The organism is Mesorhizobium sp. PUT5 (genome assembly GCF_052216645.1).
Classification (GTDB): domain Bacteria; phylum Pseudomonadota; class Alphaproteobacteria; order Rhizobiales; family Rhizobiaceae; genus Mesorhizobium.
Genome location: NZ_JBQOSO010000003.1, coordinates 1,294,885 through 1,349,423, shown reverse-complemented (window position 1 = coordinate 1,349,423; position 54,539 = coordinate 1,294,885). Strand labels below are relative to the sequence as shown.

At 67.0% G+C, this 54,539-nt stretch carries 59 protein-coding genes and 1 pseudogene (2 of these 60 only partly in view); 21 read left to right on the top strand and 39 right to left on the bottom strand.

Annotated elements, in window-relative coordinates; genetic code table 11:
- The 9 genes from pnp to rimP all read right to left on the bottom strand — a co-directional run.
- A protein-coding gene (pnp, locus tag ACTDI4_RS08020; RefSeq protein WP_442840648.1) for a polyribonucleotide nucleotidyltransferase crosses the window boundary here: on the bottom strand, positions 1–529 show its 5' portion. The gene continues 1,619 nt to the left of window position 1, outside the view; only the first 529 of its 2,148 coding nucleotides appear in the window; it begins with the start codon at positions 527–529; the stop codon falls past the left edge of the window.
- Positions 530–807: 278 nt separating this feature from the next.
- Positions 808–1,182: a 30S ribosomal protein S15 gene (gene rpsO / locus ACTDI4_RS08015; protein ID WP_442840647.1), complete on the bottom strand. Its 375-nt coding sequence runs from the start codon at positions 1,180–1,182 to the stop codon at positions 808–810.
- A gap of 88 nt (positions 1,183–1,270) precedes the next feature.
- Positions 1,271–2,365 (bottom strand): magnesium/cobalt transporter CorA, encoded by a 1,095-nt coding sequence (gene corA, locus ACTDI4_RS08010; protein WP_442840646.1) that lies wholly within the window; start codon positions 2,363–2,365, stop codon positions 1,271–1,273.
- Positions 2,366–2,380: 15 nt separating this feature from the next.
- Complete coding sequence (truB, locus tag ACTDI4_RS08005; RefSeq protein ID WP_442840645.1) at positions 2,381–3,340, bottom strand: tRNA pseudouridine(55) synthase TruB; 960 nt, start codon at positions 3,338–3,340, stop codon at positions 2,381–2,383.
- Positions 3,340–3,759, bottom strand: coding sequence for a 30S ribosome-binding factor RbfA (gene rbfA, locus ACTDI4_RS08000; RefSeq protein WP_442840644.1), 420 nt, complete (start codon positions 3,757–3,759; stop codon positions 3,340–3,342). Before rbfA ends, truB begins: the two co-directional genes overlap by 1 nt.
- Positions 3,760–3,870: 111 nt before the next feature.
- The gene (gene infB, locus ACTDI4_RS07995) at positions 3,871–6,462 is read right to left on the bottom strand and encodes a translation initiation factor IF-2 (protein WP_442840643.1); all 2,592 of its coding nucleotides are present in this window, start codon (positions 6,460–6,462) and stop codon (positions 3,871–3,873) included.
- A complete protein-coding gene (locus ACTDI4_RS07990) occupies positions 6,459–7,109 on the bottom strand; it encodes an RNA-binding protein (RefSeq protein ID WP_442840642.1) in 651 nt (216 codons plus the stop codon). Before ACTDI4_RS07990 ends, infB begins: the two co-directional genes overlap by 4 nt.
- A gap of 29 nt (positions 7,110–7,138) precedes the next feature.
- Positions 7,139–8,764: a transcription termination factor NusA gene (gene nusA, locus ACTDI4_RS07985; protein ID WP_442840641.1), complete on the bottom strand. Its 1,626-nt coding sequence runs from the start codon at positions 8,762–8,764 to the stop codon at positions 7,139–7,141.
- 45 nt (positions 8,765–8,809) lie between these two features.
- Complete coding sequence (gene rimP / locus ACTDI4_RS07980; protein WP_442840640.1) at positions 8,810–9,451, bottom strand: ribosome maturation factor RimP; 642 nt, start codon at positions 9,449–9,451, stop codon at positions 8,810–8,812.
- A gap of 266 nt (positions 9,452–9,717) precedes the next feature.
- Between rimP and ACTDI4_RS07975 the strand changes: the two genes are divergently transcribed.
- Entirely contained in the window at positions 9,718–9,882 is a 165-nt protein-coding gene (locus ACTDI4_RS07975) for a hypothetical protein (protein ID WP_442840639.1), read from the top strand.
- 14 nt (positions 9,883–9,896) lie between these two features.
- On the opposite strand, the gene ACTDI4_RS07970 is transcribed toward ACTDI4_RS07975, so the two are convergent.
- From ACTDI4_RS07970 to ACTDI4_RS07935, 8 genes are all read right to left on the bottom strand, one after another.
- Positions 9,897–11,414, bottom strand: a complete 1,518-nt coding sequence (locus ACTDI4_RS07970; RefSeq protein ID WP_442840638.1) for a tripartite tricarboxylate transporter permease — start codon at positions 11,412–11,414, stop codon at positions 9,897–9,899.
- An 18-nt stretch (positions 11,415–11,432) separates the two neighbouring features.
- Entirely contained in the window at positions 11,433–11,918 is a 486-nt protein-coding gene (locus ACTDI4_RS07965; protein WP_442840637.1) for a tripartite tricarboxylate transporter TctB family protein, read from the bottom strand.
- Entirely contained in the window at positions 11,915–12,862 is a 948-nt protein-coding gene (locus tag ACTDI4_RS07960; RefSeq protein ID WP_442840636.1) for a Bug family tripartite tricarboxylate transporter substrate binding protein, read from the bottom strand. Before ACTDI4_RS07960 ends, ACTDI4_RS07965 begins: the two co-directional genes overlap by 4 nt.
- 196 nt (positions 12,863–13,058) lie before the next feature.
- A complete protein-coding gene (trmB, locus tag ACTDI4_RS07955) occupies positions 13,059–13,760 on the bottom strand; it encodes a tRNA (guanine(46)-N(7))-methyltransferase TrmB (RefSeq protein WP_442840635.1) in 702 nt (233 codons plus the stop codon).
- Positions 13,761–13,772: 12 nt separating this feature from the next.
- Positions 13,773–15,056 carry a methionine adenosyltransferase gene (gene metK, locus ACTDI4_RS07950; RefSeq protein ID WP_442840634.1) on the bottom strand — a complete coding sequence of 428 codons (1,284 nt, stop codon included), beginning with the start codon at positions 15,054–15,056 and terminating at the stop codon, positions 13,773–13,775.
- Between the two features lie 230 nt (positions 15,057–15,286).
- The gene (locus tag ACTDI4_RS07945) at positions 15,287–15,706 is read right to left on the bottom strand and encodes a helix-turn-helix domain-containing protein (protein WP_442840633.1); all 420 of its coding nucleotides are present in this window, start codon (positions 15,704–15,706) and stop codon (positions 15,287–15,289) included.
- A 138-nt stretch (positions 15,707–15,844) separates the two neighbouring features.
- The gene (gene lnt, locus ACTDI4_RS07940) at positions 15,845–17,437 is read right to left on the bottom strand and encodes an apolipoprotein N-acyltransferase (RefSeq protein WP_442840632.1); all 1,593 of its coding nucleotides are present in this window, start codon (positions 17,435–17,437) and stop codon (positions 15,845–15,847) included.
- A 73-nt stretch (positions 17,438–17,510) separates the two neighbouring features.
- The gene (locus ACTDI4_RS07935; RefSeq protein ID WP_442840631.1) at positions 17,511–18,311 is read right to left on the bottom strand and encodes a helix-turn-helix domain-containing protein; all 801 of its coding nucleotides are present in this window, start codon (positions 18,309–18,311) and stop codon (positions 17,511–17,513) included.
- A gap of 108 nt (positions 18,312–18,419) precedes the next feature.
- On the opposite strand from ACTDI4_RS07935, the gene ACTDI4_RS07930 reads away from it, so the two are divergent.
- Positions 18,420–18,791: a nuclear transport factor 2 family protein gene (locus ACTDI4_RS07930; RefSeq protein ID WP_442840630.1), complete on the top strand. Its 372-nt coding sequence runs from the start codon at positions 18,420–18,422 to the stop codon at positions 18,789–18,791.
- Positions 18,792–18,832: 41 nt separating this feature from the next.
- Here ACTDI4_RS07930 and ACTDI4_RS07925 read toward each other — a convergent pair whose 3' ends face one another.
- The 12 genes from ACTDI4_RS07925 to lepA all read right to left on the bottom strand — a co-directional run bounded on the left by ACTDI4_RS07925 (position 18,833) and on the right by lepA (position 32,489).
- On the bottom strand, positions 18,833–19,906 hold the full coding sequence (locus ACTDI4_RS07925; RefSeq protein WP_442840629.1) for a hemolysin family protein: 1,074 nt from the start codon (positions 19,904–19,906) through the stop codon (positions 18,833–18,835).
- Positions 19,907–19,934: 28 nt separating this feature from the next.
- The gene (gene ybeY, locus ACTDI4_RS07920) at positions 19,935–20,435 is read right to left on the bottom strand and encodes an rRNA maturation RNase YbeY (RefSeq protein ID WP_442840628.1); all 501 of its coding nucleotides are present in this window, start codon (positions 20,433–20,435) and stop codon (positions 19,935–19,937) included.
- Positions 20,436–20,459: 24 nt separating this feature from the next.
- Complete coding sequence (locus ACTDI4_RS07915) at positions 20,460–21,452, bottom strand: PhoH family protein (protein ID WP_442843296.1); 993 nt, start codon at positions 21,450–21,452, stop codon at positions 20,460–20,462.
- Positions 21,453–21,525: 73 nt separating this feature from the next.
- On the bottom strand, positions 21,526–22,911 hold the full coding sequence (gene miaB, locus ACTDI4_RS07910) for a tRNA (N6-isopentenyl adenosine(37)-C2)-methylthiotransferase MiaB (protein WP_442840627.1): 1,386 nt from the start codon (positions 22,909–22,911) through the stop codon (positions 21,526–21,528).
- A gap of 59 nt (positions 22,912–22,970) precedes the next feature.
- Complete coding sequence (locus ACTDI4_RS07905) at positions 22,971–23,771, bottom strand: lysophospholipid acyltransferase family protein (protein ID WP_442840626.1); 801 nt, start codon at positions 23,769–23,771, stop codon at positions 22,971–22,973.
- Positions 23,772–23,800: 29 nt separating this feature from the next.
- Positions 23,801–24,295 carry a ribosomal protein S18-alanine N-acetyltransferase gene (gene rimI, locus ACTDI4_RS07900; protein ID WP_442840625.1) on the bottom strand — a complete coding sequence of 165 codons (495 nt, stop codon included), beginning with the start codon at positions 24,293–24,295 and terminating at the stop codon, positions 23,801–23,803.
- A gap of 40 nt (positions 24,296–24,335) precedes the next feature.
- Positions 24,336–25,013 (bottom strand): tRNA (adenosine(37)-N6)-threonylcarbamoyltransferase complex dimerization subunit type 1 TsaB, encoded by a 678-nt coding sequence (gene tsaB / locus ACTDI4_RS07895; protein WP_442840624.1) that lies wholly within the window; start codon positions 25,011–25,013, stop codon positions 24,336–24,338.
- Between the two features lie 9 nt (positions 25,014–25,022).
- On the bottom strand, positions 25,023–27,203 hold the full coding sequence (locus ACTDI4_RS07890; RefSeq protein WP_442840623.1) for a malate synthase G: 2,181 nt from the start codon (positions 27,201–27,203) through the stop codon (positions 25,023–25,025).
- A 120-nt stretch (positions 27,204–27,323) separates the two neighbouring features.
- On the bottom strand, positions 27,324–29,366 hold the full coding sequence (locus ACTDI4_RS07885) for a hydantoinase/oxoprolinase N-terminal domain-containing protein (RefSeq protein ID WP_442840622.1): 2,043 nt from the start codon (positions 29,364–29,366) through the stop codon (positions 27,324–27,326).
- Between the two features lie 98 nt (positions 29,367–29,464).
- Positions 29,465–29,857, bottom strand: a complete 393-nt coding sequence (locus ACTDI4_RS07880) for a GFA family protein (protein WP_442840621.1) — start codon at positions 29,855–29,857, stop codon at positions 29,465–29,467.
- A 319-nt stretch (positions 29,858–30,176) separates the two neighbouring features.
- Positions 30,177–30,413 carry a DUF2283 domain-containing protein gene (locus ACTDI4_RS07875; protein ID WP_442840620.1) on the bottom strand — a complete coding sequence of 79 codons (237 nt, stop codon included), beginning with the start codon at positions 30,411–30,413 and terminating at the stop codon, positions 30,177–30,179.
- 264 nt (positions 30,414–30,677) lie between these two features.
- A complete protein-coding gene (gene lepA, locus ACTDI4_RS07870; RefSeq protein ID WP_442840619.1) occupies positions 30,678–32,489 on the bottom strand; it encodes a translation elongation factor 4 in 1,812 nt (603 codons plus the stop codon).
- Between the two features lie 149 nt (positions 32,490–32,638).
- On the opposite strand from lepA, the gene msrA reads away from it, so the two are divergent.
- Complete coding sequence (gene msrA, locus ACTDI4_RS07865; RefSeq protein ID WP_442840618.1) at positions 32,639–33,379, top strand: peptide-methionine (S)-S-oxide reductase MsrA; 741 nt, start codon at positions 32,639–32,641, stop codon at positions 33,377–33,379.
- 44 nt (positions 33,380–33,423) lie between these two features.
- Here msrA and ACTDI4_RS07860 read toward each other — a convergent pair.
- Together ACTDI4_RS07860 and ACTDI4_RS07855 are read right to left on the bottom strand one after the other, a co-directional pair.
- Positions 33,424–34,127: pseudogene (locus tag ACTDI4_RS07860) on the bottom strand (IS5 family transposase).
- Positions 34,128–34,269: 142 nt separating this feature from the next.
- Entirely contained in the window at positions 34,270–34,545 is a 276-nt protein-coding gene (locus ACTDI4_RS07855) for a PepSY domain-containing protein (RefSeq protein ID WP_442840617.1), read from the bottom strand.
- Positions 34,546–34,737: 192 nt separating this feature from the next.
- On the opposite strand from ACTDI4_RS07855, the gene ACTDI4_RS07850 reads away from it, so the two are divergent.
- The 4 genes from ACTDI4_RS07850 to ACTDI4_RS07835 all read left to right on the top strand — a co-directional run bounded on the left by ACTDI4_RS07850 (position 34,738) and on the right by ACTDI4_RS07835 (position 37,586).
- Positions 34,738–35,664 (top strand): ABC transporter ATP-binding protein, encoded by a 927-nt coding sequence (locus ACTDI4_RS07850; protein WP_442840616.1) that lies wholly within the window; start codon positions 34,738–34,740, stop codon positions 35,662–35,664.
- Positions 35,661–36,437 carry an ABC transporter permease gene (locus tag ACTDI4_RS07845; RefSeq protein WP_442840615.1) on the top strand — a complete coding sequence of 259 codons (777 nt, stop codon included), beginning with the start codon at positions 35,661–35,663 and terminating at the stop codon, positions 36,435–36,437. Before ACTDI4_RS07850 ends, ACTDI4_RS07845 begins: the two co-directional genes overlap by 4 nt.
- Positions 36,438–36,532: 95 nt before the next feature.
- A complete protein-coding gene (locus ACTDI4_RS07840; RefSeq protein ID WP_442843295.1) occupies positions 36,533–36,856 on the top strand; it encodes a hypothetical protein in 324 nt (107 codons plus the stop codon).
- Positions 36,857–36,884: 28 nt separating this feature from the next.
- Entirely contained in the window at positions 36,885–37,586 is a 702-nt protein-coding gene (locus ACTDI4_RS07835) for a phosphatase PAP2 family protein (protein WP_442840614.1), read from the top strand.
- Between the two features lie 4 nt (positions 37,587–37,590).
- On the opposite strand, the gene ACTDI4_RS07830 is transcribed toward ACTDI4_RS07835, so the two are convergent.
- From ACTDI4_RS07830 to ACTDI4_RS07820, 3 genes are all read right to left on the bottom strand, one after another.
- On the bottom strand, positions 37,591–38,430 hold the full coding sequence (locus ACTDI4_RS07830; protein ID WP_442840613.1) for a lipo-like protein: 840 nt from the start codon (positions 38,428–38,430) through the stop codon (positions 37,591–37,593).
- Between the two features lie 52 nt (positions 38,431–38,482).
- Complete coding sequence (locus tag ACTDI4_RS07825; protein WP_442840612.1) at positions 38,483–38,956, bottom strand: CYTH domain-containing protein; 474 nt, start codon at positions 38,954–38,956, stop codon at positions 38,483–38,485.
- A gap of 78 nt (positions 38,957–39,034) precedes the next feature.
- Complete coding sequence (locus ACTDI4_RS07820; RefSeq protein ID WP_442840611.1) at positions 39,035–39,178, bottom strand: hypothetical protein; 144 nt, start codon at positions 39,176–39,178, stop codon at positions 39,035–39,037.
- 21 nt (positions 39,179–39,199) lie between these two features.
- Here ACTDI4_RS07820 and ACTDI4_RS07815 point away from each other — a divergent pair, with 21 nt between their 5' ends.
- The 5 genes from ACTDI4_RS07815 (at position 39,200) to ACTDI4_RS07795 (ending at position 43,560) form a co-directional block, all read left to right on the top strand.
- The gene (locus ACTDI4_RS07815; RefSeq protein ID WP_442840610.1) at positions 39,200–39,934 is read left to right on the top strand and encodes a CerR family C-terminal domain-containing protein; all 735 of its coding nucleotides are present in this window, start codon (positions 39,200–39,202) and stop codon (positions 39,932–39,934) included.
- Complete coding sequence (locus tag ACTDI4_RS07810; RefSeq protein WP_442840609.1) at positions 39,931–40,878, top strand: HlyD family secretion protein; 948 nt, start codon at positions 39,931–39,933, stop codon at positions 40,876–40,878. The genes ACTDI4_RS07815 and ACTDI4_RS07810 overlap by 4 nt, the downstream gene beginning before the upstream one ends.
- A gap of 131 nt (positions 40,879–41,009) precedes the next feature.
- Positions 41,010–41,933 carry an ATP-binding cassette domain-containing protein gene (locus ACTDI4_RS07805; RefSeq protein WP_442840608.1) on the top strand — a complete coding sequence of 308 codons (924 nt, stop codon included), beginning with the start codon at positions 41,010–41,012 and terminating at the stop codon, positions 41,931–41,933.
- Positions 41,930–43,066: an ABC transporter permease gene (locus tag ACTDI4_RS07800; RefSeq protein ID WP_442840607.1), complete on the top strand. Its 1,137-nt coding sequence runs from the start codon at positions 41,930–41,932 to the stop codon at positions 43,064–43,066. The genes ACTDI4_RS07805 and ACTDI4_RS07800 overlap by 4 nt, the downstream gene beginning before the upstream one ends.
- A 113-nt stretch (positions 43,067–43,179) precedes the next feature.
- Positions 43,180–43,560 (top strand): hypothetical protein, encoded by a 381-nt coding sequence (locus ACTDI4_RS07795; protein WP_442840606.1) that lies wholly within the window; start codon positions 43,180–43,182, stop codon positions 43,558–43,560.
- 59 nt (positions 43,561–43,619) lie between these two features.
- On the opposite strand, the gene ACTDI4_RS07790 is transcribed toward ACTDI4_RS07795, so the two are convergent.
- Positions 43,620–43,943 (bottom strand): hypothetical protein, encoded by a 324-nt coding sequence (locus ACTDI4_RS07790; RefSeq protein ID WP_442840605.1) that lies wholly within the window; start codon positions 43,941–43,943, stop codon positions 43,620–43,622.
- A gap of 174 nt (positions 43,944–44,117) precedes the next feature.
- Here ACTDI4_RS07790 and mbfA point away from each other — a divergent pair, with 174 nt between their 5' ends.
- From mbfA to ACTDI4_RS07775, 3 genes are all read left to right on the top strand, one after another.
- Entirely contained in the window at positions 44,118–45,101 is a 984-nt protein-coding gene (gene mbfA / locus ACTDI4_RS07785) for an iron exporter MbfA (protein WP_442840604.1), read from the top strand.
- A gap of 275 nt (positions 45,102–45,376) precedes the next feature.
- Positions 45,377–45,520: a hypothetical protein gene (locus ACTDI4_RS07780; protein WP_442840603.1), complete on the top strand. Its 144-nt coding sequence runs from the start codon at positions 45,377–45,379 to the stop codon at positions 45,518–45,520.
- Positions 45,520–45,648 (top strand): hypothetical protein, encoded by a 129-nt coding sequence (locus ACTDI4_RS07775; RefSeq protein ID WP_442840602.1) that lies wholly within the window; start codon positions 45,520–45,522, stop codon positions 45,646–45,648. Before ACTDI4_RS07780 ends, ACTDI4_RS07775 begins: the two co-directional genes overlap by 1 nt.
- Before the next feature lie 61 nt (positions 45,649–45,709).
- Here the strand turns inward: ACTDI4_RS07775 and cysK are convergent, their stop codons facing one another.
- Together cysK and ACTDI4_RS07765 are read right to left on the bottom strand one after the other, a co-directional pair.
- Positions 45,710–46,690, bottom strand: coding sequence for a cysteine synthase A (gene cysK, locus ACTDI4_RS07770; RefSeq protein WP_442840601.1), 981 nt, complete (start codon positions 46,688–46,690; stop codon positions 45,710–45,712).
- Between the two features lie 226 nt (positions 46,691–46,916).
- Complete coding sequence (locus tag ACTDI4_RS07765; RefSeq protein ID WP_442840600.1) at positions 46,917–48,257, bottom strand: PQQ-dependent sugar dehydrogenase; 1,341 nt, start codon at positions 48,255–48,257, stop codon at positions 46,917–46,919.
- Positions 48,258–48,419: 162 nt separating this feature from the next.
- Between ACTDI4_RS07765 and ACTDI4_RS07760 the strand changes: the two genes are divergently transcribed.
- Positions 48,420–49,562, top strand: coding sequence for a helix-turn-helix transcriptional regulator (locus tag ACTDI4_RS07760; protein WP_442840599.1), 1,143 nt, complete (start codon positions 48,420–48,422; stop codon positions 49,560–49,562).
- A gap of 11 nt (positions 49,563–49,573) precedes the next feature.
- Here ACTDI4_RS07760 and ACTDI4_RS07755 read toward each other — a convergent pair whose 3' ends face one another.
- Together ACTDI4_RS07755 and hrcA are read right to left on the bottom strand one after the other, a co-directional pair.
- On the bottom strand, positions 49,574–49,759 hold the full coding sequence (locus tag ACTDI4_RS07755) for a hypothetical protein (RefSeq protein WP_442840598.1): 186 nt from the start codon (positions 49,757–49,759) through the stop codon (positions 49,574–49,576).
- Between the two features lie 55 nt (positions 49,760–49,814).
- Complete coding sequence (gene hrcA / locus ACTDI4_RS07750) at positions 49,815–50,900, bottom strand: heat-inducible transcriptional repressor HrcA (RefSeq protein WP_442840597.1); 1,086 nt, start codon at positions 50,898–50,900, stop codon at positions 49,815–49,817.
- 132 nt (positions 50,901–51,032) lie between these two features.
- Between hrcA and rph the strand changes: the two genes are divergently transcribed.
- The 5 genes from rph to ACTDI4_RS07725 all read left to right on the top strand — a co-directional run.
- On the top strand, positions 51,033–51,749 hold the full coding sequence (gene rph, locus ACTDI4_RS07745; RefSeq protein ID WP_442840596.1) for a ribonuclease PH: 717 nt from the start codon (positions 51,033–51,035) through the stop codon (positions 51,747–51,749).
- 226 nt (positions 51,750–51,975) lie between these two features.
- Positions 51,976–52,404 (top strand): VOC family protein, encoded by a 429-nt coding sequence (locus ACTDI4_RS07740; protein ID WP_442840595.1) that lies wholly within the window; start codon positions 51,976–51,978, stop codon positions 52,402–52,404.
- Between the two features lies 1 nt (position 52,405).
- Complete coding sequence (gene rdgB / locus ACTDI4_RS07735; RefSeq protein WP_442840594.1) at positions 52,406–53,053, top strand: RdgB/HAM1 family non-canonical purine NTP pyrophosphatase; 648 nt, start codon at positions 52,406–52,408, stop codon at positions 53,051–53,053.
- Positions 53,054–53,273: 220 nt separating this feature from the next.
- Positions 53,274–54,431 carry a radical SAM family heme chaperone HemW gene (gene hemW, locus ACTDI4_RS07730; RefSeq protein WP_442840593.1) on the top strand — a complete coding sequence of 386 codons (1,158 nt, stop codon included), beginning with the start codon at positions 53,274–53,276 and terminating at the stop codon, positions 54,429–54,431.
- Positions 54,432–54,494: 63 nt separating this feature from the next.
- Positions 54,495–54,539 carry the 5' end (the start) of an EamA family transporter gene (locus ACTDI4_RS07725; protein WP_442840592.1) on the top strand. 393 nt of this gene lie beyond the right edge of the window, so 45 of the gene's 438 nt are visible here — the first part of the coding sequence; it begins with the start codon at positions 54,495–54,497; the stop codon falls past the right edge of the window.

Below are 54,539 nucleotides of genomic sequence, written 5' to 3'. Positions count from 1 at the left end.
GGTCGAGCTTGGATTCCGGCATTTCGTCGAGATGCGGGTTCAGCACATATTCGCCGTTGATGTAGCCGACGCGGGCGCCGCCGATCGGGCCCATGAAGGGCACGCCGGAAAGCGTCAGCGCCGCCGATGTGGCGACGATCGCCAGAATATCGGGATCGTTTTCGAGGTCGTGCTGGACGACGGTGACGACGACCTGGGTGTCGTTCTTGTAGCCGTCGGCGAAGAGCGGGCGGATCGGCCGGTCGATCAGGCGCGAAACCAAGGTTTCCTTTTCGCTCGGACGGCCCTCACGCTTGAAGAAACCACCGGGGATCTTGCCGGCGGCATAGGTCTTTTCCTGGTAGTTGACGGTCAACGGGAAGAAATCGAAGCCCGGCTTCGGTTCCTTGGCCGAGACGACTGTGGCCAGCACCACGGTCTCGCCGTAGGTGGCGAGCACGGCGCCGTCGGCCTGGCGCGCGATCTTGCCGGTTTCCAGAATGAGCGGACGTCCGCCCCACTCGATTTCGACTTTGTGATAGTTGAACATGTCCTGTCCTTCATATGCGGAAAGGGCCGCGCCACGACCATGCGGACGCTTCCCCTTTCCCGGCTTCCTTTTTTCGGGCAGCCACGGGCAAGACAGCGGGAGACTCGGCTCCAATCAATTCGGCTTCGGCCGATGTCGAGCGTCCTGCAATCCTGCCCCATGACCGTCCATGGGCGGTTTCGAGCAGCCCCCTTGCTGCCGGAAACCGATCGGCCGATCTTCTGGCCGACCAATGCGCGACCGGCGGACCCTCATCGAGAGCCCGCCGGTCGATTTCGTCAGCGGCGCAGACCGAGCTTTTCGATCAGCGTCTGATAGCGCGCGTCGTCCTTGCGCTTGAGATAGTCAAGCAGGCTGCGGCGCTGGGAGACGAGAGCGAGCAGGCCACGACGGGAATGGTTGTCCTTCTTGTGGTCCTTGAAGTGCTCGGTCAGGTTCTTGATGCGCTCCGAAAGGATGGCGACCTGCACCTCCGGCGACCCAGTGTCGCCCGCGACGGTGGCAAACTCGACCATCAATTCCTTCTTGCGTTCGGCAGTGATCGACATCGTGTTTTTCCTTTTTCGTTTGAGGAAACGGGACGCCCACGGCCGGGATGTCGTCCAGCGGAGGCCGATGACCACCGCGCGTCTCGGCGCGATGTTGCGGCGCATATACGGGAATTTCCCGCAAAAAGCCAGCCCGATTCCGCAAGCCGGCTTTTGCCGGCCCTTTGGTGCAGGCAAAGGGAGCGCAAAGGCGCTACAGCCACTTCTTCCATTTGAAATAGCCGAACAGGCCGAGCGCCACCACGAGCATGAAGGCCAGAGCCGACGGGTAGCCGTAATAGCTGCGCAGTTCGGGCATGTTCCAGGGCGAGACGTCGGGGTCGAAATTCATGCCCCAGACACCCACCAGGAAGGTCAGCGGAATGAAGATGGTGGAAACGATGGTCAGCAGGGAGATGATGTCGTTGGTGCGCGCCTGGCTGAGCGAAAGATGCATCTCCATCAGCCCGGTCAGCGTGTCGCGCTGGGTCTCCACCAGTTCGATCAGGCGATAGGCATGATCGAGGGTGTCGTTGAGGAACACCTTCGTCTCCGCCTTCACGAAGGGCTCGTCGTTGCGCACCAGCGCCGCCAGCGCGTCGCGCAGCGGCCACAGCACTCCCTTCAGCACGAGGATCTCGCGGCGCAGCCGGTGAAGCTTCTGCATCTGCTCCTGCAGCGGCACCCGCAGCATCTCCTCCTCGATCGCCTCCACCATGTCGCTCAGGCCTTCGATCGGCGCGAAGTAGCTGTCCACCACGGCATCGATGAGCGCATAGGCCAGATAGTCGCCGGCACGCGCCCGCAGCCGGCTCTGGTCCGTCGTCTGCACGCGGCGGCGCACCGGATCGAACGGATCGCCTTCGCGCTCCTGGAAGGTGATGACGAATTTCTCGCCGAAGAAGATGGATATCTGTTCGTAGCGGCGCGAGGCGGCATCGTCGATCATGCGCAGCACGACGAAGGCATGGTCGTCGAAGAAATCGACCTTCGGCCGCTGGCCGGCATTGACGACGTCCTCGATCGCCAGCGGATGCAGACCGAAGATCTTCCCGATTTCCTCGATCAGCGTGATATCCGCCAACCCCACGCAGTCCAGCCACATGACCGACCAGCGGTCGCTGTTGGCCACGATGTCGGCAAGCGTGGCGTTGCGGATGACCTTGCATTTGTCCGGCGCGATCAGCGTGAGGGACAGCTTCGTCGCCTGGGCTCCAGGGTCGGCGACCAGCGTGCCGGGCGAGGCGCCCACCGGGGGGCGGCGCTCCCTGCCGTGCCTGCGCTTGCCCGTTCCCTCGCCTTTAGCCATGCGCCCCGGCCCGCCTCAGCCGCCGAAGACGCGCTTGGGCTTGAACATGCCCTGCTCGATCGCGCCAATGGCCACCAGCCGGCCGCGCGCGGTGACGCAGGCTTCCTCCGCCTCTATCGGAGCGTCGCGGCCACGCACGACCACCGGATTGCCGAGACGGATGCGCGTGGCGGCATCGTCGTTGACGGCGACCTGCGGCAGGCATTCGAGGGCGGCGCCGGTATCGACCAGGAACGCATCGATCGCCTTGAAGCGTTCGGCGAACGGCATCGTCGGCGCCTCGTCGTCGGCCGGCCTGGGCGGCAGCGCCGCCTCCAGGTCCTCCAGCCTGACGAAATCCTCGGCCGTGAACGGATCGACCTCCGTGCGCCGAAGGCTGGCGACATGGCCGAAGCATTCGAGGTCGCGGCCCATGTCGCGGGCTATGCTGCGCACATAGGTGCCCTTGCCGCACTCGATCTCGAATTCCGTCTTGCCGGCATCGTGCGAGACGATGTCGAGACGGCCGATCTCGACCTCGCGGGCAGGGATGTCCACCGTCTCGCCTTCGCGAGCAAGGTCGTAGGCCCTCTCGCCGGCAATCTTGATGGCCGAGAACTGCGGCGGCGTCTGCATGATGACGCCGGTATATTTCGGCAGCAGCGCGCGCACCTCCTCCTCGGAGGGGCGCTTGTCGGAACTCTTCGTCACCGGGCCTTCCAGGTCGTCGGTCGAGCGCTCCTCGCCCCAGGCCACCGTGAAGCGGTAGACCTTGGCACCGTCCTGCACGTAGGGCACCGTCTTGGTGGCCTCGCCCAGGGCGATGGGCAGCATGCCCGACGCGAGCGGGTCCAGAGTGCCGGCATGGCCGGCCTTCTCGGCCTGGAACAGCCATTTGATCTTGGAGACTGCGTCGGTCGATCCCATGCCGACCGGCTTGTCCAGGATGAGCCAGCCGGAAATCGGCCGGCCTTTCTTCTTGCCGCGGCGCGCCACTATCTGCTGTCCTCGTCCTCTGTGCCGTCATCATGGCCAAGGTCGCGCGCGACTTCGGGCGAATGCAGCAATTCGTTGATCTTCTGGAAATTGTCGTAGCTGGTGTCCAGCCGGAAGCGGAATTCCGGCATGTATTTCATCTGGCTCAGCGCCGGCGACATGCGTCCGCGGATGAAGCGGGCATGACGGTTGAGCGCTGCCACCACCGCCGCATCGTCCTTCGCGCCAAGCGGGGCGACGAAGGCCGTGGCGATCTTGAGGTCCGGCGACATGCGCACCTCCGACACGGAGATCACCGTGGTCTCGATGAGGTCGTCGCGCACCTCGCCGCGCTGGAGCACGCTCGAGAGCGCATGGCGAACCTGCTCGCCGACGCGCAGCATGCGCTGGGAAGGTCCGGAATTCGGGGAACGGGACATGTTTCTCGATCCTGAAATCGTGCGGCGCGGGTTCGAACCGCACCGCATGTTCCACGGCTTACCGGGACGACCGGCCGGTCGCCCCGCAGTTATGGGTCAGGCGGGCGGGCCCTACAGCGTGCGCGTCACCATCTCGACGCGGAAGCACTCGATGACATCGCCCACCTGGATGTTCTCGTAGTTCTGGAAGGCCATGCCGCATTCCTGCCCGACGGGAACTTCCGGAACCTCGTCCTTGAAGCGCTTCAGGGTCTTGAGCGTGCCTTCGTGGATGACGACGTTGTCGCGGATCAGGCGCACGCCCGCACCGCGCTCCACCCTGCCCTCGGTGACGCGGCAGCCCGCGACCTTGCCGACCTTGGTGATGTGGAACACCTCCAGGATCTCGGCATTGCCCAGGAAGGTCTCGCGGCGTTCCGGCGACAGCATGCCCGACATAGCGTCCTTGATGTCGTCGATCAGGCTGTAGATCACGTTGTAGTAACGGATCTCGATGCCCGCCTGCTCCGCCGCATGGCGCGCCTGGGCGTTGGCACGCACGTTGAAGCCGATGATGACGGCGCCCGAGGTCTCGGCCAGCGATACGTCGGTTTCGGTGATGCCGCCGGCGCCCGAATGGACGATGCGCGCGCGCACCTCGTCGTTGCCGAGTTCCCCGAGCGCGACGTTGATCGCCTCGATCGAGCCCGACACGTCGCCCTTGATGACCAGCGGGAACTCCTTGAGCCCGGTGTTCTGCAACTGCGACATCATCTGTTCCAGCGAGCCGCGCTGGCCGGCATGCTTGGCGGCAGCCTTGTCGCGCGCCTTGCGCTGGCGGTACTCGGTGATCTCGCGGGCCCGGGCCTCGTTGTTGACGACGGCGAAGCGATCGCCTGCCCGCGGCGTGCCCTGCATGCCCAGGATCTCGACCGGCATCGCCGGGCCGGCTTCCGGCACCTGCTCGCCGCGGTCGTTGACCAGCGCGCGCACACGGCCCCATTCGCTGCCGGCCACCAGGATTTCCCCGGGCAGCAGCGTGCCGGTCTGCACCAGGACGGTGGCGACCGGGCCGCGGCCCTTGTCCAGTTGCGCCTCGATGACGACGCCTTCGGCCGTGCGGTCCGGATTGGCCTTGAGGTCGAGGATTTCGGCCTGCAGCAGGATCGCCTCCAGCAGCTTGTCGATGCCCTGGCCGGTCTTGGCCGACACCTCGACGTCGAGCACCTCGCCGCCCATCGATTCCACGAACACCTCGTGCTGCAGAAGCTGCGTGCGCACCTTCTGCGGATCGGCGCTCGGCTTGTCGACCTTGTTGATGGCAACGATGATCGGCACGCCGGCCGCCTTGGCGTGGCTGATGGACTCGATGGTCTGCGGCATCACGCTGTCGTCGGCAGCCACCACGAGCACGGCGATGTCGGTGGCCTGGGCGCCGCGGGCACGCATGGCGGTGAAGGCGGCGTGACCGGGCGTGTCGATGAAGGTGATCTTCTGGCCGTTCTGCTCCACCTGATAGGCGCCGATATGCTGGGTGATGCCGCCGGCCTCGCCGGACTGCACATTGGCGTGACGGATGGCGTCGAGCAGCGAGGTCTTGCCGTGGTCGACATGGCCCATGATGGTGACCACCGGCGGGCGCGTCACCAGGTCTTCAGCATTATCGGCGATGTCGAACAGCCCTTCCTCGATGTCGGATTCGGCGACCCGCTTGACGGTGTGGCCGAACTCGGTGGCCACCAATTCGGCCGTGTCGGCGTCGATGACGTCGCCCGGCTTCATGATCTGGCCCTGCTTCATGAAGAACTTCACCACGTCGACGGCGCGCTCGGACATGCGTTGCGCCAGTTCCTGGATGGTGATCGTCTCGGGAATCGTGACCTCGCGCACCACCTTCTCGCGCGGCTCCTGATGCATGGCGCGCTTGAACTTCTCCTGGCGGCGGCGCATGGCCGACAGCGAGCGCGCCCGGGCGTCGCCGTCCTCGGAGGACAGAGCGCTGTTCAGCGTCAGCTTGCCGCGACGGCGGTCGTCGTCGCCCTTGCCCTTGGCGGGACGGGCAACTTCCGGCGTCACGATGCGGCGCGGCGGCACCGGCGTGGCGGCGGCACGACCCGGACGCGGCTTGGACTGCGCGTCATCCTCGTCGGCGACCTGCTCGGCTGCCTGCGGCGCGCGGCGGCGGGCTTCCTCCTCGGCGCGGCGACGCGACTCGGCCTCGGCCTGGATGCGGGCTTCCTCCTCGGCCTGACGGCGCGCGGATTCCTCGCGCTCGCGCTTGCGGCGCTCCTCTTCCTCGGCGCGGCGCCTGGTTTCTTCCGCGGCGCGCTGCCGGTCCTCGGCCTCGCGGGCCTGCGACCCTTCGAGGGCGCGGCGCCGGGCTTCCATCTCTCCGCGCGACAATTCGTTCAGCACCATGCCGCCGCGTTCGGGCGCGGGAGGCGGGGCAGGACGGCGCGGCTCCGGGCGCGCGGCCGGGGCCGGCGCCGGCGCGGCAGCGGCGGGCGCAGCCGGACGGGGCGTGAAGACGGTTTGAGCCGTGGGCTCCGGCCGCTCGCCGGGCTTGACGAACTTGCGCTTTGTCTCGACCACGACCGACTTCGTGCGGCCATGCGAGAAGTTCTGGCGCACGGTGCTCTGCTCCACACCGGGGCGCTTCAGCGTCAGTGTCTTCTTCGGCGTCACGCTCAAAGTCTTGTCGTCACCCGATTTCGTATCGCTCATTCCACATCCTCTGCGGCGTCGTCTGCGCCGGCAACGGCCGCAAGCATTGCCAGATCGTCCGGGGAACCGCCCCGGTATCGGTCGAGCGCAACCATGCGCCTCAGGACCGCCTTGCCCGCGTCACCCGCGAGAACGGCAGCATGTATCACATTTGTGCCCCCCAATGCCAAACCCAATTCAGCTTCGGCAAAAAGTTTGTAGGCGGGAATGGCGGGCCCTCCCAGATGCACCGTGGCCCGGCGCGCCTGGGTTATCTTGCGCACCCCGTCCTCGGCACCCTCGAAGGCATGCAGCACCAGGATGGCCTTGCCCGAGCGCACGGCGGCCTCGACCTTGGCCGCGCCCATGGCCACCATGCCGGCCTTGCGCCCCAGGCCGAGCGACCCGAGGGCCGCTCTGGCCAGCAGGGCATCGACCATGGCACCGAGATCGGGAGGCACGGCCACCTGCCGCTTGAAGGCACGCGCAAAGTGCCCCTTGGCGGCGGCCTTGTCCACATATAGGCGCTGGGAGGTCACCCAGCAACCGCGGCCCGGCAGGTTTCGCTTGAGGTCCGGAACGACGGCCGAATCGGGGCCGACGACGAAACGGATCAGATCATCCGGTTCGGCAGTCTCTCTCGTGACGATGCAGGTCCGATCGTTCATGACGGGCGATGGCTCCGGCGGGGCTCACGTCACTCACCGACGGCGGCTTCAGCATGCCCGGCTTCGGCATGCGCGGCTTCGTCGGCTTCCGCTTCGGCGTCGGCTTCCTCCTCGGAGATCCAGCCGGCCCTGACGCGGGCGGCCAGCACCATCTGTTCGGCTTCGGCGCGCGAGACGCCATGCTCGGCCAACACGCCGGGAAACACCTTGGTCTCGCCGTCCTTGCGCTCCTTCCAGCCGACCAGGTCGTCCACCGCGTAGCCGGCGAAGTCCTCGACCGTCTTCACGCCATCCTGGCCCAGCGCCACCATCATGGCGGTGGTGACGCCGGGAATCTCGCGCAGCTCGTCCTGAACGCCGAGTTCCCTGCGCTTGGCGTCGTGCTCGGCCTCGATCTTCTCCAGATATTCGCGGGCGCGGGTCTGGATCTCCTCGGCGGTGTCCTCGTCGAAGCCGTCGATCGACGAAATCTCGCCGGGCTCGACATAGGCCACTTCCTCGACGCTGGTGAAACCTTCGGAGGCCAGCACCTGGCCGACCATCTCGTCCACGTCCAGCGCTTCCATGAACAGGTTGGAGCGCTCAACGAACTCCTTGTGGCGGCGCTCGCTCTCCTCCTGCTCGGTCAGGATGTCGATATCCCAGCCGGTGAGCTGCGAGGCCAGGCGCACGTTCTGGCCGCGGCGACCGATGGCCAGCGAAAGCTGGTCGTCAGGCACCACCACCTCGATGCGCTCGGCATCTTCGTCCAGGACCACCTTGGCGACTTCGGCCGGCTGCAAGGCATTGACGATGAAGGAGGCGGCCGAGGGCGACCACGGGATGATGTCGATCTTCTCGCCCTGCAACTCGCCCACCACGGCCTGCACGCGCGAACCGCGCATGCCCACGCAGGCGCCCACGGGGTCGATGGAGGAGTCGCGCGAGATCACGGCGATCTTGGCGCGCGAGCCCGGGTCGCGGGCCACCGACTTGATCTCGATGATGCCGTCGTAGATTTCCGGCACCTCCATCGTGAACAGCTTGGCCATGAACTGCGGATGGGTGCGCGACAGGAAGATCTGCGGGCCGCGCTGCTCGCGGCGCACGTCGTAGACATAGGCGCGCACGCGGTCGCCATACTTGTAGTTCTCGCGCGGGATCAGCTCGTCGCGGCGGATGATGGCCTCGCCGCGGCCGAGGTTGACGATGACGTTGCCGTATTCGACACGCTTGACCGTGCCGTTGACGATCTCGCCGATGCGGTCCTTGTATTCGTCAAACTGGCGGTCGCGCTCGGCCTCGCGCACTTTCTGAACGATGACCTGCTTGGCGGACTGGGCTGCGATCCGGCCGAAATCCATCGGCGGAAGCTGCTCGGCGATGAAGTCGCCGACCTGCGCGTCGGGATTGCGCTCGCGGGCGGAGGACAGCGCGATCTGCGTGGCATAGTCCTCGACGGTCTCGACCACCTCCATCAGCCGCTGCAGCTTCATCTCGCCGGTGTTCGGGTTGATGTCGGCGCGGATGTTGGTCTCCTGGCCGTAGCGCGAGCGCGCCGCCTTCTGGATGGCGTCGGCCATGGCGGCGATGACGATCGACTTGTCGATCGACTTCTCGCGCGCGACCGCATCGGCGATCTGCAAGAGTTCGAGCCTGTTGGCGCTTACAACCATTTTAGTCTCCCTGAACGGAACCGCCGCCTCGCGGCAATCGTCCGATCAATCTTCAGCTTCGTTTTCGTCTGCTTCGTCTTCGGCTTCCACGCCGTCATCTTCGGCGCGACGCTTCTTCGCTTCCTTGCGAGCCCTGTTGTCCTTCGACAGCGCGTCGCGGATGAGATCGTCGGTGAGGATCAGCCGCGCCTCGGCGATGGCGTCGTAAGGCACCCGCACCGTCGGCTCCTCGCCATAGGCGGCCTGGTCGCGCTGGATCAGCACGCCATCGGCGTCGGCCTCGGCGATCCGGCCCTTGAAGCGCTTGCGCTCGGCCACCAGCGTGCTGGTCTCCATCTTCACCAGATGCCCGACCCAGTCGGAGAAGTCCGACCTGCGCACCAGCGGCCGGTCGATGCCGGGAGACGACACTTCCAGATGATAGGCCTTCTCGATCGGATCGTCGACATCCAGCGCCGGCGAGATCGCGCGGCTGACCTCCTCGCAATCCTCGACGGTCATGGTGCCGTCCTCGCGCTCGGCCATGATCTGCAGCGTCAGCCCGTTCTGCCCGGACAGCCGCACGCGCACCAGCCGGAAACCCATGCCCTTGAGCACGGGCTGCACGATCATGGCGATGCGCGCATCGATGCCGCTCTCGCGGATGATGCGATCGTCGCCGTCCGTCCCGCCCAAGCTCGTCGTCATGCGCTTACCGTCGCTCGCCGTCTGCGGCCGGCTGGAAACAAAAAAGAGCGGGACCGGATGGACCCACTCTTCGTCATGCCGACCAAGAATTTGCAAGCTACATAAACCAGTGGCCCATGGTTTTCAAGTGCCGCGCCGCGATCCGGCTTCACGATTGGCAATCGGCGACCTGCGCCCGCCGCATGGCTGCCCTGCCCCCACCCCGCTGGCAGCGGGACGGCGGGATCCTTATCTATGGTGCAGCGCAACATACGGAGAGGTATACCATGTCCAGCCGCGACCAGTCTTCCCGGCTTTACAGGGCGTTTCAACTTTTTGCCGATGCGGCCGCAGTCTCCGCCGCAGTGGATGCGCGCCGCCAGCCGCCTGCCGGCGCGCTGACCAGGCTCGGCATCGACCCTGAAGCCTTCGGCCGCATCCGCCGGTTCTGAGCCGGCGGCGCCCGTCAGTCCTCGTCGGCGGCGAGTTGCGCCAACACCTTGCCGCGGCCGCGTGCCCGCAGCACCAGGGGCACGATCACGGCGGCTGCCGCAAGCAGCAGCAGCACGATGCAAATCGGCGAATTCACCAGCACCGTCGGGTCGCCCTGGCTGATGGCGAGCGCGCGGCGCAATTGCTGCTCTGCGAGCGGCCCGAGAATCAGGCCCACCACCACCGGCGCGATCGGGTAGCCGAACAGCCGCAACAGGTAGCCCAGCACGCCGAAGGCCAGCAGCATGCCCAGTTCGAACACCGATGGGTTGGCGCCGATGGTGCCGAGCGTGGCGAAGACCAGGATGCCGGCATAGAGCCATGGCTGCGGAATGGAAAGCAGCCGTACCCAAAGGCCGATCAGCGGCAGGTTGAGCACCAGCAGCATGAAATTGGCCACCAGCAGGCTAGCGATCAGGCCCCAGACGAGCGAGGAATTGTTGGTGAACAACAGCGGCCCCGGCTGCAGGCCGAACTGCTGGAAGCCGGCCAGCATGATGGCCGCGGTCGCCGTGGTCGGCAGGCCGAGGGTCAGCAGAGGCACCAGCGTGCCGGCGGCCGAGGCGTTGTTGGCGGCCTCCGGCCCCGCCACGCCCTCGATGGCGCCGTGGCCAAACTCCTCCGGCTTGGAGGCAAGCTGCCTTTCCACCGAATAGGACAGGAAGGTGCCGATCTCGGCCCCGCCGGCAGGCATGGCGCCGATGGGGAAGCCGATCGCCGTGCCGCGCAGCCACGGCTTCCACGAACGGGCCCAGTCTTCCCTGTTCATCCACACCGAGCCCCTGACCGGCTCGATGCGTTCCCCGCCGCCGCTTCGGGAAGCGGCCACGTTCAGCGTCTCGCCGATGGCGAACAGGGCCACCGCCAGCGTGGTCACCTCGATGCCGTCGAGCAGGTCGGGAATGCCGAACACGAGCCGTGCCTGGCCGGTCTGCAGGTCGATGCCGATCAGGCCCAGCGCCAGCCCGATGAACAGCGCGGTCAGGCCGCGCAGCGTCGAATCGCCGAAGGCCGCCGAAACGGTCATGAAGGCCAGCACCATCAGCGCGAAATATTCGGCCGGCCCGAAGGAGAGCGCGAATTTCACGATCCAGGGGGCGATCAGCGCCAGTCCCATCGTGGCGATCAGGCCGGCGACGAAGGAGCCGATCGCCGAGGTCGCCAGCGCCGGGCCGCCCCTGCCCTTGCGCGCCATCTTGTTGCCTTCCAGCGCGGTGACGATGGAAGCGCTTTCCCCCGGCGTGTTGAGCAGGATGGAGGTGGTGGACCCGCCATACATGCCGCCATAGTAGATGCCGGCGAACATGATGAGGGAGCCGGCGGGATCGAGCTTGTAGGTGACCGGCAGCAGCAGCGCCACGGTCAGCGCCGGGCCGATGCCGGGCAGCACGCCGACCGCGGTGCCGAGCGTGACGCCGATCAGCGCATAGATCAGATTGGCCGGCTCCAGCGCGACAAGGAAACCGTGTGCCAGAAGGGCGAATGTTTCCATGCCCTTACCCTTTCGCGATTACACCAGTCGCTCCAGCGGCCCCGCCGGCAGCGACAATTGCAGGCCCTTGGCGAAGATCACCCACAGGACGAAGGACAGCACGATGCCGACTGGCACGGTCAGCCACAGCGGCCCGCGCCCGAAGCCGCGCGCGGTGGCCGCGAACAGCAGCCCCGTGGCGATGGAGAAGCCGGCCGCATGCAGCAGCAGCATCTGCGCGGCGAGCCCGCCGACGATCCATACGACGGGTCCGACCTTCTGCGGCTCGCGCTCGGGAAAGTCGCCGCGCAGCGCCGCAAAGGCGGTCCAGACGGCCAGGGCGAACAGCACCGCCGCGATCGCATAGGGGAACGCGGTGGGGCCGACGCGCGAATAGGCGCCGGCGCCGCCCATGCTGGCGGTGCTCCAGGCGATGACGACCGCCACCGCGGCCAGCGCGGCCGCGATGACCAGCGCCGGCCGGTCGGGGCCGCGCCGGGCCGGCGACGGGCCGTCCGCGCTCACTTGATCAGCCCGACATCTTTCAGGATGCTGGTGGTGGAAGAGACGTCCTCGGCGAGTTGCGCCTTGAAATCGTCGCCGGCCAGATAGGTGTCGGCCCAGCCCTTTGCGGAGAGCGCATCCTGCCACGACTTCGACTTCACCATCTTTTCGATGTCGGCGCCGATGGCCGCCTTCTGCTCGTCGCTGATGCCGGGCGCGGCCGCGATCATGCGCCAGTTCTGGATCGCCACGTCGACACCGCCTTCCTTGAAGGTCGGCGCGTCGATGTCGGCGACACGCTCCTCGCTGGAGATGCCGATCATGCGCAACTGACCCGCCTTGATCTGCGATTCGAACTCGCCATAGCCGGAAATGCCCACGGTGACCTGGCCGCCGAGGATGGCCGCCAGCGCCTCGCCGCCGCCGGCAAAGGCGATGTAGTTGACCTTGGTCGGATCGACGCCGACCGCCTTGGCGATCAGCCCGGCGGTGATGTGATCGGTGCCGCCGGCCGAGCCGCCGCCCCAGGAGACCGAGCCGGGATCGGCCTTGAGCTTCTCCACCAGCCCGGCCATGTCCTTGATGTCGGAGGCGGCGGGCACGACCAGCGCCTCGTATTCGCCGGTGAGACGGGCGATCGGCGTCACCTGGTCGAGGGTCACCGGCGAAGCGTTGGTGAGGATGGCCCCCACCATGACGTAACCGCCGACGATGAGCTGGGACGCATCGCCCTTGGCCTGGTTGACGAACTGCGCAAGGCCGATCGTGCCGCCGGCGCCCGGCACGTTGTTGACCTGCACATTGTCGGCGATCTTCTCGTCCTGCAGCACGGTCTGCATGGTGCGCGCCGTCTGATCCCAGCCGCCGCCGGGTGCGGCAGGCGCCATGATCTTGTATTCGGCGGCAAAGGCGTTGCCAGCCGCCAGCATGGCGACAGCGGCGACGGTGAACAGCAGCTTGCGCATCGAGTTTTTCCTCCTCCGGTACAATCTTTCCTCGCCTGCGGATGCAGGCGGTGCGCGGCGTTCTGACACGCCGTCATTCTTCCGCGGCGCCTCGGGAAAACCGGGCGCGCGGTCAAACCACAGATAAGCGTTGGCTGCGACAGCTTGTCAACCGCGCCCGCTGGCATTGCACAAAAGGCGTCCGCCGGCCGGCCGGTCAGGATCTCGCGAAGGAAAGATAGGCCGGGCGGCGGCCTTCGCGCACGGCCTTGGCCTCATAGCGGGTGCCGGGCCAGCCTTCATAGGGCCGATGCCAGTCGTCCGCCTGTCCGGCCTGCCATTCGAAGGCGCCGTGGGCACGGCAATGCAGCAGGGTCCAGTTGATGTAGCTGTCGATGTCGGACGCGAACCGGAAGCGGCCGCCGCGCTTCAGCGCACGCGCGAAGCGGTCGAGATTGGCCTGACCGACGAAGCGCCGCTTCCAGTGCCGCTTCTTGGGCCACGGATCGGGATAGAGCAGGTCGATGCCGGCAAGCGAGGCCGGCGGCAGCCAGTCCAGCAGGCGCACGGCATCGTCGTCATAGACGCGCAGGTTGGGGAGCGGCCTGTCGGCCAGCGCTTTCATCAGCTTGGCCATGCCGTTGACGAAGGGCTCAACGCCGATGAAGCCGACATCGGGATGCGCGGCCGCTTCATGCAGGAGATGCTCGCCGCCGCCGAAGCCGATTTCGAGCCGTACCTGCGAGACCTGCGCCGGGAACAGTCCGGCCAGATCGGCTGGCGGCGCGACAGAGAGGTCGACGCCATAACGGGCAAGGCCCGCCTCCAGCGCCGCCGCCTGCTGCGGGCGTATCGTCTTGCCGTGCCGCCGGCCGAAGAAAGCCTCGCTCGACCGGCTGCGCCTCGTCTCGGATGTCATGACCCTTTGCCGTCAGGCGGCCAGCGCCTCTCTGCGCGAGACCGCATCCCTGATCGCCTTGACCAGGTCGGTCCTCTCCCAGGAGAAGGAACCGTCGCGGCCCGGCTTGCGGCCGAAATGGCCGTAGGCGGTGGTCTTGGCATAGATCGGGCGGTTGAGGTCGAGATGCCGGCGGATGCCGCTGGGCGAAAGGTCCATCACCTCGCGCAGGGCTTCCTCCAGCGTGGCCGCGTTGACCTTGCCGGTGCCGTGCAGGTCGACATAGACCGACAGCGGCTGGGCCACGCCGATGGCATAGGAAAGCTGGATGGTGCAACGGTCAGCGAGCTTGGCCGCCACCACGTTCTTGGCCAGATAGCGCGCCGCATAGGCGGCCGAGCGGTCGACCTTCGTGGTGTCCTTGCCGGAGAAGGCGCCGCCGCCGTGCGGGGCCGCGCCGCCATAGGTGTCGACGATGATCTTGCGGCCGGTCAGGCCGGCGTCGCCGTCCGGGCCGCCGATGACGAACTTGCCGGTGGGGTTGACGTACCAGTTGCAGTCAGGCGCGATTTCGAGATCGCCCAGCGCCTCGCGGATATAGGGCTCGACCACCTGGCGCACCTTCTTCGAATCCCAGCTTTCGTCGAGATGCTGGGTGGAAAGCACGATCTGGGTGACTTCCGCGGCCTTGCCGTCGACATAGCGCACGGTGACCTGGCTCTTGGCGTCGGGACCGAGCTTGGCGACCTCGCCCTCGCCCTTGTGGCGGGCGGCGGCCAGAAGCTCGAGGATCTTGTGACTGTAGTAGATCGGCGCCGGCATCAGGTCCGGCGTCTCGCGGCAGGCATAGCCGAACATGATGCCCTGGTCGCCCGCGCCTTCCTCGCCCTGGCGGTCGGCGGCGTTGTCGACCCCCTGGCCGATGTCGGGCGACTGGCCGTGCAGCAGCACGTCGATCCTGACCGTCTTCCAGTGGAAGCCTTGCTGTTCGTAGCCGATCTCGCGAATCGCCTTGCGCGCCACGGAGCGGAACTTGGACGGGTTGACGACGGGATGGCCGCTCGCGTCCTTGACGACGTTGCCGTCCTTGTCCTTCTTCAGCAGCGTTTCCGGAACGCGGACCTCGCCGGCGATGATGACGCGGTTGGTGGTGGCCAGCGTCTCGCAGGCGACACGCACCTTCCAGGGGTCCATGCCGGTCTTGCGCGCCTCGCGGTAGACGAGGTCGACGATCTCGTCGGAAATGCGGTCGCAGACCTTGTCGGGATGGCCCTCGGAAACGGACTCCGAAGTGAAGAGATAGTTATGCCGCGTCACGGGTGTCCCCTCTTGAAAGCGATCGGCCACCGGCCGATCCTGGCGCGAAACGTGTAGCCATGCGGCGCCACTCTCGTCAAGCCGGGCGCCCGGACGCCGGGTTCAAATCCCGGCCGGCCCGGAAAGATTCTTCTTCCGCACCGCCCGCACACGGCAAGTGCTGCCCGGGGACATCGGCCTCGGCGCAACGGGCCGCCCGGGCCCCAAGGCCGCGCAGGAAGGAAATTCTTTCAACCTGCTCCCTCGTCGGAAAGGGATTTCACCAGGTCGATGATGCGGCGGCGCACCTTGGGGTCCGCGATCCTGACGAAGGCGCGGTTGAGCTGCACCCCCTCGGTCGTGGAGCAGAATTCGGCGGCATAGGCCATGGAACTGTCCTCGGCGAAGCCGCGGTTCGCGGACGCTTCCTGGCCCGGCGCGTCCTCGAAGAAGAAGGCCACCGGAACGCCCAAGATGGAGGCGATGGCCTGCAGGCGGCTGGCGCCTACCCTGTTGGTTCCCTTCTCGTATTTCTGGATCTGCTGGAACGTTATGCCAAGGCTCTCGCCCAATTTTTCCTGGCTCATGCCGAGCATGTTGCGTCGAAGGCGGATGCGGCTCCCAACGTGCGTGTCGATCGGATTCGGTTTCTTCTTGTTGTCTTCAGCCATGTTTTCCTCGCCGAATTGTTCCGGCTTTTCTGCTTTTTTTGGGCTCGAACGAAAGGCGACGGCCACTAATCGTGCGAATGGCCGCCGTCCCACCCCCGTATCAAGCGGCTAGAATATGAATTTCTAATATATGGGCTGTCAATTCGCCCGCAGCCTCGTTGTGGCGATCGCGATCAGCGACGTTGCGACGAGAAGGATAATGACGACAAAGCCGTTGGTGGTTCGTTGACCGGCCGAAACGGTGTCCTGCCTCCAGATCGGCAAACGCACATCGATCACCCCCCTCGCGTTGATCGCCAAGGCATCGACAACCCGCCCGCGTGGGTCGACCACCGCGGATATGCCGTTGTTGGCCACCCGCAGCAGCGGCAGTCCATTTTCCGCAGCGCGGACCTGCGCCTGCCGAAAATGCTGATACGGGCCCGGCGTGTCGCCGAACCATGCGTCGTTCGTGACGTTCACAATAAGCTCACTTGACGCTACGTCAACTCCCACCAATTGGGGAAAGATGACTTCATAACAGATGAACAGCGCAGCCTGGATACTACCCGGAATTGTTATCGGATGGCGACTGCTACCCGCTGAAAGCGACATAGGGCCGGCGACGAACTGGTCGATGCCGAGGCGCGAAAACAGGTCATCGAAAGGCAGATACTCGCCGAAGGGAACCAGATGCACCTTGTCGACGGCATCGACGATCTCGCCCTGATCGTTGATGGCAACGACGGAATTGTAGTAGCGGGCGTCTCCGCCGGCGGTCGCCGGCCCCTCCTCGCGGATGGCGCCGGCAAGCAGCATCTGGCCGTCGGTGAGCATGTCGCCGATGGCCGTCAGCGCGTCCGGCCGCTCCGTGAACAGGAACGGCACCGCCGTTTCCGGCCACAGGATGAGTTGCGGCTTCTCATGCCCCTTTTGCGGCGGCTCGGAGGACATCGCCAGCATGGTGGCGAAGATGCGGTCGCGCACCGAGGCGTCCCATTTCTCAGACAGGTCCACCGAGGGCTGGACGATGCGCAGGTCGAGGTGGCGCGATGCCGGCGGCTCCGGCGCGGCGAGCCGGACATAGCCGAAGCCGAGGTCGGCCGCCACAAGCAACGCGGCAAGAGCCGCGCCGGCCCATATGTGCCGGCGTCCGGCCAGCAGGGCGGGCATGGCGAAAACGAAGACGGCCAGCGCGTTCATGCCGTTCATGCCGATCACGGAAACGGCCTGCATCATCAGCGGCACCGGCATGGCGGCGTAGCCGATCGCGTTCCAGGGGAAGCCTGTGAACAGGAAGCCGCGCAGCCACTCGGCAAGCGCGAAACCGAAGGCGGTGGCGGCGATGCGGCCGATGCCGTCGCTCCACATCAGCCGCGCGACCGCGGTGGCGAAGCCATAGAAGAAGGCCAGCACCAGGGGAATGCCCACGATCGCCAGCGGCATCGCCCAGGCGAAGCTGTCGGCCTCGACCAGCAGCGCGCCGCCGATCCACCACAGGCCGGCCAGGAAATAGCCGAAGCCGAACCACCAGCCCACCGCAAAGGCCGGTTTCAGCCGTCCGAGCGGCCCGGCACCGGCCTCGCCGGCGGCGCCGTCGAGCAGCAGGACCAGCACGGGAAAGGAAAGGAAGCAGGCGGCGAAGAAGTCGTAGGGAGCCTGCCCCAAAACGGCCAGCGCGCCGGCCAGGAAGGCAACCAGCGCGCGGCGCCAACCCCACAGTAGAATTATCCGGCCGGCAAGGCGCTGCATGAAACCGTCCGATCAACGCGAATCGACGGCAAACGTATCAGCCCCGAGTCCACGCGCCAAATGCACTCGCACATCAAGCGTCACCGTTATGCGCATCGAGAAAGAAGGCGCGCGTTCCCTCATCGGCCGGGTAGAAGCATTCCAGCGCGATTTCCGCCAAGGTGACGTCCGTGGCGGTGCCGAAAACGGTGGTGGTCGACAAGAGCGACAGCGGGACGCCGGAAGAAGGATCGCGTAGCCGCAGCGGCACTGCCACCGGGCTCGGCGCTCTTGGCGGCGTCCTGCCTGCGCGAAATGGCAGCGCGGCCAGTTCCGAATGAAGCGCGGCCAGCCGCGCATCGCCGGAGGCTTCCACCTGCAGCCGCAGGCGCTCCAGCAGATGATGACGCCATTCGCCGAGATTGTCGATGCGCGGCGCGAGTCCGTCGGGATGCAGACTCAGCCGCAGCACGTTCACCGGCGGCACCAGCAGCGCCGCCGAAACCCCTTCCAGCAGGGCCGCGACCGCCTCGTTGGCGGCGATCAACTCCCAATGCGCATTCACCGCCAGGGCGGGGAACGGCGCATGGCCGGCGAGGACGGCGTCCAGCACCGCGCGCACACCGCTCATGTCGGGAGCATCGAGCGAAAGTTCCCCATGGGCGGGCGCGAACCCGCCGGCCAGAAGCAGCCGGTTGCGCGCGCGAAGCGGCATGCCGAGTTGTTCGGCCAGCCGCACCAGCATCTCGCGGCTTGCGCTGGCTCGTCCCGTTTCGACAAAGGAAAGGTGGCGCGTCGAGACACCCGCTTCCCCGGCGAGATCGAGTTGACTGTAGCGACGTCTCTGGCGCCACGCGCGCAGAAGGTCGCCAACGGATTCGGCAGTCGTCGTCATGGCCGGAACTGTACCGCGCAAAAATCCCGATGGCATTACCTCACAGGTAATCGAACCGGCGCAGCAGAGCCGGCATGGTCAAGCGGTACCTCAACAAGGAGAACCTTCATGACGCATCCGTCACCTCTGGCAATCGCCGAAACCTATCTCGCCGCCTGGAACGAGGCGGACGACACCAGACGCAAGGCCGCCATCGCCGGCAACTGGTCCGCCTCGGCGCGCTATGCCGACCCGCTCATGTCGGGCGAAGGGCGCGACGGCATCGCCGCCATGATCTCCGGGGCGCGTGCCCAATTTCCAGGCCACAGCTTCGCCCTGCGCGGTACGCCGGACGGCCACGGTGCGTGGGTCCGCTTTTCCTGGGATCTCGCGCCGGAAAACGGCAAGGCGGTCGCCGGCGGCACCGACATGGTCAGGCTGGATGGGGCCGGCCGCATCGAAAGCGTGATCGGTTTCCTGGACTTCGCTCCGTCAGCCTGACGAATTGGCGATGGGACCGCGGCAGGCGCGGTCCCCATTGCCTAGGCCTGCTCCGCGCGGGTGGCCGCGCGGCGGCGGCCGGCCTTCTGGCTTTCCACGATGCGCACGCGTTTGACGCGGCGCGGGTCGGCGTCGAGCACATGGAACTCGAAACCGGGAATGGCCTGCACCACCTCGCCGCGCGCGGGAACGCGGCCCAGCGTGTTGAAGATCATGCCGCCGATGGTGTCGACGGATTCGCCGTGCTCGCCGGCGGCGAAGTCCTCGCCGATCATCTTGGCCACGTCGTCGATCTCGGCCTTGCCGTCGACCACGAACACGCCGTCGCCGGTGCGGGTGATCATGGGCTCGTCGTCGTCGTGCTCGTCCTCGATGTCGCCGACCACCATCTCCACGATGTCCTCCAGCGACACCAGCCCGTCGGTGCCGCCATATTCGTCGATGACCAGCGCCATCTGTGTGCGGGTGGCCTGCATGCGGCCCATCAGGTCGGAAGCCAGCATGGAAGGCGGCACGAACAGCACCGGGCGGATGAGGTCGAGTTCGCCGATGGTGCGCGAAAGATCGACGCGGGTCAGGTCGAGCACGGCCGCGGCCGGCGCCTTGCGCGTGGCGCGGCCCTTCTTGACGCGGGCGACGCGATTGATGTGGGCCAGCACGTCGCGGATGTGGACCATGCCGCGCGGGTCGTCCAGCGTCTCGGCATAGACCGGCATGCGCGAATGGCCGGAGGATTCGAACACGCCCAGCAGATCGGCCAGCTTGGTGCCGATCTCCACCGCCTGGATGTCGGCGCGCGGCACCATCACGTCCTCGACGCGCACCTCACGCAGCCTCAGGATGTTGTTGAGCATGGCGCGCTCGCCCGGCGAGAAGGAACCGGCGCCGCCTTCCGTCTCGGCCAGCGCGTCGACGATCTCCTCGCGCAGGCTGGTGCCGTTGCGGTGCCGGAACAGGCCGAGCACGCGTCCGAACAGGGAGGGTCCGGCGGAAGACGGCTCGGGCGCCGCCGCGCCGGACTGGGTACTCGAACTCGGGTCTTCTTCAGGCTTCGCGGAAGCCTTTGGCATGCTGCCGGCGTCCGTATGGGCGGCAGACTCTGGTTTCTCGGTCATCTCGGTCCGGTTGGTTTCTGACGGTTAGTTACGCATAGGGATCGGGAATGGCAAGCCTGGCCAGCGCGGCGCGCTCGAGCGCCTCCATTTCCTCCGCCTGCGGATCGGTCTCGTGGTCGTGGCCGAGCAGGTGCAACAGGCCATGCACCACCAGATGGATGATATGGTTCTCGACGGGCTTGCCTTCCAGTGCCGCCTCGCGCGTCACGGTCTCGGCGGCCAGCACGATGTCGCCCAGCATGGGCGGAAGCGCCTCGCTCCGCGCGACCGCAAATGCCGGAAAGGACAGGACATTCGTCGGCTTGTCCTTGTCGCGCCAGTCCGCGTTCAGCTTTCGGATCGCGGCGTCGTCGCAAAAGACCACGCTCAGTTCCGAGCGGCCGCCATGGAAGGCCCCGACCTCGGCGAAGACGGCGGCGGCGGCACGGTCGACCAGCTCGGCCAGCCTTTCCTGCGGCGGCCATTCGCCCGCCTCGACAGAAAGGTCGATGTCGAGCGGGGCGGCAAGAAGTATTTGCCCGTTTGTCATCGGCGACGTTTCAGACAGCGGTCGTCATCCTTCCACGCCCAGCCCGCGGGCCACCTTGCCGTCGCGGTCGTAGGCCTTGACAATCTCGGCCACCAGCGGATGGCGCACCACGTCGCCGTCGTTGAAGCGCACGGTGACGACGCCGGGCACCCCGTCCAGTATGCGCAGCGCCTCCACCAGGCCGGAGCGCGTGTTGGGCGGCAGGTCGATCTGGGTCGGGTCGCCGGTGACGATCATGCGCGAATTCTCGCCGAGCCGGGTCAGGAACATTTTCATCTGCATGGGCGTGGTATTCTGCGCCTCGTCCAGGATGACGGCGGCGTGCGCCAGCGTGCGCCCGCGCATGAAGGCCAGCGGCGCGATCTCGATGACGCCGGCGCCGATGGCACGCTCGACCTTGTCGCCCGGCATCATGTCGTAGAGCGCGTCATAGAGCGGGCGCAGATAGGGATCGACCTTCTCCTTCATGTCGCCGGGCAGGAAGCCCAGCCGTTCGCCCGCTTCGACCGCCGGACGCGACAGGATGATGCGTTCCACCATGCCGCGCTCCAGAAGCATGGCGGCATGCGCCACCGCCAGATAGGTCTTGCCGGTGCCGGCCGGGCCGATGCCGAAGACAAGCTCGGAGCGCTCCAAGGCGCGCATATAAGCGTCCTGATTGAGGGAGCGCGCGTAGATGGTCTTCTTGCGGGTGGAGATCTGTGCGGCCGCCACGCGGCCCTTGCGCTCCAGCGTCGGCAAGGTGAGCTGGTCGTCGGCGGCCACCGCCATGCGGATGGCGCCGTCCACGTCGGACTGGCCGATGTCCGCCCCTTTCTGGAGAATGTCGTAGAGGCTGTCCAGCGCCCGGCGCGCCTGCTCGGCCGCGCCCGGATCGCCCTTGATGGTCAACTGGTTGCCGCGCGAGCGAATATCGACGCCGAGCTTCTGCTCCAGCCGCGCCAAGTTCTCGTCGAACTGGCCGTAAAGGGCGCTGGCCAGCTTGTTGTTGTCGAAGGTCAGTACGATATGCGCCATGTCCGAGGCCCCGGAGGGGGCGGTGATCTTCAGATCGGCAGCGCTCAAGCGTCTCTCCTTTCGGGTGCCGGCCTCATGCCGGCTCCGCAAACAGGCTGTTCTGGCCGGTACCTGTGATTCGCACCTCGATAATCTCACCGATTCCGCCGGCCTTTTCATCAACAATCACAGGCTGCAGCCAGGGCGATCGCCCGACCCGCTGGCCGGCCCGGCGGCCTGGCTTCTCGATCAGCGTCGACATCGTCCTGCCGGCCATTGAAACCGTGAAAGCGTGCTGTTGTTCCACGATCAGCGCCTGCAGCCGCTGAAGGCGCTCGTCCTTGACCGCTTCTTCGACATGGCCGTCCATCTCGGCTCCCGGCGTGCCCGGGCGCGGCGAATATTTGAAGGAGAAGGCCGAGGCGTAGCCCACCTGGCGCACCATCTCCATCGTCGCCTCGAAATCGGCGTCGGTCTCGCCCGGGAAGCCGACGATGAAGTCGCCCGACATGGCGATGTCGGCGCGCGCGGCGCGGATGCGTTCGATGAGCCGCAGATAGTCGGCCGCCTTGTGGCGGCGGTTCATGGCCTTGAGGATGCGGTCGGAGCCGGACTGCACCGGCAGGTGCAGATAGGGCATCAGCGACGGCAGGTCGCGATGGGCCTCGATCAGCTCGTCGTCCATGTCGCGCGGATGGCTGGTGGTGTAGCGCAGCCGCGCCAGGCCGGGAATTTCCGCCAGCCGGAACAGCAGCCGGCCAAGCCCCCATTCGCTGCCGTCGGGGCCCTCGCCGTGCCAGGCGTTGACGTTCTGGCCGAGCAGGGTGACCTCGCGCACACCGGCCTCGGCCAGCCGCTCGGCCTCCGCCACGATCTGCGCGACGGAACGCGACACTTCCGAGCCGCGCGTATAGGGCACCACGCAGAAGGTGCAGAACTTGTCGCAGCCTTCCTGCACGGTGAGGAAGGCGGTGAAGCCGCGCCTTGCCACCTGCGCCGCCTTCTGGGCGGGCAGATGCGCGAACTTGTCCTCGATGGCGTAGTCGGTCTCGACCACCTTGCCGCCGCCGCGCACCCGGGCCAGCACGTCCGGCAGGCGGTGGTAGGTCTGCGGACCGACCACAAGGTCGACCGCCGGCGCGCGGCGGATGATCTCGCGCCCCTCGGCCTGCGCCACGCAGCCGGTGACGCCGATGACCGTTTCGCGTCCGGCCTCGGCGCGCGCGGCCTTGAGATCGCGGATGCGGCCAAGCTCGGAATAGACCTTCTCGGCCGCCTTCTCGCGGATGTGGCAGGTGTTGAGCAGGACGAGGTCGGCTTCCTCGATCACCTGCGTGGGCGCATAGCCTTCCTGCGCCAGCGCATCGGTCATGCGCTGGGAATCATAGACGTTCATCTGGCAGCCATAGGTCTTGACGAAGACCTTCTTGTCCCCGCCAGCCCTCGCGCCGCCGTCCTGCACTGTCGTTTCAGCTTCCATGGAGCGGCTTCTAGACCCTTTCGGCGACAAAAAACAGACGGTTTTGCCTCCACCGCCGGTCAGGCGCTGGGCCGCGGGTCGGCGAGCGCGGCCCGCATCATGCCGGCGACCTGCCGTTCCACCAGCCGCGCGGTCTCCTTGCGGTTGGACGACGCCGAAAAGGCGACCGGCTCGCCGAAATGCACCTCCACGTCCATGGCGCCCTCCGCCAGCAGCTCCATAAGGTGCGGCCCCAGGTCCTGGTCGCCGATCCAGGCCGCGTGCGGGCGATGCCGGCGCCCCATCGGTACGCCGTGCAGCCGGGTATAGGCGATCGCGACGGGCTGGATGAACACCTCTTCGCCCGCGCCTTCGGAAATGGCCATGGAGGCCGCGCCGAACAGCGTGCTCTTGAACGGCAGCACCACGTTCCCGTCGCCGGTCGTACCCTCGGCGAAAAGCACCATGGCGTCGCCCCTGCCCAGCCGGCTGGCGATCTCTCCGGCCTGGCTGCCGGCGGTGCGCCTGCGATTGCGCTGGATGAAGACGGTGCGTTGGAGCTTGGAAAGCCAGCCTATCAGCGGCCAGCCCTCCATGTCGGCCCGGGCGATGAAGTTCACGTCCGCCAGCGATCCCAGCACGACGATGTCGGTCCACGATATGTGGTTGGAGGCGATCAGGAGCGGACGCCGTGCCGCCAGCGCGCCATGCACATGGACCCGGAGGCCCAGCGCCCGCACGATGCTGCGGTGCCACAGGCGCGGCATCACCGTCTCGCGCAGCAGGCCGGTCTTCAGCGACAGAAGCTGGAGCGGCACGACGAGCGCGGTGCTTGCGACGACGAGGGCTAATGCCAGCGCAATCCTGATTTTGCCGATCATCCGCGCCCCGATGCTGTCCCGCGTTCCGGCTAGCGAAGATCGCGGCGCATGACAAGCGCGCCGGTTGAGCCGTGCTCGGGCGAGCGGTAGTAGTTCGGCCGCTTGCCGACCTCGCGGAAGCCGAGCCGGCGATAGAGCGCGATGGCGGGGGCGTTGGTCTCGTCCACCTCCAGGAACAGCGCCTCGGCGCGCTGGCCGTACAGCTCGCGCAGCACCGCATCCATCAGCCTCCAGCCGAGGCCGCGGCGGCGATGCGCGCGCGCCACGGCAATGGTCAGGATCTCGCCTTCGCCGGCGGCAAGGCGGGCCAGCACGAAGCCGACCGGAGGCGCCACGCCCCTGCCGACCTCGCGCGCGGCAAAGCCGAACACCGTGTCCTGGTCGAGCAGGGCGGTGAACTCGCCCTCCGCCCACGGCCGCACGAAATCTTCCTGGTGAAGCGCGGAAAGGGCCGCGCCGTCCTCCGCGGCGAGCGGGGAAAGCGCATAATCCTTGCGGCGGGGTTTCAGGAAAGGAACGCGCATATCCGCCACCCCATCTTTCCGACGCGCCGGCAGGCCGCCGTCAAGGCACGGCCCTCGGCAGCACGAATCCCGCCTGCGGCTTGGCGTCCGCCTCGCGCAGATAGACCGGCTTCGGCCTGCCCCCGCCGCCCTTTGCCGCCGCCAGCCGCGCATAGGTTGCGATGTCGGCGGTGGCGGCGGAGGCGCCGATGTCGAAGTTCGCGCCCGCCGCCTCGGATATCAAGGCCGCGGCGGTGCCGGCCAGAACGGCCAATGTCTCGTTCGCCATGGCGATCGCCTGTTCCAGGGTCATCACGGCGGGACCATAGCGCACTTGCCGGCCCTGGTCGTAGAGAGCGGCGTGGATCTCTGCGCGGCCGGCATCGAGCGCGGCAAGCACGGCGCGGCCTGGAAACGTCCCTGCCGCCTCGGCCGCCAGCGCTTCGAGCGTGGTCACGCCGATGGCGGGGATTTTCAGCGCCAGCGAAAGCCCGCGCGCCGTCGAGACGGCGACGCGGACGCCCGTGAACGAGCCCGGCCCGGTGGAGACGGCGATTGCGCCGAGGTCGGCATAGGTCTTGCCCGCCCGTTGCAGGGCCTGGGCGATCACGTCCATCAGATGCTCGGCATGGCCCTTGCCGAGGTCGAGCACCGAGCGGCCGAGGTCCCTGCCGGCCAGCGCGTCATAGACGCAGGCCGCGCACAGATTGGCCGAGCAGTCGATGGCGAGGAGGATCACCGCGAAGAGCTAAGAGGCCAGGCCTCTCTCCTTGTGCTTCAGTTCGAGCCTTCTGGCGTGCAGCACCGGTTCGGTGTAGCCGTTGGGCTGGCTGGCGCCCTTGAAGACGAGGTCGCAGGCGGCCTGGAAGGCGATGGAGGCGTCGAAACCGGGGGCCATCGGCCGGTAGAGCGGGTCGCCGGCGTTCTGGCGGTTGACGATCGCCGCCATGCGCTTCATGGTTTCCATCACCTGCGCCTCGGTGCAGACGCCGTGGCGCAGCCAGTTGGCGATGTGCTGCGAGGAGATGCGCAGCGTGGCGCGGTCCTCCATCAGCCCGACATCGTTGATGTCCGGCACCTTGGAGCAGCCGACGCCCTGGTCGATCCAGCGCACCACATAGCCGAGTATCCCTTGCGCGTTGTTGTCCAGTTCGTGCTGGATCTCCTGCGCCGTCCAGTTCGGCCGCACCGCCACCGGCACCGACAATATGTCGTCCAGCTTCGCCCTGGGCCGGCTCTTCAGCTTCTCCTGCACCGCATGCACGTCGACCTTGTGATAGTGCGTGGCGTGCAGCGTCGCCGCCGTCGGCGACGGCACCCAGGCGGTGCTGGCGCCGGCCCTGGGGTGGGCGATCTTCTGGTCCAGCATCGCCGCCATCAGGTCGGGCATGGCCCACATGCCCTTGCCGATCTGGGCATGGCCGGCCAGCCCGCATTCCAGCCCGACGTCGACGTTGCGCGCCTCGTAGGCGGAAATCCAGGCCGCCTGCTTCATGTCGCCCTTGCGGATCATCGGCCCGGCCTCCATCGAGGTGTGGATCTCGTCGCCGGTGCGGTCGAGGAAGCCGGTGTTGATGAACACCACCCGGTCCCTGGCTGCGCGGATGCATTCCTTGAGGTTGACGGTGGTGCGCCGCTCCTCGTCCATGATGCCGACCTTGATGGTGTTCGGCGCCATGCCGACCAGCTTCTCCACCCGCGCGAAGACCTCCACCGCGAAGGCCACTTCCTCCGGCCCGTGCATCTTGGGCTTGACCACATACATGGAGCCGGCGCGCGAATTGCCCCGGCGCCCGGCCGCGCCCCCTTGCGAGCCGACGTCGTGCAGCGCGATCAGCGCCGTCACCGCCGCGTCCATGATGCCTTCCGGCACCTCCGAGCCGTCCTCCAGCAGGATCGCCGGGTTGGTCATCAGGTGGCCGACATTGCGCACCAGCATCAGCGAGCGGCCGGGCAGCGAAAGCGTGCCGCCGCCGGGCGCGGTGTATTCGCGGTCGGCATTGAGCGTGCGGGTGATCGTGGTGCCGCCCTTGTCGAAGCTCTCGGCCAGGTCGCCCTTCATCAGCCCCAGCCAGTTGCGGTAGGCCAGCACCTTGTCCCCGGCATCGACGGTGGCCACCGAATCCTCGCAGTCCTGGATGGTGGTCAGCGCCGCCTCCAGCACCATGTCGGCGATGCCGGCCGGATCGGCCTTGCCGATGGCGCTCTGCCGGTCGACGACGATCTCGACATGCAGGCCGTTCTTGACCAGCAGCACCGCCGACGGCGCCGCCGCCTCGCCGCGCCAGCCCACGAACTGCGCCGGATCGGCCAGCCCGGTCGCGCCGGCGACGAGCCTGCCGTCCGTCACCGCCAGCGCGCCGGCCTCGGCCCAGGAGCCGGACGCCAGCGGCGCGGAAACGTCGAGAAAGTCCTTCGCCCAGGCGATGACCCTCGCCCCGCGCACCGGGTTGTAGCCCCGGCCCTTCTCGGCCCCGTCCGTCTCGGGGATCGCGTCGGTGCCGTAGAGCGCGTCGTAGAGCGAGCCCCAGCGGGCGTTGGCGGCGTTGAGCGCATAGCGCGCATTGGTGATCGGCACCACCAGCTGCGGCCCGGCCACCTGCGCGATCTCGGCATCGACATTGTCCGTCGTCACCGCGAAGGCCGGGCCTTCCGGCACCAGATAGCCGATCTCGCTCAGGAAGCCCTTGTAGGCCTCCATGTCGGCCGGCGCGCCATTGGCGCGATACCAGTCGTCCAGCCTTTGCTGCAGCTCGTCGCGCCGCGCCAGCAGCGCCCGGTTCTGCGGCGCCAGCTCATGCACGAGCGCCGAAAAACCCCGCCAGAACGCATCCGCAGCTACCCCGGTGCCCGCAATGGCCTCAACCCCGATGAAGTCATGAAGCACACGGGCAACCTGCAGCCCCGCGACCTGGACGCGATCAGTCATCAACATTCTCCAGCAATGCAGCCCTGCAAGGGCAATTCCAGTCGCGGCGGCTTTGGCACGGCAGGCCGCCGGGGTCAATTCTTCAAGGGTTTCATCCGGCTTTCACGGGCATTGGCCGCCTCAGACCGCGATGCGCGGCCGGCCCGAGGCCGTGGCCACGATATGCGCCTCGACGAACATGCGCTGGCCCTCCACCACGGAAGCGCGGATGTCCCGGGCGACGCCGATCTCGGCTTCGTCCGTGCCGGCCTGCCGCGCGCGCTCCATGGCAATGGCGCGCGCATCCGCCTCGGCGGCGGCCAGCGCCGGCGCCTCCTCGGTGAAATCGCGGATGTCCGCGCCGGCCGAGACGCGGAACAGCCCTTCCTTGGGCTGGCTGACGCGCGCTTCCGCAGAAACCCGCACCTGCCCCACCACGGCGCCCAGCGCATTGGCCACGTCGGTATCGGGCGGCACCACGCAGGCATTGCCGACAAGCGGGGGAAGCCCCGCATAATGCAGCGGCGCCGAGGCGCCGAGCCCGATGACCGGGCGGTCGAGCGCCACCGAAAAGCGCGCGATGCCGGGATGCGCGTCCACCGCGCGCTGCACCAGCGCATGCGCCACCGTGGCCGCGCCGTCGAGCCCGTCCTCGGCGAAGGCCGTCTCCAGGATCACCTCGGCCGACAGGCGGGTGAGCGCGGCCAGCACGCGCTCGGCGAAGTCTTCCGGCGTGGCGGCAATCGCCTGGCCGCGGCCGTCGCGCCGGCGGGCGAACAGCTCCGCGCCGAGCCGGGCGGCGGCCGCGTCCCAATTGGCCTGGCGGGCCAGCACATGGGCGGCGTCCGACGGCGTGAAGCCCGCCACATGCACCAGCCCGCGCGCCACCAGCCGGTTCAGCGTGGCGTTCTGGGCGTTGGAGGTGAGCAGCCGGTCGAGCGGCAGCGGCACCGCCCCGATCGCCTCGTAGAGCCGGGCTTCGGCGCTGGCGAGGCCGGCGGCCAGTTGCTCCGGCACGCCGGTGCGCAGGGCGAAGCGGCCGTCCATGCGGCCGGGATTGGGCGCCCGCAACTGCCGTTCCAGCTCGGCTGCGACCGCCGCACCATGGCTTGCGGCGGCAAGCGCCAGCGGCACCAGCCGGCGCGGCCCGAGCAGGATCTTCGGTTCCAGCGACCCGTCGGCAATCGCCACCTCGGAATCGCCGCCGAGGCCGAAGGTGCGCATGGCCACCGCCTCCACCATGGTGCGGAAGCCGCCGACCGTGGCGCCTTCGGGATCGAGGCGCGGGCGGCCATGGTCCAGCACCGCGACGTCGGTGGTGGTGCCGCCGATGTCGGAGACCACGCCGTCGTCCAGCCCGGTCAGGTGGCGGGCGCCGACAAGCGAGGCCGCCGGCCCGGACAGGATGGTCTCGATCGGCCGCTGGCGGGCGAAGGCGGCCGAGACCAGCGCGCCGTCGCCACGCACCACCATCAGCGGCGCCTCTATATGCCGCGCCGCCAGAAAGCCTTCCGTCGCCGCCACCAGCCGGTCGATCATGGAGATGAGGCGGGCGTTGAGCAGCGTGGTCAGCGCCCGGCGCGGGCCGCCGAGCTTGGACGACAATTCGTGGGAACAGGTGACGGGCAGGCCGGTCTTTTCCCGGATCAGCTCGCGCGCGGCCAGTTCGTGGGCGGGGTTGCGGGTGGCGAAATAGGCGCAGACGGCAAAGCCCGACACCGAGCCAGCCAGCTCCGGCAGGGCTTCCTCCAACTCGGCAAGGTCGAGCGGGGCGGCGTTGCCGTGCACATCATGGCCGCCGCGGCAGAACACGACCGGATCGGCGCCCAGCGCGGCTTTGAGCCCGTCGCGACCAAGATCGGCCTCGGAGAAGCCGATCATGACCAGCGCCACGCGCCCGCCCTGCCCTTCCACCAGCGCGTTGGTGGCGAGCGTGGTCGACATCGACACCAGCTTTATCCCGGCCGGGTCGACCGCCGCCCTCTCCAGCACCGTGCCCACGGCGCCTGAGATGCCGACGGCAAGGTCGTGGCGCGTGGTCAGCGACTTGGCCTTGGCCAGCACCGTGCCCTTTTCGCCGCCGGCCTCCGACCACAGAACGGCGTCGGTATAGGTGCCGCCGGTGTCGATGCCGAGGAACAGGGGGCCGACAGACGGCAGGGAAGAAACAGGCGTAGAGGTCATTTCATATCCGGCACAGGCAAAAACGTTGCCCGCCTTTAGCCCAAACAAGCCGGCCAAGGAACGAGCCAGACGCCCTATTCGGCCATGTCAGCCGCCACCTACTCCTCGGATCGGCCCGTGGCGTCGCGATCGCGCTCGTATGACCGCGCGAGCGGAAACGGCGGCAGCCAGGCCTCGCGCCGGACGGTCCAGAGTTCGTAGGTCGGTCGAAGCTGGTCGGGCGCGTCCAGCGAGCCCAGGTTCACCTCGACCTCGCCGCCGCTGCGCGCGAAGACGGGCGAGCCGCAGCGCGGACAGAAGAACCGCCCGGCATAGACGCGCGTTTCGCCCTCGACCGCCACCGCCGCTTCGGGGAATATGGCGGAGGCATGAAAAAGCGCGCCGTGATGCTTGCGGCAATCGAGGCAGTGGCAAAGGCCGACCCGATAGGGCGCCCCCGATGCCACGATCCGCACGCCGCCGCACAGGCAACCGCCGGTGAACCGGTCCATGCCGCTCCTCCTGCAAGATCAAGCGAGTGGAATATCTACAACCGCTCCGGCCGGGCGTCCATGGACGAGGTGACGGCTTTCCGGCACGTAGACGAAAGGAAAGCGGTACGGCTGCACATGCCCGAGCACAGGCCCGCCGCCTGCGGCCGCTTCCACCCGGCCTAAGCCGCCTGCTCCAGCATGCTGCGCGGCAGATTCTGGCGCGCATACTGCAAATGGCGCTTTTCACCGTCGAGGTCGAATTGAACAGTCTCGACTGCGGCTGATCTTCTCAGATGAAACGGGCCGCCGCATCATTGAGAAAACGGTTAAATCGAGTTCAAGCGACCTTCAGCTCGGTTTCTATCCCCGATAATGGATTCACGAAGACGAAACGTCCATCGTCGCCTCCCTGAAGCTGCTCGTTGGCGTTCAGCAACTCGATGCCGCAGACTTGCCCCCTCTCGTCGATGTCGACCAGGAAATCGTCCGTAATCCTTATCGTCTCCACATCCCCCTGCTTCTCGCGCAAGCGGATATAGGCGACGTTGGCTTGCGGGTCGTATGTCAGCCTCATGACCACACTCTAGAAGAATTTCGCGATAAACGTGATTGCCAACCAACCATCGTCCTCGAGACAGCATAGACTTCCAATTGCTTGGTGTCGAATGTCCGGCCACGCCATACATATGAACCCGGAAAATTCCGCCTGAATCCGGTACGGCCGTGCTTGGCCGGAAATTTCTCGCCTCCTTCAATGGCGGCGATCACTTCATCTGCCGAAGTACCGCGAAGCTCAAGCCTGGATTCCGCATGAGGATGAAGGCGGGGCCTGCGCAGTTCAATCCCCCATCTTCAGCGCCTGGATGAACGCCTCCTGCGGGATGTCCACCTTGCCGAACTGGCGCATGCGCTTCTTGCCCTCCTTCTGCTTGTCCAGAAGCTTGCGCTTGCGGGAAACGTCGCCGCCGTAGCACTTGGCCGTCACGTCCTTGCGCAGCGCCGAGATGGTCTCGCGCGCGATGATCTTGCCGCCGATGGCGGCCTGGATCGGGATCTTGAACATGTGCTGCGGGATCAGTTCCTTCAGCTTCTCGCACATGGTGCGCCCGCGCTTTTCCGCCGCCGTGCGGTGCACCAGCATGGACAGCGCGTCCACCGGCTCGTCGTTGACCAGGATCGACATCTTGACCAGGTCGCCCTCGCGATAGTCGGTCAGGTGATAGTCGAAGGAGGCGTAGCCCTTGGAGATCGACTTCAGCCGATCGTAGAAGTCGAAGACGACCTCGTTGAGCGGCAGGTCGTAGACCAGCATGGCGCGCTTGCCGACATAGGACAGGTCGGCCTGGATGCCGCGCCGATCCTGGCACAGCTTCAGGATGCCGCCGAGATAGTCGTCGGGAGTGAGGATGGTGGCGCGGATCCACGGCTCCTCGATGTGGTCGATCTTGACCACGTCGGGCATGTCGGCCGGATTGTGCAGCTCCTTCATCGTGCCGTCGGTCAGGTGCATCTGGTAGACGACGGACGGCGCGGTGGCGATCAGGTCGAGGTCGAACTCACGCTCCAGCCGCTCCTGGATGATCTCCAGGTGCAAGAGGCCGAGGAAGCCGCAGCGGAAGCCGAAGCCGAGCGCGGCCGAGGTCTCCATCTCATAAGAGAACGAGGCGTCATTGAGCCGCAGCTTGCCCACCGCGGCGCGCAGGTCCTCGAAATCGGCGGCATCGACCGGGAACAGGCCGCAGAACACCACGGGCTGCGCCGGCTTGAAGCCCGGCAGCGCCTTTTCGGTGGGGCGGCGATCCTCGGTGATGGTGTCGCCGACACGGGTGTCGGCCACTTCCTTGATCGAGGCGGTGATGAAACCGAACTCGCCGGGGCCGATCTCGTCGGCCTGCACCATCTTGGGCGTGAAGAAGCCGGTGCGCTCCACCGGGTATCTGGCGCCGGTGCCCATCATGCGGATGGTCTGGCCCTTCTTCAGCACGCCGTCGATGACGCGCACGAGCACGATGACGCCGAGATAGGCGTCGTACCAGCTATCGACCAGCATCGCCTTCAGCGGCTTGGCCGCATCGCCCTCTCGCGGCGGCGGAAGCTGGTGGACGATGGCCTCCAGAACGTCCTCGATGCCGATGCCGGTCTTGGCCGAGATCAGAACGGCCTGGGAGGCGTCGATGCCGATCACCTCCTCCACCTGCTCCTTGATGCGCTCGGGCTCGGCGGCGGGCAGGTCGATCTTGTTCAGCACCACGACGATCTCGTGGTTGTTGTCGATGGCCTGGTAGACGTTGGCCAGCGTCTGCGCCTCCACGCCCTGGCTGGCGTCCACCACCAGCAGCGAGCCTTCGCAGGCGGCGAGGCTGCGCGAGACCTCATAGGCGAAGTCGACATGGCCGGGCGTGTCGATGAGGTTGAGGATATAGTCCTCGCCGTTCTTGGCGCGGTAGCCGAGGCGCACGGTCTGCGCCTTGATGGTGATGCCCCGCTCCTTCTCGATATCCATGTTGTCGAGAACCTGCTCCTTGCCGGCCATCTCGCGCGCGTCCATGCCGCCGGTCATCTGGATGAGGCGGTCGGCGAGCGTGGATTTGCCATGGTCGATATGGGCGACGATGGAGAAGTTGCGGATGTGGTCGAGCGGCGTGGTCATGGCCGCGGGCTTTAGCAGGGGCCGGGTGCCGCGGCAAGCGGATCACAGGGCGCGAAACGGGCAACCTCAAGTCTCGCGCACGCGATTGTGAGGCGCGCGGGCCGCGGCCGTCGTCCTATATTGGTCCGGCAACGGATATGGAGGCCGTCATGACCGCAGCCATTTTCGCCAGCAAGCGGGCCGCGCGCCTGGCCGCAAGCGCGCTGGCAGCATTTGCGCTTTCGGGCGCCGCGTTCACCCTGTGGCAGATGCCGGCGGCCGCCGCGGGAGACGCAGTGGCGGTGCCGCCGCCTTCGCTGGACGAGAAGCCCGCCCATGCCGGCAGCGAGACGGCCGTGTTCGCCGGCGGCTGCTTCTGGGGCGTCCAGGGCGTGTTCCAGCATGTCAGGGGCGTGGAGAACGCCGTCTCCGGCTATGCCGGCGGCGCCAGGGCCGACGCCGAATACGAGACGGTGAGCACCGGCACCACCGGGCACGCCGAATCGGTGGAGATCACCTACGATCCCGCCAAGATCACCTATGGCAAGCTGCTGCAGGTGTACTTCTCGGTGGCGCACAACCCGACCGAACTGAACTACCAGGGACCCGACCGCGGCACGCAGTACCGCTCGACCATCTTCGCGGCGAACGACACGCAGAAGAAGATCGCGCAGGCCTACATTGCCCAGCTCGGCAAGGACCGGGTATTCGCCGCGCCGATCGTGACCACGCTGGAGGAAGGCAGGACCTTCTATCCGGCGGAGAGCTACCACCAGGATTTCCTGGAGCGGAACCCCACCTACCCCTACATCGTCTACAACGACCTGCCCAAGATCGAGGCGCTCAAACGCATGTTCCCCGACCTCTACAGCGAAAAGCCCGTGCTGGTCATGGCGCAGGCCAAGGGCTGACAGGGCCGCAGGCCGGGCGAGACAGGGCTAGGCTGAATCGACATTCAGCACCAGAAGGCGATTGCAGCGAGATATAGGGTTGCGAGGTAGTTGAGGGGCAATCGATCGTATCGGGTTGCGATGCGGCGCAGTTGCTTGAGCTTGCCGATGGTTCGCTCGACGCGGTTGCGCAGTTTGTACTTGCTGGGATCGAAGGCCCTCTTGCGGGGCATGCATGTGCGCCGGGGAATGATGGGCCGGGCGCCGCTGGCCGCGATATGATCGAGGATGGCGTGGGCATCGTATGCCTTGTCGGCGACGACGTGATCGGCGGGCAGGCCCGTCAGCAAGGGGATGGCCAGCCTGGCGTCGCTGGTGTTGCCGCTTGTCAGGATGAAACGCACGGGGCGGCCGAACGTATCGACCGCGATATGCCATTTGGACGTCAGCCCTCCGCGGGAGCGCCCCAGAGCCTGGTCGCGGAGCCCCCTTTTTGACCCGTTGCCGCCTGGGCGTGGGCACGCACGATCGATGAGTCGATCATCAGATATTCGTTGTCCCGGTCGCGGGCGAGCAGGCTGAAGATACGCTCCCACACGCCGGCGCGCGCCCAGCGGGTGAAGCGCTTGTGCACCGTCTTGTATTTGCCATAGCGCTCGGGCAGGTCCGACCAGCGCGCACCTGATCGCAAAACCCACAAAACACCGTTCACAAACAACCGGTTGTCGCCCGCTGTCCGACCCGGATCGGATACTTTGCCCGGCAGCATCGGCTCGATCCGATGCCACTGCGTCTCGCTCAACTCGTACCGCTTGATCCCCATGACGCCTCCGCAAATCGCGGAAACTCATGAATCAGACATCAACCCAATTGGGAACCCTGAATGTCGATACGGCCTAGGGCTGACGGGGCTAGCGCAGGCTCTGCGTCTCGCCGGTCACCGGGTCGAACTTGATTTCGACCTTGGCGTTGTCGCTGGTGTAATAGGTCACCTCGTAGCCGCCATTGTCCCAGTCAACCTCCGATATGTAGCGGAAGTCGGGCCGCTGCTCGACCTTGGCGATGATCTCGGACAACTTCTTGGCGTTTTCCGGCGGCGTCTTGTCCCTGGCCTGGGCCAGGGCGTCGCCGCCGGCGAGCGTGATGGCCAGCAGGGCGGCGGCTGCGACGGGCAGGGTTTTGCGCATGTCTTTCCTCATCTTCATGTCACGAGGCTTTAAACTCTACCCGGCCCCGTTCGTTCCTGACAGCCGAAAGCGCCGCGCGGCGGAATGGCGACAAGTGTCAGGAGCGGCGTTGACTTATCGCGGCGGCGCCCGACATGTCTGCGGCAAAACGCATCCCTTTTCAGATTCGCCCCCTTTCAAGAAGCACTGCCCATGCAGCCCGTACTTTCCGTTTCCGGCGTCTCCAAGACCTATGCCTCCGGCTTCAAGGCGCTGAAGGAGATCAACCTCGACATCCGGCGCGGCGAGATCTTCGCCCTGCTGGGTCCTAACGGCGCCGGCAAGACGACGCTGATCTCCATCATCTGCGGCATCGTCAACCGCTCCACCGGGCGGGTGACGGTGGACGGCCACGACATCTCGAAGGACTACCGCGCCGCGCGCAGCCTGATCGGGCTGGTGCCGCAGGAACTGACGGTGGAGGCGTTCGAGACGGTGCGCTCGGCACTGGCCTACAGCCGCGGCCTGTTCGGCAAGCCGGCCAGTCCCGCCTTCGTCGACCAGGTGCTGAAGGATCTGTCGCTGTGGGACAAGCGCGACGCCAAGATCATCACGCTTTCGGGCGGCATGAAGCGGCGCGTCATGATCGGCAAGGCGCTGGCGCACGAGCCGCAGATCCTGTTCCTGGACGAGCCGACGGCCGGCGTGGACGTGGAACTGCGCAAGGACATGTGGGCCATGGTGCGGCGCCTGCGCGACAAGGGCGTCACCATCATCCTGACCACCCACTATATAGAAGAGGCCGAGGAGATGGCCGACCGCGTCGGCGTCATCAACCACGGCGAGATCATCCTCGTGGAGGAAAAGGCCGAGCTGATGCGCAAGCTCGGCCGCAAGGAGCTGCGGCTGGAGCTGCGCAGCCCCATCGCCGCCGTTCCCGAGGCCCTTGCCCGCTACGGGCTGGAGCTTTCGCCGGACGGAGCCGCGCTGACCTATGTCTATGACGACCAGGCCGAGCGCCCCGGGGTAGCCTCGCTGATGCGCGACCTCGAAGCCGCCGGCATCGATTTCCGCGACCTCGAAACGCAGAAGAGCTCGCTGGAGGAAATCTTCGTCAATCTGGTGAGGAAAGAGCCATGACCCCTCGCGCCGCCAACCCCCGGGCCATCTGGGCGATCTACAAGGTGGAGATGGCGCGCACGCTGCGCACCTTGCTGCAAAGCGTGGTCTCGCCGGTGATCTCCACCTCGCTCTATTTCGTGGTGTTCGGGGCGGCCATCGGCTCGCGCATCACGGAAATCCACGGCGTCAGCTACGGCGCCTTCATCGTGCCGGGGCTCATCATGCTGTCGCTGCTGACGCAGTCGATCTCCAACGCCTCGTTCGGCATCTACTTCCCGAAATTCGTCGGCACCATCTTCGAGCTGCTTTCTGCGCCGGTCTCCTATCTGGAGATCGTGGCCGCCTATGTGGGCGCGGCCGCCACCAAGTCGGTGGCCATCGGCCTCATCATCCTGGCCACCGCCTCGCTGTTCGTACCGCTGCACATAGAGCATCCCTTCTGGAAGATCGGCTTCCTGGTGCTGACAGCCGTGACCTTTTCGCTGTTCGGCTTCATCATTGGTATCTGGGCGGCGAATTTCGAGCAATTGCAGCTCGTGCCGCTGCTGATCGTCACGCCGCTGACCTTCCTGGGCGGCTCGTTCTATTCCATCGACATGCTGCCCGGCGTGTGGCGCACCATCACGCTGTTCAACCCGGTCGTCTACCTGATCAGCGGCTTCCGCTGGTCCTTCTTCGGCAAGGCCGACGTGTCGGTCGGCATCAGCCTGGGCATGACCGTGCTGTTCCTGCTGATCTGCGTCGGCGTCATCGCCTGGATCTTCCGCACCGGCTACCGCCTGCGCAGTTGAGGGCCGCTTTCGGCCCGCTCTTGACCGCGCGGCGGTTCGGAAACAAGTTCACGGCGGGCACGGGCTCAGGGAGGTCGAGCGTGAGCGTCTGGGGCATGGGGCAGCTTGGCCTGTCGACCGTCGTTTTTCTGCTGGCCGCGGCCGTCGCCAAGGAATGGGGGCTGGCGCCGAGCCTCGGCAAGGTGGTGCTGGCGCTGGTGCTCTATTCGCTGGGCAACCTCATCATGCTGCGCCTCGTGCGCGAATTCGGCATGTCGATCTCCTTCAGCCTGTCGGCGGTCATCCAGCTCGTTGCGGTGAACGCGGTGGCGCTGGCCTTCTACGGCGAGCGGCTCGGCGCGCTGCAGGCCTCGGGCGTGGTGCTGGCGATCGCATCGGTGGCGCTGATCACGCTGGGGCCGTATTTCAGCGGCAGATAACAGCTTACCAACGCGCGGGAGAGCACGCATGAGGCAAGGTCGTTCGGCGCTGATCGCGCGCGTGGAGTTTCCGCTTCTGCTGGCCGGGCTGGTTGCCGCCGCCTGCCTTTGGGGCTTCGTGGAGATGGTGGAGGTGGCGCGTTCCGGCGCGCCGCACGCCTTCGATACCGACATATTGCTGGCGCTGCGCGTGCCGGGGCATCTCGACACGCCGATCGGGCCGCACTGGCTGCAAGGGGCCATGCGCGACATCACCAGCCTGGGCAGCACCAGCATATTGACGCTGGTGACGGCGTCCGTCGTCGTCTACTTCCTGGTCCGGCGCCAGCCGCGCACGGCGCTGTTCATGCTGGTGGCAGTGGTGGGCGGCCAGGTGCTCGGCACATTGCTCAAGCTCGGCATCGAGCGGCCGCGCCCCGAACTCGTCTCGCACCTGATGAACGAACACTCCTATTCCTTCCCCAGCGGCCACGCCATGATGTCGGCCGTCACCTTCCTGACGCTCGGCTCGCTGGCGGCGCGCGCGCTGAAGGACCGCGCCGCCCGCATCTACGTGATCTGCCTGGCGGTGGCGGCCACGCTGCTGGTAGGCGTCAGCCGCATCTATCTCGGCGTCCACTGGCCGTCGGACGTTCTGGGCGGCTGGTGCGCGGGCTTTGCCTGGGCGCTCGCCTGCTGGCTGGGCGCGCGGCTCATGCAGCGGCGCAAGCAGGTGGAGGAAGACGCCTGAACCTTCAGGCGCCTGCACCTTCCGATGCCGGCGGAAGCTGCGGCAGGGCCGCATCCTCTCCGATGCGCGGATCGTCGCTCCACGTCACCGCGCGGTAGTCGAAGCCGTATTCCAGCGTCGGCTTGACGATGCGGAAATAGGGCGAAAGGTCGAAGTCCCGCGGGGTGTAGAGCGAATGGTGGCGGATATGCAGGATTTCCTGCCTTGAATAGCCCGACTGCGCGCAGGCGCGGCCCGGCGCAAGGGTGATCGAGGGCAGGATCGGATAGCGGATGGTCTCGTAGGCCTGGGCGATCAGGGTCGAGCATATGGCGCGCGTAGGATCGCCCGAACCGAAGGCGATCATGCGGCGGCGCCAGCGCACCGGCACCGGCGGCGTGGGCAGGAAATAGCGCAGCATGTCGAATATGTTCTTCATGTCGTAGCGCAGGCCGATGCGGTTCACCATGAAGGAGACGACGCGGTCGCGGTCCTCCGGCGTCAGGCCGCTGGGCCGGCAGATGCGGGTGTTGTAGGTGCGGTAGCGCGACAGCGGCACCGCCACGCAGCCGACACCCAGCGTCACCTCCACCAGCCGCGGCCGCTCCGAGCCGTCGGCGGGCTCCGGCAGCGCGTCGCCCACATAGAGCGCGGCGTGCGACCATGTGGATTGCGTAAGATATTTGATCGCCGCCGAAACCTTCTGGTTGCCCTCCACCAAAAGCACGTCGCCCGGCTGGAGCACGCGGCGCAGCGTCTCCGGGTCGGAAGGCGTGTACGGCTCGTAGCCGGAGGATTCGTCCTGGAGCCGGTCCGCCAGCCAGCGGCCGATCCGGTCCAGCAGGGTTTCGGCAGGCGCGGTCATGGCGCAGGCCCTCCCCGCCGCACAATCGCGGCGGCACGGATCAGACGCCCGCTCACCGCGCAGGTTCCGGGTAGCCGTTCAGCGCCAGCGAGGCGTTGGAAAAGCGCATGTCGCCGGTGACCTCACGACCAAGCCATGGCGGCAACAGCGCATCCGCCACCGCGTCCGGCGTCTCCAGTTCGGCGATCACCAGCCCGTCCAGCGCGTCGGCGAACACGTCGACCTCGTAGAGATAACCGCCGTGGCGCACATGGTGGCGGGTCTTGCGGATGACGCGGCCGAGCGCGAACTGCATCATCTCGCGCGCCTCCTGAAGCGGCACCTTGTATTCGAACTCGTCGCGCTCGGCGAGGTCGGACCCGAATTTGAGGGTGAGCTTCGCGCTCCGGCCATCGCTGATGCGCAGCCTGACCGAGCGCTCGGAAGAGACGGCGATATAGAACTGGACGAAGGCGATGCTGGCCTCGCTGGCCTCGCGCCATGAGCCGTCCCGCACCAGAAACTTGCGCTCGATTTCCTTGGCCATGCGCCGGAATAAAGCGCGCGGAAGGCGGCAAATCAACCGGGCGAAACCTCAATGCCGTCTTGCGCCGGCGCGGATCGTTCAAAATCCCGGCCGGGCCGAGAAGCTGTACAGGCCGATATCGTCGAGGCGGGGAAAAGCGGCGGCGTCCGCATGCTGCCCGTCGCGGTCCGACAGGCTCTCGCCGGCCATACGCCGAATCGCGCCCAGCTTGACTTTAATCATTCGATTGATTAAAGTTCAAAAATGGTCACTCCAGAACACAACCGGCCGCCAGGGCGCCACGTTCCGGCATCCGCCGATGCCACCAGGGCCGCGCTCGTGCATGCCGCGATGGGCCTGTTCGGCCGGCAGGGCTTCGAGGGCACCTCCACCCGCCAGATCGCCGCGGCGGCGGACGCCAATATCGGCTCCATCGCCTATCATTTCGGCGGCAAGGAAGGGCTCCGCATGGCCGTCGCCGACCATATCGTGGAAACGGTGCAGACCATCATGGCCGAGGCCGTGGGCGACCCGGCCGCCTTTCCCGCCGCAACAGGCACGCCGCAGGCGGCCCGGGCACTGCTGGCTGCCGCGATCGAGCGCGTCGTGGCCTTCCTCGTCGCGCGGCCCGAGGCCGGCGAGATCGTGCAATTCCTGCTGCGCGAGCTTTCGCATCCTTCGGCGGCCATCGACCGCATCTATGCGGGCGTCTTCGAGCCGACGCACAGGCGGCTTTGCGCCATATGGGAGCTGGCCACCGGCGAGCCCGCCGAAAGCGAGGCGACGAGGCTCGCCGTGTTCTCGCTGATCGGGCAGGTGGTCTATTTCCGCATCGGGCGCGAGCCGGTCATGCGCCGCATGGGCTGGCGGGCCATGGGCGAGGCCGAGGCCGGCAAGGTGGCGGCGGTGGTGATCGGCAACCTCAACGCCATGCTGGCCGCGCGCACCGGACGGGAGCGCGGGGACCGCCACGATCCCGCCACGGAGGCGGCGCCATGAGCTTCTGGTGCGCGCTGCCGCTTGCGGCCCAGCTCGTTTCGGCCTGCGCCCCGGCCGCGCCGCTGGCCGTCGGCTATGTCGAGGGCGAATTCGTGCTTCTGGCGCCCATCGAGGTGGCGACCGTGGAAACCGTCTCCGTCAAGCGCGGCGACCGCGTCGAGCCCGGCAAGCCGCTGGCGACGCTGGAGGATTCCGATGCCCGCATCGCGGTGGCTCAGGCCGGTGCCGCGCTGGACCAGGCCAGGGCCCAGCTTGCCGACCTGCAGGTGGGCAAGCGGCCCGAGGAGATCGCGGTGCTGGAGGCCGCGGTGCGCTCGGCCAAGGCGCAGGCCGACGACGCCAACCGGACGCTGGAGCGCACGCGCGACCTGCTGAAGCGCGGCGTGGCGACGCAGGCGCAATTCGACGACGCCGCCACCCAGGCCGAAGTGGCCGAGGCCTCGATCGGACAGAGCCAGGCCAACCTGGCGGTGGGCCGGCTGCCGGCCCGGCCGGAGGAAATCAAGGCGGCGGAAAACCAGGTCAAGCAGGCCGAGGCCGCGCTCGACCAGGCGAAATGGCGGCTTTCCAAGCGCGTGCTCACCGCGCCTTCCCCCGGCCGCATCAACGACGTGATCCGCAATCCCGGCGACACGGCCGGCCCCACCGCCCCGGTGCTTTCCATGCTGCCGGACGGCGCCGTCAAGCTCACCGTCTACATTCCGGAAGCGGCGTTCGCATCGGTCGGGATCGGCACCGAGCTTTCGGTGCGCTGCGACGGCTGCGCGCCCGACCTGAGGGCGCGGGTGAGCTATGTCTCACCCGATCCCGAATTCACCCCGCCGGTCATCTACTCGCTGCAGAACCGGCAGAAGCTGGTCTACCTCGTCGAGGCGCACCCGGAAGGCAACGCCACCGCGCTGCAGCCGGGGCAGATCGTGGATGTGGACTTGGCGGGCAGGTGAATGGCGAATGGTGGGAGAGATACCATGCCTCCGCTCCGGCCGACGGCAACCCAGACGGATAGCGGCAACGCCGTGTCCCTTTTCTTTCACCATTCGCCATTCACCATTCGCCGCCATGCCGGAGACGCCGCATGAACGCGATCGACGTGCGCGGGCTGGTCAAGCGCTTCGGTGACCGCACCGTGGTCGACCACGTCACCATGTCTGTCGGCGAGGGCGAGATCGTCGGCTTCCTGGGCCCCAACGGCTCCGGCAAGACCACCACCATCCGCATCATGTGCGGGCTGCTCACGCCCGACGCGGGCGAAGGCACGGTGCTGGGCTACGACATCCGCAACGAGGGCCTGAAGATCAAGCGCGAGGTCGGCTACATGACCCAGCGCTTCTCCTTCTACGAGGACCTCACCATTGCCGAGAACCTTGAGTTCGTGGCCAGGCTCTATCAGTTGCGGCCGGTGGGCAGATACGTCGCCGACACGCTGGAGAATCTCGGCCTCACCTCGCGTCGCGACCAGCTTGCCGGCACGCTCTCGGGCGGCTGGAAGCAGCGGCTGGCGCTGGCCGCCTGCATCATGCACCGGCCGAAGCTGCTCTTGCTCGACGAGCCGACCGCCGGCGTCGACCCCAAGGCGCGGCGCGAGTTCTGGGACGAGATCCACCGGCTGGCCCATGGCGGGCTCACCGTGCTGGTCTCCACCCACTACATGGACGAGGCCGAGCGCTGCCACCGCATTTCCTACATCTCCTACGGCAGGCTGCTGGCCACCGGTACGGTCGAGGAAGTGGTGAAGAATGCCGGCCTCACCACCTTCGTGGTGCAGGGGCCGAACCTCGACGCCGTCGCGCGCGAGCTGGAAAGCCGCCCCGGCGTGGAGCAGGTGGCGCCGTTCGGCGCGACGCTGCATGTGGTGGGCTCCGACGCGGGGGCGCTGCAGGCCGCGCTGGCCGACATCGGCCAACGGCACCCGGGCGTGACCGCCTCGCCCGGCGAAACCAGCCTGGAGGACGTGTTCATCCAGTTCATGGCCGGCGCGAAGGACAACGCGGCGCCATGAACACCATCTTCTCCCCTGCCCGGCTCGGCGCGCTGCTGGTGAAGGAATTCATCCAGATGCGGCGCGACCGCGTCACCTTCGCCATGATGCTGGGCGTGCCGCTGATGCTGCTCATCCTGTTCGGCTTCGCCATCAACAACGACCCCAAGCGGCTGCCGGCAGCGCTGCTGGCGATGAGCAACGATCCCTACAGCCGCGCCATGGTGGTGGCGCTGGAGAACACCAACTACTACCGCTTCGACCACGTTGCCCGCACCGAAGCCGAGGCCGACCTTCTGCTGGCGCGCGGCGACGTGGCCTTCGTGGTCACCATTCCGGCCGATTTCGGCAAGCGCGTGGAACGCGGCGACCATCCCCGCATCCTGCTGGAAGCCGACGCCACCGACCCCGCCGCCGCCAGCGGCGCCGTCGCCACGCTCGGCACCGTGGCCGCCCAGGCGCTGCTGCGCGCGCAGGGCATGGAGCAGGTCGCCAAGGAGCAGGCGGCCAGCCAGCTCGAGATCGTCGTCCACCAGCTCTATAACCCCGAGGGCGTGTCGCAATACAACATCGTGCCCGGCCTGCTCGGCGTGATCCTGCAGATGACCATGGTGATGATGACGGCGATGGCGCTGACGCGCGAAACCGAGCGCGGCACCATGGAGAACCTGCTGGCCATGCCGGCCAGCCCCGCCGAGATCATGCTGGGCAAGGTGCTGCCCTATGCCGGCGTGGGGGCCGTGCAGGTGGTGGTGGTGCTGATCGCCGCCAAGCTTCTGTTTTCCGTGCCCTTCGTCGGCGGGCTGCCGCTGCTCTTGTCGAGCATCCTCGTCTTCGTGCTGGGGCTGGTGCTGCTCGGCTACACCATCTCCACCGTCTCGCGCACGCAGATGCAGGCCATGCAGCTCACCTTCTTCTTCTTCCTGCCGTCCATACTCCTGTCCGGCTTCATGTTCCCCTATCGCGGCATGCCGGGCTGGGCGCAGTGGCTGGGCGAGATCTTCCCGCTCACCCATTTCCTGCGCATCGTGCGCGCCGTTATGCTGAAGGGCGCAACCCTGCCGGCCGTGGCCTCCGAGATCGGCTGGCTGGCCGTGTTCGTGGTGCTGTTTTCCGCCACCGCGCTGGTGCGCTTCCGCCGCACGCTGGACTGAACGGCGGCCGCCCTCACCCGATATTTCCTCACCTAATGTTTCCGGCACCGGCGAAATCTGACTTGAACCCGAGCGCGCCTCCCGGCGTTGTGCCGCAGCAAAAGGAGGCTCCCATGCGCAAGATTCTCTACCCGGCCCTGCTGGCCCTTTCCACGCTGGTCCTGGCCATTCCGGTTTCCGGGGCCGCGGCGCAGGACGTGCAGTTCGAACTCGGGCCGGACGGTCCTTCCATGCGGCTTCGGGATCGCTGCGATCCCCGCTACGACGATTGCTACGAGCAACGCGGCCATGACAGGCGCGACGATTGGCGCGAAGGCCGCCGCGACGAATGCTCGCCGGACCGCGCCCTGCGCAAGGCGGAACGCATGGGCATCCGCCGCGCCCGCGTGGAATCGATGGGACGGCGCACCATTACCGTCATCGGCCGCTCGCGCGGCGACCGCGTGGTCGTCACCTTCGACCGGCGCGACCGCTGGTGCCCGGTGGTGCGGTAGCAAACCGCTCCGGCCCTGTCGCGGCTGTCACGTCGGGCCGGAGGCGCCCCCTCACCCGCCTATCCCAGCAGCGCCCGCTTGCGCTTGGCGCCGCCGGCCTTGCGCCAGGCGTTGAAGCGATGGGTGGCGGCGGCGAAGGAGATCTTCATCTGCCGCGAGACCGAGTAGCGCGACTTGCCCTCGTCGAACATGCGGTAGCAGCACTCCACCCCGTCCTCGGTCAGCTTGCCGTCGGGGGTCTTGTTGTGCGGGTTGGCCGGATCGAACTTTTCCACCGGCTGCGCGAGCAGGCCCTTGAGGCGCTGGAGGTCCGCCTCGATCGAGGCGATGAGGTCGAGCACCGGTCCGGAATCGAACGGCGCGGCATGCTGCTTGCCCGTCATGGCGCGAATTCCTCTTCGTGGGACAGGCAGCTCATATAGGCAAAGGTTCGCCGATAAAAAGAGCCGCTGCACGGAGCCTCGTCCGAACGGCGGGGTCGGCGCGGACAGCATCCTGTTGACCGCAACCGCCGCTATATGTAGTTTAGAATCATTCTAAACTAGAGTGCTCTCATCATGCTTTCCCGCGTCTTCGGCTTCGGCCGCCGTTCCTTCGATTCGCTTTCCGAACAGGAAATCCTCGCGCTGGCGATCTCGTCCGAGGAGGACGACGGGCGCATCTACCGGGCCTATGCCGACGGGCTGGCGCAGGATTTCCCGCAATCGGCCAAGATATTCGAGGAAATGGCCGAGGAGGAGGACGGCCACCGCGAGGCGCTGATCGAATTGCATCGCAAGCGCTTCGGCGAACGCATTCCTTTGATCCGGCGCGAGCACGTACGCGGCTACTACCAGCGCAAGCCCGACTGGCTGGTGCGCCCGCTGGGCATCGACCGCGTGCGCAACCAGGCGGCCGACATGGAGCGGCAAGCGCAGCTCTTCTATGCCGCCGCCACTAAGCGCACCTCCGACGCCGCCACGCGCAAGCTGCTGGGCGATCTGGCGGCGGCCGAGCAGGGCCACGAGGCGCTCGCCCACGACCTGGAGCGCAAGCATGTGCCCGAGGCCGTCAAAGAACAGGAAGGCGCGGCCGAGCGGCGGCAGTTCATCCTCACCTACATCCAGCCGGGCCTTGCCGGGCTGATGGACGGCTCGGTCTCCACCCTGGCCCCGATCTTCGCGGCAGCGTTCGCCACCCACGACACCTGGCAGACCTTTCTCGTCGGGCTTGCCGCCTCCATCGGCGCCGGCATCTCGATGGGCTTCACCGAGGTGGCCTCCGACGACGGCAGGCTCTCCGGGCGCGGCTCGCCGATCAAGCGCGGGCTCACCACCGGCATCATGACGGCGATGGGCGGGCTGGGGCATGCCCTGCCCTATCTCATCCCGCATTTCTGGACCGCGACCGCGGTGGCGGCGGTGGTGGTGTTCTTCGAACTATGGGCGATCGCCTTCGTCCAGAACCGCTACATGGACACGCCCTTCCTGCGGGCCGCCTTCCAGGTGGTGCTGGGCGGCGCGCTGGTGTTCGCGGCCGGCATCCTGATCGGCAACGCCTAGAGCCCCTAAAACGGGGCAACGATCAGGACAAAAATCCGAAACCAAAACGCGCATTCGGCGACACAAAAGCGAAACCCGCGTGGCGCAAAAGACACACGGACGCGGAACACGCCGAAAGGCACCGAAACGCCGCCAATCCGCCGCATTGCGGCCACGAAGGACGGCATTTTCGGGCAAAGATTAACGTCGCGTTCACCGAAGATTCACGGGTGTTTGCTATCATGCCCGCGACTTCGGAAAAGACATCCGAAACCCGACGCGGACTGGAAATCGTAATGCGTATCTTGGCACTCATAACCGGGCTGGTCGCAGCCCTTCGCGAGTTCGTCGCCCCCACCTACCGGCCCGAGCGCCACTATATGCGCGGCCCCGGCCCGGCCTGTGCGCGGCGCGGCAACACGCTCGGCCCGGCGCACTGATGGCGCCGTTTTCGAAAACGCCGGTCATGACGCTGGAAAGCCGCCACGACAGCCATGTCTGCCGACCGGGCACGGCGACCTGCCGCACCACGACCTACCGGCCGCAGCGCCCTTCGCGCCGCGGCTGAAGGCTACACCGCGCGCTGCCGCGCGGCGCAATGTCATTCTGCGCCAAGGCCGAAGACGGCCTCAGCCGCCCAGCCCCTCGAACAGCACCGTCGACAGGTAGCGCTCGGCAAAGGAGGGGATGATCACGACAAGGTTCTTGCCGGCATTTTCCGGCCGCGCGCCCACCACGGCGGCCGCCTGCAGGGCCGCGCCGGACGAGATGCCGACCGGCACGCCCTCCAGCCGCGCCACCAGGCGCGCATTGGCCACCGCATCCTCGTTGGAGACCGTGACCACCTCGTCGTAGATCGAGGTGTCGAGGATCTTGGGCGCGAAGCCGGCGCCGATGCCCTGGATCTTGTGCGGGCCGGGCTGGCCGCCCGACAGCACCGGCGAGGCCTCCGGCTCCACCGCCACGACCTGCACGGACGGCTTGCGGCTCTTCAGCACCTGGCCGACGCCGGTGATGGTGCCGCCGGTGCCGATGCCCGAAACGAGGATATCGACCTCGCCCTGCGTGTCGTTCCAGATCTCCTCGGCCGTGGTGGTGCGGTGGATCTGCGGGTTGGCCTTGTTCTCGAACTGCTGCGGGATGACGGCGTCCGGCAGGCTGGCGGCAAGCTCGTCGGCCTTGGCGATGGCGCCCTTCATGCCCTTGGCGCCCTCGGTCAGCACCAGTTCGGCGCCGAGCAGCAGCAGCATCTTGCGGCGCTCCAGCGACATGGTCTCGGGCATGGTCAGGATCAGCTTGTAGCCCTTGGCCGCCGCCGCGAAGGCAAGCGCGATGCCGGTGTTGCCGGAGGTCGGCTCGATCAGCGTGGTCTTGCCGGGCGTGATGCGGCCGGCGGCCTCCAGCGCCTCGATCATGGCCACGCCGATGCGGTCCTTCACCGAGGCGATCGGGTTGAAGAACTCCAGCTTGGCCAGGAGATTGGCGACAATGCCCTTTTCCCTGGCGAACTTGTCCAGCCGCACCAGCGGCGTATCGCCGACCGTCTCCGTCATTGAATTGTAGATGCGGCCGCGTCCGGGCGCGCGCGCGGAGGTGACGGGCTTGTTCATCGGTTCTGCTCCTATATCCAGGCGGCACGAGGCGCTTTCAAAGTCGCCGAAGATAGGCCGCCGCACATGATTATCCGAGTGGGGCGCATGCTCAAAGCCTCAGGTTTAAAGGATGGAATTCCAACAGTCCGGCAAGAATTGGAATTTTTTTGCCCCACCCGGCCCGCAGACGGGTGCGCATGCAGGCGCACGCTCCCGCCGCCCGGCGCGAGTTCGCCCGATCGCCTCAGGACTTTCCATCATAGGTGACGCGCCAGATCGTGCCGCTGCCGTCCTCGGTGACGATCAGCGCGCCGTCTTTCGCCACGGCCACGCCGACGGGACGGCCCCAGACCTTGGCGTCGGACACGACGAAGCCGGTCATGAAGTCCTCGTACTCGCCGGTCGGCTTGCCGTCGCTGAAGCGCAGCCGCACCACCTTGTAGCCGGTGCGCTTGTTGCGGTTCCAGGACCCGTGCAGGGCCACGAAGGCGTCGCCCCTATATTCGGCGGGAAACTGACCGCCCTCGTAGAAGGCGATGTTGAGCGGCGCCGAATGCGCCTGCATCAGCACGTCGGGCACGGTCACCTTGCCCTTCAGGTCGGGCCGCTCGCCGGCATGGCGCGGGTCCTCGTTCGAGCCGAGATAGTACCAGGGCCAGCCGTAGAAGGCGCCCTGCCTCACTGAGGTCGCATAGTCGAAGGGCACGTTGTCGCCGAGCCCGTCGCGCTCGTTGACCACGCACCACAGCGCTCCCATGCCCGGCTGCACCGCCATGCCGGAACAGTTGCGCAGGCCGGTCGCCACGACGCGCCCGTTGCCGCCGTCGGGATCGTAGGCGCGCACCTCGGCACGGCCTTCTTCCGAGCCCCAGGCATAGCCGAGCGGCTTTTCGTGCACCCATCGCTCCACGCCGCCTTGCGGCGCCGCGCCGATGTCCTCGGCCACGTTGGAGCCGGAGCCGACGGACAGATACAAGGTCTTGCCGTCCGGCGAGAAGGCGATGTCGCGGGTCCAGTGATGGTTGGAAGGAATGCCGGAAACGATCGTCTGCGGCGCGGCGGAAGCCTTCAGGTCGCCCTCCTTGTAGGGAAAGCGCACCACGCTGTCGGAACTGGCGACATAGACCCATTGCGGGTTTTCGGCGGGGTAGAAGGCGATGCCGTAGGGCTGATGCAGGCCCGTGGCGAAGACGCCCTCCTCGGCGGGCTTCGCGCTGCCCGGCGCCAGCCGGTAGACGCGCAACTGGTTGGCGCGGGAATCGGCCACGAAGAGATCGCCATTGGGCGCCACCCGCACCGCGCGCGGGTTGCGGATGCCGGTGGCCACCAGTTCGGCCGAAAAGCCGGGCGGCAGGCGCAGCTTCACGTTCTTCGGCATTTTCGCCCGCTCGGGGCTGTTCGAGGCCGATTGCGACGGCGCGGGCGGCTGAAGGTCCTGCGGCGTGATCAGGCGCACCACGCCCGGCCGGTCCGCTCGCCAGTCGCCGAAGGCTTCCGTTCCCTTCAGCACGGGCTCGGCGGCGGATGCGGCGGCGGCAAGGGCGAGGATGGCGGCGGCACAGGCGCCTGCGTGAAGCGGTTTCATGCGTCTTACTGGACTTGAACCCGAAAGAACGCGGATGGCGGCAAGCCGTTCCCTGATCGATCAACCGGGCATGAAATTTGTATTTTGGAAATCGTGCGCGCTCGGATATTCTTCCGGAATTCCTAGCCGGGCCGAGCCGCATTTGGGAAGGGGTGCGCAACGGTGTCGATTTCGGTCGAATGCCTGCATCGGGTCAGTTGCAACCTGCAGGATGTCGTCGCCGACAAGAGCCAGTGGCGGCGGATACTCGATGAGATCGCGGATGCGACCGGCTGCATCGGCGTCGCGGTCCTGCCTTACGAGCCGAACGGCCAGGCCCTTATCGGATCGAGCCTGGAAGAGGCGTTCAGAGCGTATTTCGCCGAAGGCTGGCACATACGAGACACTCGTCGGCGCGGCATTCCCCTGCAACTGCGTGGTTTCGCAACCTCGGACGACGACGTCATCGGCGACGACGAACTGCGCAAAGACCCCTACTACAACGAGTTCCTGCCGACGACCGAGTTGAGATGGTGGGCGGGCCTCGGGTTCAGCGCCGGCCCTGCCATGCACTGCCTGGGGCTGCAGCGGACCAACCGGCAAGGACGCTTTACCGCAAAGGAAAAGGCCATCATCCAGTCCTTGTCCCGCCGGATGAGCGAAGTGGCCACGCTGTCGTACAATGTGGAGCGCGCCATAATCGCCGGTTCCATCGACGTGCTGGCCAGGATGGAGGTGGCGGCGTTCACGATCGATCGCCAAGGGCGCGTCATCGCGTCGAATGCCGCTGCGGACCTGTCGCTCGGCGAGGATATCCGCGTGCGCAACGGCAAGATCGTGATCCGGGACCATGCAGCGGCGATCGAATATGAGCGTCTTGTCAGACAGATCCAATATTTGCCCGAGGGCCGCAGCCTCAATGCCGGTGTCCTCGTCGTCCACCGGGCGGACGGGACGGACCTGCTGCTCAGGGCGTTGCCGTTGGATGGTGCGGCCCGCTTTCCGTTCTGCGGCGCCGTGGCGATGTTCACGATGACCGAACTGAAGAAGCCCGCCGCGCCGCATCCCCTCGTGGTCGGCAAAGCCTGGCGGCTGACGCCGTCCGAGACGGCGCTTGCCGTGCAACTCGCAATGGGCAACTCTCTGGAACGCGCTGCGGAAGCGCTGGAGATTTGCAAGGAGACGGCCAGGACCCAGCTCAAATCGATCTTCGGGAAAACGGCCACCCACAGGCTGGGCGAACTGATAGCCCTGCTCGGAAGCCTGCCTGCCGAGCCTCGGCCGCCCGCCCCCCTGGCAAACGATCCTGCGGACACGCAGGCGTAACGTGCCGCCGGTCAGCCGGCAGCTTCGTCGAGGCGCCTTTCCAGTTCGACCAGGTCGGCAGGCAGCGGCATGCCCATGGCACGCATCTCCTGCAGCTTCTCGCGCAACTGTTCCTGCAACTCGTGCCGGTCCTGCGGCTGGTTGACCATTTCCTGCAGCAGCAGGCCGATCTCGGCCTTGAACGCTTCCAGCGCCATCTTCCCCTCCCCTTCGCGGGTGGTCGGAAACGCGTCTCGCGTTTCCGGAGGTCTCTCAACGCAGCATGCGGGAAATAAGCTGCGCCGTATAGTCCACCATCGGCACGATGCGCGCATAGTTCAGCCGCGTCGGCCCGATGACACCGAGCGCGCCGACGACGCGCGCATCCTTGTCGCGATAGGGCGCCACCACCAGCGAGGAGCCCGACAGCGAAAACAGCCGGTTCTCCGAGCCGATGAAGATGCGCACGCCCGGCCCCTGCTCGGCCAGGTCGAGCAGTTGCAGGAGGCCGTCCTGCGTCTCCATGTCCTCGAACAGCCGCTTCAGAAGCTCGATGTCGGCCTGCGCGGTGACGTTTTCGAGCAGGTTGGCGCGGCCGCGCACGATGAGGCGCGCCGGCAGGTCGCTTTCGGTGCCGGCCCACACGGCAAGCCCCTTTTCGACCAGTTCCTGCGACAGCGTGTCCAGCGCCGCGCGTGTCTCCTCCTTCAGCCGCGCGATATCGGCGCGCGCCTCGCCCAGCGTGCGGCCGCGTATATGGGCGTTGAGGAAGTTGGAGGCTTCGTGGAGCTGCGAGACGGTGATGCCGGCCGGCAAGTCGATGACGCGGTTCTCCACGTCGCCGCCATGCGACACCAGCACGGTGAGCGCCTTGCCGGGCTCGAGCTGGATGAACTCGATATGCTTCAGCGCCGTCTCGTTCTTGGCGGCCAGGACGAGGCCCGCCCCGCGCGACATGCCCGACAGCATCTGGCTGGCCTCGGTCAGCATGTGCTCCAGCGAGGTGCCCTCGCCGGACGCCTTCATCTGCGCCTCGATGGCGCGGCGCTCGTCGTCCGACAGGTCGCCCAGTTCCATGAATGCGTCGACGAAGAAGCGCAGGCCCGCCTGCGTGGGCAGCCGCCCGGCCGACACGTGCGGCGCGTAGATGAGGCCCAGATGCTCCAGGTCGCTCATCACGTTGCGAATGGTGGCCGGCGACAGCGAAGACGGCAGGATGCGCGACAGCGACCGCGAACCGACGGGCTCGCCGTCGCGCAGGTAGGAATCGACGATGCGCCGGAATATCTCGCGCGAGCGGATGTCCAGCACCTGCAGCGCGGTCGATTGCGGCATGGGATCGGCAATGGGCTTCGTCATCGGGCGCAAAACCTCCGCTTCGAGGATATAGACATCCCCACAAGCGGTGCAAGCCGGCCATTTTCCTTTGCGCGGCACGACCCGCAGCGTTACAAGCCGGCCACGATAAGCCAGATCACGGAAAGAAACCGAATGCGCCCCTCCAAACGCCAGAACGACGAAATGCGCGCCATCTCCTTCGAGCGCGGCGTCTCCAAGCACGCCGAAGGCTCGTGCCTGGTCAAGTTCGGCGACACGCATGTGCTGTGCACCGCCAGCCTGGAAGAGAAGGTGCCGGGCTGGATGCGCAATTCCGGCAAGGGCTGGGTGACGGCCGAATACGGCATGCTGCCGCGTTCCACCGGCGAGCGCATGCGCCGCGAGGCTTCAGCCGGCAAGCAGGGCGGCCGCACGCTGGAGATCCAGCGCCTGATCGGGCGCTCCCTGCGCGCCGTGGTCGACATGCAGGCGCTGGGCGAGCAGCAGATCACCGTCGACTGCGACGTGCTCCAGGCCGACGGCGGCACGCGCACGGCCGCCATCACCGGCGGCTGGGTGGCGCTCCACGATTGCCTGCGCTGGATGGAGGCGCGCCAGATGGTGAATGTGCAGCGCGTGCTGAAGGACCATGTGGCGGCCATCTCCTGCGGCCTCCACGACGGCCAGCCGGTGATCGACCTCGACTATCTGGAGGATTCGTCGGCCGGCACCGACGCCAATTTCGTCATGACCGGCAAGGGCGGCATCGTCGAGATCCAGGGCACGGCCGAGGGCGAGCCCTTTTCCGAGGAAGAGTTCGCGGCGCTGATGGCGCTGGCCAAGAAGGGCATCTCGCGGCTGGTCGACCTGCAGAAGATGGCGGTGGGATAGGCAGGGTTGCAATGATGGCATATCGCCGTGGGCTTTCGAGCCCGACACCCCCACCCCTAACCCCTCCTCACAAGGGGGAGGGGGACGATGTCACCGGTGCTGCGGCCAAAGCCATCAGCGTTCGGGGCCTGGAAGGGGCGTGGCCAGTTTCCCCTCCCCCTTGTGAGGAGGGGTTAGGGGTGGGGGTCGTCTCATTTCTCAAGTCCGCTGCCGAGGCGGGAAACTGATGCAGCCCGCCGCCATCCTGGAATCGGCCCTCTACGTCACCGACCTCGACGCGGCGGAAGCCTTCTATGGCGAGGTGCTGGGGCTGGAGCGCATCGCCAGGGTGGAAGGCAGGCACGTGTTCTTCCGCTGCGGGACCGGCGTGCTTCTCCTGTTCAATGCCGGGGCGACGAGCCAGCCGCCCGCGCCGGGCGCGCGCCTGCCGGTGCCGCCCCACGGCACGCAAGGCCCGGGGCATCTGTGCTTTGCCGCCACGGCCGACGAAATTGCGCGCTGGACGGCGCATCTGGAAGCCAGCGGCGTCGCCGTCGAGGCCGATTTCGAATGGCCGCCCAAGCCCGGGGAAGCCAAGGGCGGCCGCTCCATCTATTTCCGCGACCCGTCCGGCAATTCGCTGGAGTTCGCGGAGCCGAAAATCTGGGGTATCTGACATGCATTCGCTGAACGGCAGGAAGATCGTGGTGGCCAGCCACAATGCGGGCAAGCTGCGCGAATTCTCCGACCTGATGGCGCCGTTCGGTTTCGAGGCGAAGTCGGCGAAGGACTACGGCCTGCCGGAGCCGGAAGAGACCGGCGCCACCTTCGAGGAGAACGCCTATATCAAGGCCTTCGCGGCGGCCAGGGCCACCGGCCTGCCGGCGCTTTCCGACGATTCGGGTCTGTGCGTGGACGCGCTCGACGGCGCGCCCGGCGTCTACACCGCCAACTGGGCCGAGAAGGAGGACGGCAGCCGCGACTTCGGCATGGCCATGCAGCGCACGGAAGTGGCGATGCAGCAGGTGGGCGCCACCGAGCCCGCGCAGCGCAGCGGGCGCTTCGTCGCCGTCATCTGCCTGGCCTTTCCCGACGGCGAGGCCGAATATTACCGCGGCGAGGTGGAAGGCCGGCTTGTGTGGCCGCCGCGCGGCGACCTCGGCTTCGGCTACGACCCGGTGTTTTTGCCGGGCGGCCACGACAAGACCTTCGGCGAGATGAGCGCTCAGGAAAAGCACGGCTGGAAGCCGGGCGAGCCGGACGCGCTGTCGCATCGCGCCCGCGCCTTCCAGAAATTCGCCGAAGCGCGGCTGGGAACAGAATGACCATGCTTTCGCCGGCCCTCCTTACCCCCACCCCTGACCCCTCCCCACAAGGGGGAGGGGGACGACGGAGAGACCCTTCGCACTTTGCCTGTCAGGGTTTGCGGCAGGACAGCGCCGCACCATTCCCCTCCCCCTTGTGGGGAGGGGTCAGGGGTGGGGGTAATCTTCCTGGCATGCGCTTCAGTGCCGGAAACGATCGGCTCGGGCAGAGATCGACCTGATGAACCTCGACCGTTCTCCCGGCTTCGGGGTCTATGTGCACTGGCCGTTCTGCGCGGCCAAATGCCCCTATTGCGACTTCAACAGCCATGTCCGCCACCAGCCGGTGGACCAGGAGCGGTTTGCCCGCGCCTTCGAAACCGAATTGGCGACGATGCGCGCGCGCACCGGCCCGCGCGAGGTGACGTCGATCTTCCTCGGCGGCGGCACGCCCTCGCTGATGAAGCCGGAGACCGTCGGCGCCGTGCTGGAGGCGGTGGCGAAGAACTGGACGGTGCCTTCCGGCATCGAGGTGACGCTGGAGGCCAACCCGTCCTCGGTCGAGGCCGAGCGCTTCAAGGGCTATCGCGCCGCCGGCGTCAACCGCGTGTCGCTCGGCGTGCAGGCGCTGAACGACCGCGACCTGAAATTCCTCGGCCGGCTGCACAATGTTTCGGAAGCGCTTGCCGCCATCGAGCTGGCGCGGGCCACCTTCCCGCGGCTTTCCTTCGACCTGATCTATGCGCGGCCGGGCCAGACGCCGGAAGCCTGGGCGGCGGAGCTGGAGGAGGCGATCGGCCATGCGGCCGACCATCTGTCGCTCTATCAGCTCACGCTGGAGGAAGGCACGCCCTTCTTTGCGCTGCACAAGGCCGGGAAGTTCCACCTGCCCGACGCCGACCATGCCGCCGACCTCTACCAGCTCACGCAGGACGTGACCGCCGCGCACGGGCTGCCGGCCTACGAGATTTCCAACCACGCAAGGCCGGGCGCGGAAAGCCGGCACAATTTGACCTACTGGCGCTACGGCGAATATGCCGGCGTCGGCCCCGGCGCGCACGGCCGCTTCGTGGAAGGAGGCACGCGCATCGTCACCATCGCGGAGCGCATGCCGGAGCGCTGGGCCGAACTGGTGGAAACGCAAGGCCATGGCGTGACCGGGGGCGAGGTGCTGACCCGCTCCGAAGAGGCGGACGAATTCCTGCTCATGGGCCTGCGGCTTGCCGAGGGCATCGACCTTGCCCGCTACGAGGCGCTCTCGGGGCGCGGCCTGTCGTCGGCGCGGCTGTCGATCCTGCAGGAGGAGGGCCTGGTGGCGCCGATCGGCAATTCGCGCCTGCGCGCCACGCCGGCCGGCATGATCGTGCTGGATGCGCTGGTGGCGGACCTGGCCCGCTAGCAGCTTTCCTTTCCGACCTCCCTGTCCCAGGGTGGCGGCAAACAACGGAACGGGATTCGGCGGATGAACCTTGGCCTTTCTTCCTGGCAGTTCTGGGCGGTGCTTTCG

Coding starts and splice junctions, on each gene's coding strand:
- ACTDI4_RS07825 (WP_442840612.1), bottom strand. CDS start 38,956: ATGGCCAAGGAAATCGAGCGCAAGTTTCTGGTGCGGGACGGCTCATGG.
- ACTDI4_RS07915 (WP_442843296.1), bottom strand. CDS start 21,452: ATGGCGCATATCGTACTGACCTTCGACAACAACAAGCTGGCCAGCGCC.
- ACTDI4_RS07945 (WP_442840633.1), bottom strand. CDS start 15,706: ATGGCTGAAGACAACAAGAAGAAACCGAATCCGATCGACACGCACGTT.
- ACTDI4_RS07810 (WP_442840609.1), top strand. CDS start 39,931: ATGAGCTTCTGGTGCGCGCTGCCGCTTGCGGCCCAGCTCGTTTCGGCC.
- ACTDI4_RS07845 (WP_442840615.1), top strand. CDS start 35,661: ATGACCCCTCGCGCCGCCAACCCCCGGGCCATCTGGGCGATCTACAAG.
- ACTDI4_RS07890 (WP_442840623.1), bottom strand. CDS start 27,203: ATGACTGATCGCGTCCAGGTCGCGGGGCTGCAGGTTGCCCGTGTGCTT.
- mbfA (WP_442840604.1), top strand. CDS start 44,118: ATGCTTTCCCGCGTCTTCGGCTTCGGCCGCCGTTCCTTCGATTCGCTT.
- ACTDI4_RS07930 (WP_442840630.1), top strand. CDS start 18,420: ATGACGCATCCGTCACCTCTGGCAATCGCCGAAACCTATCTCGCCGCC.
- ACTDI4_RS07820 (WP_442840611.1), bottom strand. CDS start 39,178: ATGATTAAAGTCAAGCTGGGCGCGATTCGGCGTATGGCCGGCGAGAGC.
- ACTDI4_RS07855 (WP_442840617.1), bottom strand. CDS start 34,545: ATGCGCAAAACCCTGCCCGTCGCAGCCGCCGCCCTGCTGGCCATCACG.
- lnt (WP_442840632.1), bottom strand. CDS start 17,437: ATGCAGCGCCTTGCCGGCCGGATAATTCTACTGTGGGGTTGGCGCCGC.
- rpsO (WP_442840647.1), bottom strand. CDS start 1,182: ATGCGCCGCAACATCGCGCCGAGACGCGCGGTGGTCATCGGCCTCCGC.
- ACTDI4_RS07800 (WP_442840607.1), top strand. CDS start 41,930: ATGAACACCATCTTCTCCCCTGCCCGGCTCGGCGCGCTGCTGGTGAAG.
- ACTDI4_RS07795 (WP_442840606.1), top strand. CDS start 43,180: ATGCGCAAGATTCTCTACCCGGCCCTGCTGGCCCTTTCCACGCTGGTC.
- ACTDI4_RS07815 (WP_442840610.1), top strand. CDS start 39,200: ATGGTCACTCCAGAACACAACCGGCCGCCAGGGCGCCACGTTCCGGCA.
- ACTDI4_RS07990 (WP_442840642.1), bottom strand. CDS start 7,109: ATGAACGATCGGACCTGCATCGTCACGAGAGAGACTGCCGAACCGGAT.
- ACTDI4_RS07935 (WP_442840631.1), bottom strand. CDS start 18,311: ATGACGACGACTGCCGAATCCGTTGGCGACCTTCTGCGCGCGTGGCGC.
- ACTDI4_RS07970 (WP_442840638.1), bottom strand. CDS start 11,414: ATGGAAACATTCGCCCTTCTGGCACACGGTTTCCTTGTCGCGCTGGAG.
- msrA (WP_442840618.1), top strand. CDS start 32,639: ATGACCGCAGCCATTTTCGCCAGCAAGCGGGCCGCGCGCCTGGCCGCA.
- ACTDI4_RS07835 (WP_442840614.1), top strand. CDS start 36,885: ATGAGGCAAGGTCGTTCGGCGCTGATCGCGCGCGTGGAGTTTCCGCTT.
- miaB (WP_442840627.1), bottom strand. CDS start 22,911: ATGGAAGCTGAAACGACAGTGCAGGACGGCGGCGCGAGGGCTGGCGGG.
- ACTDI4_RS07805 (WP_442840608.1), top strand. CDS start 41,010: ATGAACGCGATCGACGTGCGCGGGCTGGTCAAGCGCTTCGGTGACCGC.
- ACTDI4_RS07925 (WP_442840629.1), bottom strand. CDS start 19,906: ATGACCGAGAAACCAGAGTCTGCCGCCCATACGGACGCCGGCAGCATG.
- rimP (WP_442840640.1), bottom strand. CDS start 9,451: ATGACGACGAGCTTGGGCGGGACGGACGGCGACGATCGCATCATCCGC.
- ACTDI4_RS07885 (WP_442840622.1), bottom strand. CDS start 29,366: ATGACCTCTACGCCTGTTTCTTCCCTGCCGTCTGTCGGCCCCCTGTTC.
- ACTDI4_RS07765 (WP_442840600.1), bottom strand. CDS start 48,257: ATGAAACCGCTTCACGCAGGCGCCTGTGCCGCCGCCATCCTCGCCCTT.
- ACTDI4_RS07790 (WP_442840605.1), bottom strand. CDS start 43,943: ATGACGGGCAAGCAGCATGCCGCGCCGTTCGATTCCGGACCGGTGCTC.
- ACTDI4_RS07775 (WP_442840602.1), top strand. CDS start 45,520: ATGGCGCCGTTTTCGAAAACGCCGGTCATGACGCTGGAAAGCCGCCAC.
- rbfA (WP_442840644.1), bottom strand. CDS start 3,759: ATGTCCCGTTCCCCGAATTCCGGACCTTCCCAGCGCATGCTGCGCGTC.
- ACTDI4_RS07830 (WP_442840613.1), bottom strand. CDS start 38,430: ATGACCGCGCCTGCCGAAACCCTGCTGGACCGGATCGGCCGCTGGCTG.
- cysK (WP_442840601.1), bottom strand. CDS start 46,690: ATGAACAAGCCCGTCACCTCCGCGCGCGCGCCCGGACGCGGCCGCATC.
- lepA (WP_442840619.1), bottom strand. CDS start 32,489: ATGACCACGCCGCTCGACCACATCCGCAACTTCTCCATCGTCGCCCAT.
- ACTDI4_RS07780 (WP_442840603.1), top strand. CDS start 45,377: ATGCGTATCTTGGCACTCATAACCGGGCTGGTCGCAGCCCTTCGCGAG.
- trmB (WP_442840635.1), bottom strand. CDS start 13,760: ATGACATCCGAGACGAGGCGCAGCCGGTCGAGCGAGGCTTTCTTCGGC.
- rimI (WP_442840625.1), bottom strand. CDS start 24,295: ATGCGCGTTCCTTTCCTGAAACCCCGCCGCAAGGATTATGCGCTTTCC.
- hrcA (WP_442840597.1), bottom strand. CDS start 50,900: ATGACGAAGCCCATTGCCGATCCCATGCCGCAATCGACCGCGCTGCAG.
- ACTDI4_RS07840 (WP_442843295.1), top strand. CDS start 36,533: ATGGGGCAGCTTGGCCTGTCGACCGTCGTTTTTCTGCTGGCCGCGGCC.
- ACTDI4_RS07905 (WP_442840626.1), bottom strand. CDS start 23,771: ATGATCGGCAAAATCAGGATTGCGCTGGCATTAGCCCTCGTCGTCGCA.
- ACTDI4_RS07740 (WP_442840595.1), top strand. CDS start 51,976: ATGCAGCCCGCCGCCATCCTGGAATCGGCCCTCTACGTCACCGACCTC.
- ybeY (WP_442840628.1), bottom strand. CDS start 20,435: ATGACAAACGGGCAAATACTTCTTGCCGCCCCGCTCGACATCGACCTT.
- ACTDI4_RS07755 (WP_442840598.1), bottom strand. CDS start 49,759: ATGGCGCTGGAAGCGTTCAAGGCCGAGATCGGCCTGCTGCTGCAGGAA.
- infB (WP_442840643.1), bottom strand. CDS start 6,462: ATGAGCGATACGAAATCGGGTGACGACAAGACTTTGAGCGTGACGCCG.
- ACTDI4_RS07875 (WP_442840620.1), bottom strand. CDS start 30,413: ATGAGGCTGACATACGACCCGCAAGCCAACGTCGCCTATATCCGCTTG.
- ACTDI4_RS07880 (WP_442840621.1), bottom strand. CDS start 29,857: ATGGACCGGTTCACCGGCGGTTGCCTGTGCGGCGGCGTGCGGATCGTG.
- rph (WP_442840596.1), top strand. CDS start 51,033: ATGCGCCCCTCCAAACGCCAGAACGACGAAATGCGCGCCATCTCCTTC.
- ACTDI4_RS07850 (WP_442840616.1), top strand. CDS start 34,738: ATGCAGCCCGTACTTTCCGTTTCCGGCGTCTCCAAGACCTATGCCTCC.
- hemW (WP_442840593.1), top strand. CDS start 53,274: ATGAACCTCGACCGTTCTCCCGGCTTCGGGGTCTATGTGCACTGGCCG.
- ACTDI4_RS07975 (WP_442840639.1), top strand. CDS start 9,718: ATGTCCAGCCGCGACCAGTCTTCCCGGCTTTACAGGGCGTTTCAACTT.
- rdgB (WP_442840594.1), top strand. CDS start 52,406: ATGCATTCGCTGAACGGCAGGAAGATCGTGGTGGCCAGCCACAATGCG.
- corA (WP_442840646.1), bottom strand. CDS start 2,365: ATGGCTAAAGGCGAGGGAACGGGCAAGCGCAGGCACGGCAGGGAGCGC.
- ACTDI4_RS07960 (WP_442840636.1), bottom strand. CDS start 12,862: ATGCGCAAGCTGCTGTTCACCGTCGCCGCTGTCGCCATGCTGGCGGCT.
- nusA (WP_442840641.1), bottom strand. CDS start 8,764: ATGGTTGTAAGCGCCAACAGGCTCGAACTCTTGCAGATCGCCGATGCG.